Below are 53,120 nucleotides of genomic sequence, written 5' to 3'. Positions count from 1 at the left end.
CTGTGACAGATAAGGATTCCTGTTCTTCCATCATGATGGCCCGTCTGATGTCAATTGAAGTTAAATCATTGAAGCAACTTACACTCGCAAGTCTCCTATCCTACCCGAGTTTTGAAGGCAATTTCCAGCTTTATCACGAAATGACAAGTGATTGCTCCGATGAAGTTAACGAACGAGTCTCAAACGCATTTAAAATTTATTATCAAATAAACGGTTTCCTTTAGAGCTATAAAGGTTATATTAAACCGGCTAATGCTGCCTCTTTTTTCGCAGTAGATGCTACTAATGACAATCAGTCAGGTAAAAGCCATTGGATTCACATAGTCGCTAATTCGCGAATAATTAGACCACAATTCAGTTAGTAAATTTCATACATTTCGCTCACTGCTCTTTCAACACTACTGCCCGATTTCCATCTCTGCGTTGCCGGATGATATCGGATAGAATCTTTTTTCGCAGAATTTGTATCGTCTGTGTGGAAAGAATTCATTCTCGCTGCGCGGTTGGTTTATTTGATTGTAGTGAAGAAGGTGTCTGGGATGTGGTGTTTGGTTTTCGTATTGTTGCGTTTGTATTCTGGCTGGTGGAAGGTTTGTGGTTTGAGTTTTGGCAACTGTTGCAAAGGGGGCGAGGTGGGCAAGTTTGATTTATGCGCCTTAATGTCTCGGGTTTGGTCAATTCGTGACCGATTGGGGCTTGATTTTGTCGCTTTTAAGGTGAATTTCGGGGCAAAAAGTAGTGAAGATGAGGAAGCGGTTTTTGGGTTGCCGGTCGAAATCTTGCTGAAACGAGTGGGTTTTATGGTACTCAGATCCGCAGACGCAGAAACATTCAGTATTGAGAAAAAGGCTTTCGCGCAAGAAATGAGGCCACTCCTCGGCGGCTCTGTGATGGAGCGAGTGTTTCATCTGGTCTCTGCTTACTGTATAAGTGAGAGAACAAATGTTGCATTCAGACATCGAACTGGTACGCGATTTAGCAGTCAATGTTTGTGGAAGCGGTTGAATGTGAGCACTACTTTGAAAGCGGCTGCTGTCAACTGAGGAATACATCATGAGAAGTATTTTATTCATCCTGGTCTGTTTAATAACGCTGGTATCGCTTGCCTCACCGCAAGAAGTTTCGGCGGCGAGTAAGACAGATCGGCCTAACGTTGTGATCATCCTCACCGATGACATGGGGTATGGCGATATGACTGCCAACAATCGTGACAGTCGAATTCCCACGCCTAACCTGGATCGGCTGGCGAAAGAGAGTCTGGTGTTTACTGACGCGCATGCCGCGGGGTCTTACTGTGTTCCTTCTCGCTACGGTTTGTTGACGGGGCGGTATATGTGGCGTACCCGGCTGGGATCGGGGGGGAATCTGGCCAACTTTGGTGGCACGCTGATTGAGCCGGGCCGCAAGACGATTGCGAGTCTGCTCAAAGAGGCGGGGTATCAGACCGGGTTGGTGGGCAAGTGGCATCAGGGAATCGATTGGAAGCTCCGCGATGAAAGTGCGCGGGAAGACATTCGCGTTAATCCCAACTATCAGGATTTTCAAAACATCGATTTCGCTTCACCCGCCCTGAAAGGACCCAAAGACTTTGGGTTCGATTACTCCTTCGGCACCGCCGGATCTGCGGAGATGAATCCCGCCGCCTTTATCGAGAACAACCGAACGACAATCCTTCCCACGCTCACTTCATCGGAAGCATTGAAAAAGTATGGCGAATGGTATGGCCGGGACGACAACATTATTGCTGACGGCTACACGATGGATCGTCTCGTGCCGACTCTGTCGAATAAGGCGTGCGAGTTTGTTGAGCAGGCAACCCGTACCCGGCCCGATCAGCCGTTCTTTCTGTATTACGCGATGACCACGCCGCATAATCCGATTGTTCCGAACAAGGAATTTGTCGGTAAGAGCCGCGCCGGAGCGTACGGAGATTTCGTTGTTGAACTTGATCACCATGTTGGCAAGCTGCTACGTAAACTTGCCGATCTTGGAATTGCAGAGAACACGCTGGTCATTTTCACCAGCGATAACGGGCCGGTGAATCGGACGAAGGGATATCGACAACGCTGGGTCAGAGGTGACACCGCTATTCATGGGCACGACAGTAACGGACCGTTCGCAGGCTGGAAAGGGGGCTTACTGGAAGGGGGACATCGTGTGCCGTTCTGTGTTCGCTGGCCTGGAAAAATCAAAGTGGGTGGAATCTGTTCGACAACGATTGTGTTCAATGATGTTCTGCCGACTTTGGCGGAGATGTTGAATGTCAATCTGGATCAGAACACTGCGGAAGACGGCCAAAGTTTCTTCAAGGCGCTGACGGGAGAAGCGCGTCCCGCGTCGTTTCACGAAGCAATCGTGCACAATAACAGCAAGGGGACTTTCGCCATACGCAAGGGTGCGTTTAAGCTGACTGTCAACGGTCCGAAAACCACCGAGCAGGTTGTGGATGACGACTTACCGGTCTCTGTTGTGCTGTATGATCTGAGCAACGATGTTGAAGAGACCACCGATGTCTCCCGCAACCATCCCAAGAAGGTGAAAGAGATGCATGCCTTGCTCAAACAATATGTGCGCGAGGGGAGAAGCAACGGCGGACAATGATTTCGAGTGTGAGGAGACTCTCCGTTGACAGGTTGAATCAGTGTGGTACGATTTTTTGTGATTGGGAGCGATGTGCTATGAGTTCTGTGTCCGCACCAATTTGTTTCATCGTGGATGACACGTTGATCAGTGAAGTTTGTAAGAATCAGGCTTGAGGGAAAAGGCAGGGGAGGTCGCATCAGTGGTAGCAGATTCAGAAGAGGAACCAACGATTCCTAACAGTTGGAGTTTCTCAGGACCAGGGAATCCTGATTATGAAAATCCTGCGTTTAAAGCTTATGCTGCTGCACAATTTTTAAATTTTGAAGGTTATCATCGCTTCAGACACACTCTCAAAGTGGGAAATGCGAAGCTGCTTCCCATCTTGTCTTACCTGGGATTGGCGTTAGTCAGTATCGGGTTGGGGGCTTGGGCATTTCAACTTCCGGCAGATTCTTTTTGGCAATCGATTTGTATCGAAGTTGCCGCCGGGGTGGCAATCTTCGCTCTGTTTCCCGTTGTCTTCGCTGTCGCGAGAAAGAAAACGAAACCAACTTATACGTGTATTATTATTGCGACTTTGATTTTCGGAGTGATTGGATATTTCTCGTCCGGTGTTCGGCAATCATTTTTTATTGAAGCTGCTGTAGGGCTCGTTTTACTGATGCTGCTTGATATTGGATTCAACCATCTGTTGAACGTGCTTGAAGAGATCAGAAAAAACGCGGAACAGGATTTAGCCGCATTTGAACAAGATGTTGATGATGCGGAAGAGGCGTTAAGCCCCGTTCATGGATATGCGTTAGGAGGTGGTGCGATTGAGGAAACCTTACAGGTTGAGTTGCTCAAGAAACATCATGAGATCTGCAAAATCATTTCCTCTGATGAAGCCTATGCCGGGAACGATTTCGTTTCTGTGATCACTCGAGTGAATGATTTGAAAGCCAACGATTCTCAGGCGTATCTGCGAGCCAAAGCGTATGCAGATCAAATTTCGGGATAATCTTCAGGGAGCCTGATCCGTTTTGCGTTTATTCATTTAGTCGTCATTAAGATATGGAGTTCTTCTATGCAACTCGATCCTTTTCACCTCGCGTTTCAAGTGCGTAACATTGCCGAAGCGAGAGCATTTTATGGCGACCTGCTCGGTTGCAGCGAAGGTCGCAGTGCCGAGACATGGGTTGACTTTAATTTCTTTGGGCATCAGGTGGTGTGCCACTTAAATCCGGAGATGGGCCCCACTGGAAAAATTGCTTCGCATGCCAACCCTGTGGATGGTCACGGTGTTCCCGTTCCGCACTTCGGTGTCGTGTTGACGATGGATCGCTGGAAGTCACTGGCGGAAAAACTACAGGCGAAGGAGATCCAGTTTGTGATCGAACCTTACCTGCGATTTGAGGGCAAGCCAGGAGAACAGGCTACGATGTTTTTTCTCGACCCCAGCGGAAATGCACTGGAGTTCAAAGCATTTCGCGATATTGAAACACAATTGTTTGCCACTTGATTTTACGAAACGGAGGAAGTATCAGGAACCATTATTACGGCTGGCCAAAGTGCCGAGGATGGGTGAGATCAAGGCGGTCCAACCAGTTTGGTGGCTGGCGCCTAAGCCGCGTCCCGTTTCTGCGTCGAAGTATTCATAGAACAGGACCAGTTCGCACCAGTGCGGGTCGTTTAGTAAATCGTCGGTGCGGTGATAACAGGGGCGGTTGCCATCTTCTTTCGAGAGGAACAGCCGCGAGAGTCGCTTGCGGATTTCATCGGCGACTTCCTGCAGGTCCATGTAATTGCCTGAGCGGGTGGGGCATTCGACTCGGAGCGACTTGCCGTAGAAAATGTGATAGCGTTCCAACGCTTCAATTAACAAATAGTTGAGAGGGAACCAGATGGGACCGCGCCAATTGGAATTACCGCCGAACAAACCACTGTCGGACTCAGCCGGTTGGTATTGGACGCGCAACAGTTCGCCATTGAGTTCGTATTCAAACGGATGTTCTTCGTGGTACTTGGAAAGGGAGCGGATGCCGTAGTTAGATAAGAATTCATCTTCGTCCAACAGGTAACGTAACATTCTCAAAAGACGATCACGGGTGGGAATGGCCAACAGGCGGAGTCCGTCTTCGGAGTCTTCTGTATCATGTTCCATGTAGGTCATGAACTTGGCGAACTCGGGACGGTTCTGCAGAAACCAGTCCATGCGTTTCTTAAAACCGGGAAGCTTATTGATCGTTTTATCGAACAGCACGTCGACCGTGAAGAGTGGAATCAGACCGACAATCGAGCGAATCTTCAGCGGGATACTGCGACCGTTCAGATAAAGGTGATCGTAGTAGAAGCCATCTTCTTCATCCCAGAGTCCGGTACCGTCGAGCGAGTTCATGGCTTCGGCGATTGAGACATAATGCTCGAAGAATTTGGAGGCCATATCTTCATAAGCGGGATTGCCATCGGCCAGTTCAAAGGCAATCGACAACATGCTGGAACAGAAGAAGGCCATCCAGGCGGTTCCGTCTGCCTGTTCCAGGTGACCGCCGGTGGGTAGCGGCTTGGAGCGATCGAAGATTCCGATGTTATCCAGTCCGAGGAATCCACCGCTGAAGACATGCTTGCCACGGATGTCTTTTCGATTTACCCACCAGGTGAAATTGAGCAACAGTTTCTGAAACACACGTTCCAGAAAGTTGCGGTCGCGATCACCATTAGAAGCGGTCATTTTATAGACGTGCCAACACGCCCAGGCATGAACGGGGGGATTCACATCGCTGAAGTTCCACTCGTAAGCAGGCAGTTGACCGTTGGGATGCATGTACCATTCGCGGAGAAACAAGATCGCCTGTTCCTTGGCGAAAAAGGGGTCGATTTTCGTAAACGGAATCAGATGAAAGGCGGAATCCCAGGCTGCATACCAGGGGTATTCCCATTTGTCAGGCATCGAAATGATATTGCGATTGTATAAGTGCCCCCAGTCGGCATTCCGAGGGTTGGGCGTGCCAGGGTCAGGATACGAGGGAGCGGATTCCGCTTCGCCATTTCCGTTTTGTGAGGAGTTGTCGATGGCGTAGTGATAGAACTGTTTTGTCCAGAGCAGCCCGGCATCGGCTTGTCTCAGAATCTGTTCTTCATCCGCGGAAAGTCCCGGTGAAACGAGAGACTTCGCGTAGCAATCTGCTTCTTCGATACGTTGCTCAAAAGTCCGATCAAAATCGGCTCCAAACGCATCCGCGGGCAGGCTGTGGGTTGCCGACATCCGTAAACGAAACTGAATGGATTCACCCGCTTCAAGAGTGTATTGAAAATGGGCGGCCGCTTTGGTTCCCGTTGGTTGAGGGTTGATGACTCCTTCGATGCCGTCGACGACTGCTAAGTGAAAGGCGTCTTTACAAGAGGGCCGTCTGCTGTTGGGATCGTCGAATCGCCAGGTATTGGTTTCGTTTTCGGTAAACAGCCACTGAGGGAGCTTCCCATCGGGACCGACGTCGGTGTAGAGCTGAAAGTCGCCGAGTGTTTCGTGACTGGCGATGAGCTGATCCTCTGACGCTTGGGACAGGCTCGGTTTTTGATTGGGTCGATCCAGGATGGGCCCCCAGCCCCAGGTGTTGCGATACCACCATGAAGGGAGGAAGTGTAGGGGAGCGGCTTCCGACCCGCGGTTGCTAATCGTCGTTCGAATTAAGATATCGTCATCCGCTGCCTTGGCATATTCGATCTGGACATCGAAGTAACGGCCTTCGTTAAAGATGCCGGTATGAGTCAATTCAAATTCTGGTTCGTTTCGAGAGCGGCGTGCGTTTTCTTCGCGCAGATGGGCATATGGAAATTCGGCATGCGGGTATTTGTAGAGCGCTTTCAGATACGAGTGGGAGGGTGTGGAATCGAGATAGTAATACGCCTCTTTCACATCCTCTCCATGATTGCCCTCGGGACCGGTTAGACCAAAGAGCCGTTCCTTGAGAATCGGATCGTTACCATTCCACAAAGCCAGACTGAAGCAGAGCCGACATTGCCGATCACAGATCCCCAAAAGACCATCTTCCCCCCAACGGTAGGTGCGCCAGGTTGCTTCTTCGTGCGTGAAATTGATCCACGGATCTTCTTCACCGGTACTTTCACGCACCGTACCCCATTGCCGCTCTGCCAGATAGGGCCCCCAACGTTTCCAGTTGGCCCCCGGATCACGACGCGCTTCTGAGACAAGACGCTCCCATTCCATTTCAGACATAGATATTCCAACTCTTTAATATTTAGTCAGGCTGGTATGCCTGAGAAATTTGTTTCCGACGCAGGAATCTGTATTTCAATACCCGTAATATAGTTCTGATTCTCTCAGAATGCGATATAGCGGATCGTAAAAACGAGTATCTATTCCTGATTGAGAGCGAGCTAGCGGTCGGGAATATGAAATCGCAATTTTACCAGAAAATGGTGTTGATAGAAGACTCCGGAATAAAAGCCAGCATAGATAGTACTAGCGGCTCGTGTCGTACTGCTCACTTTAATCGTAAGCCATGACCCTTATGGTGAGGGGGAATGATAAAGAGGTTGATTACTTGGAACCCCTCCTTTATTCAGATGCAGGTTCATATTGGGAGAGAGACAGAATTAAGTGTTTCCCGGTTTTTGTGGGGGGCAGCGATGGCTTTTTTTCTATTGTATTCATTCCACCGATGCGTGTGGACTTGCCAACAACAACCTTGAGGTTAGATGATTTAACTTCAGTTCTATCTAACAGAGGTTTGCCTGATACGATGGTTCCATTTTCGACTGAGCAGGTATAGTGAATCTTGACAGAAAATTCACCATCTTCAAAAAACAGTTTGCCGGACATGATCTGAGTATCTTTCCCGGTTTGAACTTTACAGCGGAATATCTCGTTGGGACGTGAGATAACCTCGATGCTGTTTAAGACTGTTTCTTTTGGACTTCCCTCGGTCGAGTTGATGTATCCCACCGTGTCAACACGGAGAAGGTACTGCTCACTGGCAGACAATATTGTGTCTGAGGTATAAAAAACAAGGATCAGAAAAAATGCCTGTTTCATTTGTTTATTTACCCCCACTTAAAAAACAGTTCTGATTATAACACCCTTGAAATTATCTACAGAAGTCACTCCCATTGATCCATACTTGCAATGCTATTTATCTGAAAGTTCAAGTTTTGTCCAGATAGGAAATGGGTTGAAGATTCAAAAGGACAGCCTCCCTCGAGTCTTTTTGCTTTTAGCACATCCACTTCCCAGCTAAGCGTGAAAATATTGCACTTGATTGAGAATCAGTTTTAGCGATCATTCATCATAATTCTGGTAGCGTTGTTTGGAAGCCTGGACTGATTTGTAGAACTTGCCGAGTTTGCGTGATTGCTGTCGACGTTCGCGAAGCGATTGAGAATTGCGGGCCTGTTCTGATTGGAGCTTGAGATAGTTTTTGAGTCTTCGAGCAGAAAGGTCACCACGTTCAATGGCCTCCTGCACAACGCATCCGGGATCGCCGTTGTGATTACAATTTCGAAAGCGACAGAACTGTGCCAATTCAATAATTTCATCAAATACTTCGGAGACGCCCTCTTCACAGTCGGCAAGTTGTAATTCACGCATTCCGGGAGTGTCAATCAGTAAACCACCGGAATTCAGCCGATGGATGGAACGAGCCGTGGTGGTGTGCCGGCCTTTTGAGTCGTCCTCACGAATTCCCTGTGTTTTCAGGGTCTCTGCCCCGAGTGACATTGCCAGCGTAGACTTACCGACTCCCGACGAACCGACAATTGCCACGGTTTGATTGATGCGACACCAGTCTGAGAGCACACTGGTTTGCTGAGAGTCGCGAGCATCAACCAGTTCCACAATTAAACCGGATTTGAGTTGTGTTGCCTGTTGCCGAGGCAGCTCTGCATCTTCAGCTAAATCAGACTTTGTTAACACTACGATGGGGGTTACCTGCGCCTCACTGGCCAAAGCAAGATAACGCTCTAATCGGGAAAGATTGAAATCATGGTTACATGAACTGACAATGAACAGAGTATCGATATTTGCTGCAATGGGTTGTGACTTTGCTTGTTCGCCGGCTGCTTTTCTGGCGATGAGTGAATCTCGTTCGAGTCGTCGCACACCGCGATGAGTAGTGGCATTGAGTAGTAGCCAATCACCGACTGTCACCTCGCCGCACGACTCAATCAATGATATCGGTAGCGTCATCTCCGCATTTACAGACAGAACCAGCACTTGGCTCCCCAGATGCGAACCGACGCGAGCGACAAGGCAATCCTGCATTTCCGAAATTGATAATTGTTGCTCGAAACAGCGCTTCCAGCCAAGATCGTGGGGTGTTTCAAAATCCATCAAGCGACACTCCAAACTTCAAGAGAGATTCGTTGGTGAGCGGAGGACACCATTCTGAGGCATGAGGTTCGCTTTGAGAAAATTAAGGTGTAAAAACCCCTAGATTATAGCTCATCCCGTTTTCTTTAAGGGTAAATTTTTACGACAGGCAGAGAGAATCTGTCGAGAAAGCGCAGGAGATTCAACGGCGCGTGCCAGTGCAAGTCCACCAAAACAGAGGGCCAGTGTTGCCAGTATTTCTTGTTTCGTGAATTCGTTTTGGGAGCGTTCGGCAAATTGCTCAGTCATCCAGAGAATGACTTCTTCAAATTGAGCCTTGGTTTGTTCGTCTGCTCGACCCAAGTCAGATAAGAGGGGAGGAATCGAACAACCTGCTTCTACCTGTTCGCAATGTTTACTGGAGAGATAGCGGAGCATGATATTGATGAGTTCTTCTGGTGTCTCAGCTTTACTCAAGGCTCCACCCATGGCGGCCTGATCTTCGATGAAGAACTGCACCAGACTACTCCCTAACACTTCGGATTTTGAATCGAAGTGTCCGTAGAAGGCACCGGATGTCATGCCGGCTTCTTCCATGATGCCATCCACGCCACTCCCAACATAACCCTCACGTTGGAATACGTGCAAAGCGGCCTCTAATATTCTTTTACGTGAACGCTGTTTACGGTCTGAGGGTTGATTCATCCTGTGGCCCTTGTTTCCAGATGATTTGCTGATCGACGATTTCGCCATCCGAAGTACCTCCTGCGATTCGACTTTCTACATTGTATTGAATCACTAGAAAGTATAACGGTTCATCGGAATGGTTTCGCCAGCAACGAGGAACTTCTGGTGAAACTCGAAGAAAGAAACCATCAGACACATCCAGAACTTCGTTTCCGAGCTGAAACTGACCTGTACCTTGAATAATGAAATAGATTTCATCATTCATAGTATGTCGATGCACAAACGGCATCCCTTTGCCGGGAGGGAGAACATTAATCGACATTTCAAGCCCCTCTGACTTCAACAAATTTTTAAGAAAATATTTCCCGCGAACAGGAAAAGGAGTCTCTGGTGGGGCGAGTCGGTAATCACTCCAACTGTTGTGAGGACCTGCTTCAAAAATGTCAAATCCCTGACCTTGAGTTACTTGCTCATGTATTGAGTTCTTCATTTTGATTCCTTTTCTTGATGATCATTTTGAATATAACGATCGTTATATAACGTTCGTTATGTTTAGTCAATCGTAATTCATTACAACACGAAAATGTGCGCGGTTTTCAAAATTGGAATTAAAAATTGAGACAGCTAGACACTTGTTTGAGTCAAGGTACGATATTGGTTACACTGTTGCCTCGCTAAATCGTATAATTGTTAATTCAGAGGGGGAAAGAGAACTGATCCCTCGCTTGCCGATAGTAAAGATCAAATAAGAAAGTAGAAGAGAATCAATGATTTGTGTCAGCATCGGTCGAACCCGGCACAAAATGGTGATGATGGAACATCGTTCCCTGGCAGAGAAGGGGGCAGAACTCGTGGAGTTACGCCTGGATTGGGTCGCGCGCTCACCGGATGTGAACCGTCTCATTAAAGATCGTCCTACGCCGGTGGTTATCACTTGTCGCAGGCCGGAAGATAAAGGGCGTTGGAAACGTTCCGAAGAACAGAGGCAGGCGGTACTCAGAACCGCCATCGTCTCCGAAGTCGAATATGTCGATCTGGAAGACGACATTGCTGATCAAATTCCGCGCTATGGAAAAACGAAACGCATCATCAGCCATCACAATTTCGATGAAACACCCGACAACCTCGAAGAGATTTATACTTCTCTTTGTGAGAAAGATCCCGATATTGTGAAATTGGTCACGATGGCCAATTCTCCCGATGACTCGGTTCGCATGTTGAAACTGGTGGCGAATGCCAAAGTACCGATGATCGGTTTCTGCATGGGAGAATATGGCGTGATGAGTCGTATCCTTTGTGGAAAATATGGTTCTCCCTTTACCTACGCCACTTTTAGCCGTGAACGAGAATTAGCCCCCGGGCAATTGTCATTTTCAGAGATGAGTCAGATTTATCGATACGATCAAATTGGTCCGGAGACACCCTTGTATGGTGTGATTGGCGATCCGATTGCCCATAGTCTGAGCCCCTTAATTCACAATGCCGCGTTTCGTTATGACAAAATCGATGCTGTTTATGTTCCGTTTCGAGTGCCCAAAGACAGGTTGGGAGAGACACTGAAGGAATTTGATTGGCTCAACGTACAAGGTTATAGCGTCACGATTCCACATAAAGCCGGGGCACTCAAATTGGCTGGTGAGGCGGATGAAGCATCCCAGACAATGAAAGTTGCTAATACGTTGTTTCGTGATAAAGACAATACCTGGCAGGCTCGTAATACAGACTACGAGGCAGCGCTCGACAGCATTCGACTGGGGCTTGATCCCAAGGGAGAATCGGCAAGTGATCCGATTAATGGTAAACAAGTTCTCTTATTAGGCGCCGGTGGAGTATCGCGGGCCATCGGGGCTGGAATTATGAATGCAGGTGGTGCTTTGACGATTTCGAATCGAAGTCGCGTTCGAGGAGAAAAGCTGGCTGATGAGTTAGGTTGCTCTTATACCACTTGGGAAAATCGAGGAGGAGGACGTTACGATATTGTGGTCAATGGTACTGCTGTCGGGATGCATCCCAATGTGAATGAGACACCATTTGCACAAAATCTCCTCATGGATGATATGCTCGTATTCGATACAGTTTATAATCCGGAAAACACACTTTTACTGAAACAGGCGCGCGAACGCGGATGTAAAACCATTTCAGGAATCGAAATGTTTGTGCGTCAGGCAGCTGCCCAGTACAAGTTGTTTACCGGAAGAGAAGCGCCCTTGGAAGCTATGCGAACAACGCTGCGAAAAGGAATTTCGGCAGTAGGTAAACTCTAGGGAATTCGGGAATGACGATTATTACGTTAATTGGCTATCGAGGCAGCGGGAAAAGTAGTGTTGCTGTTCCTTTAGCGGAAAAGTTGGGCTTTGCCTGGATTGATGCCGACGATGAAATCGAGCGGGTTGCTGGTAAATCGATCGCAGCGATTTTTGCTGAGGAAGGGGAAGACTACTTTCGTCAGATTGAGCGTGAAGTCATGCGGTCTTTGCGCGGTCGTGAGAAACTGATTATTGCCGCCGGTGGAGGTGCTATCTTAAATACAGAGACGCGCGGTGAAGTCCAGTCAGCGGGTCCCGTGATCTGGCTACGGGCAAGTGTGGAGGCATTGACACAACGCGTTTCTCAGGATGATTCAACAACGAGTCGTCGGCCCGCGTTAACCACCCTCAAGGGGGCTGAGGAAATTCAACACCTGCTTAGTCAGCGTGAACCTGTTTATGAGGAGTGTGCTACGATTACTATCGAGACGGATTCAAAAACCGTTTCAGAAATTGTCGATGAGATTATGACAGTCTTGGACTCATCCTCTTAAGGCCCAACGAAAGTTTTCCCACATATGACCCCCTTTGGAATCGACCCCAACATCATTTTATTCTTGCTGTTTCTGCTGGGAGCAGGTTTGGGGCGTGTGATCAATATTTGCATTGAAGAAATTCCTCGCGAAGAAAGAGTAGGGGCAGCCTGGAAACGCGTGGGACGTAGAATGCGTCACCTTTGGTCTCGCTACCATATTCCAATTATCGGCGTCTATTTAACACGGTCTCGCAAATCCACATTTTCTTACCAGCGTTCGCATCGCGAAGCGTTTGTGGAACTGCTAAACGGTGTGATTTTCGTATTATTATATTGTGCAGAAGTTCCATTTGGGGATCAGGCAACTCTACAGGCAAGCGGCCTGTATTCCAGTTATGCACCCGACCCATTAGTTGTAGATTCATGGATGACGCCGGTGATGTTGCTCAACCTGCGCTATCTGTTTCATCTCGTTTTAATTGAATCGTTGATGATTGCGACTTTCATCGACTTTGATCTTAAAATTATTCCCGATGGCGCTACGATGCCCGCGTTATGGATTGGGCTGATTGGATCTTTCTTGTTTGGTCTGTTTTATTTGGTTCCGGTCTGGTTTCAGGAACCATCGGTCGTTCGTTTAATGGCAGTCTATTTTCCGAAGCAGTACAGTGAATATTTTGTTGTCGAGAAGGTACCAGAGTGGGTGGCCCAGTACCCGCATCTACATGGTCTGACCGTTAGTCTGGTCGGAATGATTGTGGGCGGGGGAGTGGTCTGGGCAGTTCGGATTATAGGTTATTGGACTCTACGACAAGAGGCGATGGGTTTTGGCGATGTGATTCTAATGGCCGTCATAGGTAGCTTCCTCGGCTGGCAGGCAACTGTGACAGTTTTTGTGATCTCACCGCTTTGTGCGTTGGGCGTTGTGGCGGTTTCCATTTTTTTTCGACAGACACGCGAAATCCCGTTTGGCCCTTACCTCAGTTTGGGAGCGTTACTCGTGCTGTTGGGCTGGCCCGAGATCTGGCCTTTCACTGAACGTATTTGCCATTTAGGTCCTCTTCTGCCAATCTTAGCCATCGTGATGTTAGTCCTGCTGGCGGCTTGTTTACTGACAACCCAACTGATGAAGAAGCTATTAGGGATTCCCATGCATTCGGAAACTATCTGGATTGAAGAATGGACGTCCGCCGATCAGTTGAGCTATCAGGAAGGGGAGAACGCAGATGAAACTCAGGGACGTTGGGATCTCAGTGGTTGGTCTGGTACCCGAGCAGGTCGGGGGACGCAAAACTACCATCAGTGGAAAAAAGGGCATTAGGTTCCTGTTATAGAACTACATCCGACCCTGGTCCATATGGAGGTTTGCAACATGAGCTACATCGACTCAATCCAAAATTTTCAGACTTTGTTTCTTTATTTCTCTGATTGCAAGTGGCCTCTTGTCCCATAAGCAGAAACTGTCTAGCTTGCTCGTAAAATTTTGACAATTGAATATTAATTGTTAGAATACATATGTTTATTTTAGTACACGGAGAGCATATGCCATGAGCAACACAACATCCACTTCCTATCCCAACATTTTGCATAACTTTGAGAAGAATTCTCGCGGCCTCTCGTCATCCCATCCTTCTGTAATGAAAGCTTTTTGGGGTGTTCACAAGGCAGCTATGGCTGCTGACGCTCTCGACACTAAGACAAAAGAGTTGATTGCCCTGGCAATTAGTGTTGTTACGCACTGCGACGACTGCATTGCTCACCATACCTATGATGCACTCGAAGCCGGTGCCACCAAGGAGGAGATTACCGATGCATTGGGTGTGGCCATACTCATGGGCGGTGGGACTAGCGTGGTCTACGCAACGCATGCGATCGAGGCGCTCGACCAATTTACAGAACGCACTGTCTAGAAAGCACAATGTTACGGAGCTAAGGCTGCGTACAGACAGAAGGCAGACGTATCTGCTTGACGTCGCTTACCGAAAAGCGGTTTAGTTAAATGTTACTTATGACTAGCCGCTTATATTTTAGGTCACAAAGTAATAGCATCGTGAGGTGTAGGCGATCATTAGAACCGCGACTTATGTTTCGGAGCGACTTTTGAATTGAAAATTAAGTTCTACAAACTGACTTTCTTTAACGCTAGTAAGAAAAAACCCCAATTATCTTATACTGAGGCTCAACATGTCTGGTACTTATATTAATACTCCTTTTGTCATTACCAACAATCAGACTGAGTATCCTGAAAGCCAAATCTGGGTTTCGTTTGCAGGTACCTTTACTGACACAGGTACAAATCAGACCATTGGATCAAAAGTGGTTACGGATTTTACATCGACATGGCGGTCATTTAATCTTGCAGATTTATTAGCACCCGTTCCCAATCTGCCTTACTTTGGAAATACAGCACAATATACATTTTCGCTCAATGGATTTTCTGGTCGCGTCTATATCAACTACGGACCTACGGCACTGACACAAGCACCCAATCCGGGGGACCCGGGGACCAGCCCCTATATTGTTTTTGAACCAACGGTGGATGGGGAAACCTTACCAGCACCAACCCCCACATCCAGTAATATGGACTTGTCATATGTGGATGGTGTTTCTGCACCCGCGGCGACGATGGTTAGCAATGCCACGAGTGGTGCAGCCCTGCTGGCAACTTCAGTGAACCCTGTGACATCGGCAATCGATATTCTTTCCAATGTGAAAGAGCTGGTTCCAAGTGGTGCTGCGGTTTCGAACGGTTCGAAAACCGTGCGGGTCAGGTCATCGGCGGCTGATCCTTCCGCCTATCATAACTGGACCAGTTTGATGACCACGTTGCAATCAACGACGGCAACAAATCCACTCAATGTCTGCAGCTATACTAGCCCGTCCACAGGAATCCCCCCCAGTTATGCTCTCAGTGGTGCGTTGTTTGGTTATAGTGGGGGGAAGCATTATACTCCTCAGGTTCCCGGTTTTGATCAGGCTCAGAGCTACAATACAACGGCCACATTCACAACCAACTTGAATCCCAACAATGATCCGGTTCTGACTAACGCGGGAATTACGAATGGTACGCCCGGCGTTGTGATTAGTGGTACCGGGAGTGTGTCAGGTGCTTTCAGTATTTATATCACGCAGGCCAATTTAAATGCGGGAACAGGAATCTATGGTAACAATCCACCTTATGTTGTTGTATACACGGTAAGCGGAACGGAAACCGCTTATTCCACTACAGGCATTGAGAACGACTTAGGGGGAAGAGTTGTCGGCGATTTGATGGCGGGTATGGTTTTCGGTTGGTCTGCCAGTACAGTGAATATTGATGCGCATGCCACTGCAACCAACACCAATTTATATGGGACGACCTTCAGTTCGCCGACGGTCGGGGGCTTAATGACAGGCGAGTTGTTTTTTCTCCTATCCCTCGCAGGTGCCCAGGGAACATTGACTGACTGGATCGGTTCCGCCCTCGATTCCAATACAGACCACTACGATCAATACCTGTATGCCATTGCTTTGAATAGCGAAGCGTATGGCAGTGGCTTTACAGATCGATTGCAAGGCTACTCCAATCCGGACACCTATTGGTACACAGCAAATCCACCTGTGATCCCAGGTGGCGGTGGCAATTATGAGACGGTCGGTTTTGTTAACCTCTACTTGGGAACGGTCACCACAGCGGCGATGGCAATTCTGTTGACCAATAACGACACTTCTCAAAACTTAACCCTCATCAGCAGTGAGATAAATGGTTCTAGCAGTTCGTCAGAACTTGATCTTCCACAAACGGTTCCCGCTGGCTCGACTGCCGGAGGCTATAGTACGCAGGCGTCTAAAACTCCCTATCAGGCGAAGTGGACCTATTCACCAGATAACGGGAAAACGATATTAGGCTTTGAATGCAGTCTTTCCGGGCAAAATGGGATTACAATCATTCCCTCCAAAACCGGTCCCGAAGCAGACAATTGGGAACTCAGTGAAAGCCCTTCTTTGGAAGGAGGGGTTTGGGTTGTTCGATTTTTCTATTCGCCAAACGCTTAAAAGCCTAACAACGAAGTGTATTGCTACTCATATTACACTTCCATCAAGTCATTACTTGTCCGAGTTGCGATGAAACAGACCACTTTCGCGAACTTTCTTTTGTCAAATTAACGGATGTAGTTTTCTGGGATTGTCTTACAGGTGTAGTAGCGTTTCTTGAGTGGAATCGCACCGGGATGCAACTGGCCATCTTCGACTTGCGCTAGCACGCGCGTAATCATGCTTTTCATCATGAATCTCCAACCAGCTCGCATCATGCTTCATATCAGCCAGCTATGAAGACTTAATCCGACCTATCGAGCACAAGCTGCTCGTAACTGTAGCTGGGTTCTCCATTCTGTTCACGATGCTGAAGATGCACTCCAGAGGGCGCTCACGGCAGTATGGCAAGAGTGGTCAAAAATCGAACGGCATCCCAATCCATGTGCTTTCGTACTAAGAAATTTATACCGATGCGACAATTGATCAACTCCTTCGTCGAATTCGTTGACTATCCTGCTTTGGGTGGAGGACCGAATGCCAAACGGAAAGTCATCGTCACTAATGTCGGCGATTTAGCGACGATTCGAGTTGAGACAAACTATATAGCTCCTGAAGAAAGTGCTTACTGGATCGACCTGACGCGAGGTCACATGGTTGTTCGCCTAGAACTAGAAAATTCCAGAGATAAAAAATGAATGGGTGGCTTTCATACGACGGTGGTTGACAAACTGAAGAAATTACCAATAGGGCGCTGGTATGCCACCGAGGTTCGTCAGGATAGGGTCAAAAACCGGCGACGAATTATCTACTGGTACGGGAATCGCTCCTATCACCACATCCACTTATCACAACTTTGTAGAATTCCATAACAATCTCGAGACTAGGAAAGAGACTAACAAGTAATTCATCCCTGTTTGATCTTTTTTCTATTTTCTTTCGCGTAAACCAGACCACAATTCATGTAATGTTTTCGACGCGGCTGCTCCAAAGCGGAAAAAAGCGTGATTGCCTTGTTCATGTCTACTTCATGGTCTGGAATAAGTTCAATGTATTCAAAAGAACTATATGACATATTGGTTGAATTGGGCATATTTAGAACGCAAAAAGAGCAGGTTTATTAATAAAGCTAAATATTGGCTAATTACTGTTCGCTATTGAGAAAATCAGTTTTAAATAAAAAATGTTTTAGATTATTATAAATAAATTGTATTTTATATTAATCAATTGTATATTAATAAACTCATGTATTAAATTGTTTTAGAACACTTGGACTAATTTCTTTTAGAGGAGTGGATTATGAGAAACAAACTATATATGAGGAACAAATTACACCTATGTGGGTTCACATTGATTGAACTCTTGGTTGTCATTGCGATCATCGCGATTTTGATTGCTTTATTGTTACCAGCAGTTCAGCAGGCCCGCGAAGCAGCTAGGCGGACTCAATGCAAAAACAACCTGAAACAAATCGGGTTGGCGCTGCACAACTACCACGATGCGCACAATATTTTCCCCCAGGTTGCAACCTGGGGACGGTGGAACGGTTCCACTTATGCGGCCTATCATCACACTGGGATCGCCGCGATTCTCCCGTACCTCGACCAGGCACCATTATACAACCAGATTGACTTTAATCTCCCTGCTTGGGGACAAGCTCATCTGGAGACGCAACTTCCGGCGCTACGCTGTCCCACTGACTCGCCGGGCTTTGATACACCAGGCTCGACGCATGGAGTGGGTGTGACCAATTACGCGTTTGCACATGGCTACGATTGGTGGTCACGAGGCCGGCTTCACCGACAGGGCGGTACCGAAATTTGGTCCGGAGGTATCTTTACGCCGCAAGCCTCCAGCCGTGTCAGGGATATCATTGATGGTACTTCCAATACTGTAGCGGTCGGTGAGACGAGCACGTTGGGCTATAAGAGGAATATTGTCAATGGTGTCGATCAGACGCCACAACACACAAGCGGAACGGGCGTGATACGACAAGGGGCGGGAGAAGCTGTCTTCCGCGCTGCATTCGTGGCAGGGTCATTTACTGTAGCGATGCATGCCGGGGGACAGGACCTGAATGGTGATGCCTACGTTAATCCAGATGGCAGTGCGATTAGCGGGTGGTTCCGGGCAGGTCCGCACTTAGTAGCACCTTACTTTCAAAGTTCGTGGGGCATTAATACTGATTGGCCCGGTGCCAGCAGTCAGCATGTGGGGGGCGTGCAAGTAACGATGGCAGATGGTGCGGTACGGTTTGTGAGTGAGAATATAGACTGGTTGGTTTGGAACGGGCTGAATACCTCCCATAACTCTGAAATTATTGGAGAATTTTAATGATGCGATTCACCTATATTTTAATGGCTCTGTTTGTGGCAGGTTGTGGCGGCGGCGATGACAGACTTGAGGTCTACCCGACCACAGGACAGTTACTGCTGGATGAGAAACCATTTGGCCCAACACAGGTTTTATTGGTTCCGTTAGGTACATCAGGAAAATCTGATGAGAAGACAGGAAAGTCTGTAGCTGGTACAGTTGACGAATCAGGCAAGATGTCCTTCACAACCTATGAGGGGGGGGATGGCATTCCTGCCGGAGAGTATCGTGTGGCCGTTGGACTTTCGATGACTAAGCCCCCACGACCTTTCCCGGCTGTGTACCGGAATATGAGCGATAGTCCGCTCAAAGTGACAATCACCGAGCAAGACTTAAATGAACTGACCGTGCAGATGGAATCGTCGGCAGGGCCGATGGTGAAACCCCCTTCCTTCGGCGGAGCGGCGATGAGCAAATCACTGCAGGATCCGGCCTTTTCGGCGGGAGCTCAGCAGTAGACGAATTTGAAATAGCTATTGTACTAAACACATTTGTCGAAATTTGTTTCCACAATCGACAGCCTGTCTGCATATGCTGACAGGCTGTTTTGTATGGCCATTGTTGAGATGGAATTTTGCAATAATAGAGCGAGCTTGAAAAAATTGTAAAGTAATGAATTCCCGAATTGATGCGACATCTATTGCATCTTATACGAATTTTGTTACAGGCACCGAGAGAAGATCTACAATGAAATTTTCTACGTTTTCTAAAAAACGTTTGCTTCTTCTGCCGGTAGTAACTTTAGCGTGTATCATAGTTTGGTGGAAGATTGGATCGGAGAACACAGATGTCGAACAACAATTTCGTGAAGCCCAGATAGCAATCGAGCGAGATGACATTGCAGCAGCACTGGATCTGTTAGACAGTATTCTTGAGCGTAGTCCGAAACACAATCAGGCCTTATTGTATCGTGGTCAGTTGCGGCGAGACGCGGGAAACCTGGCAGGAGCAAGCAGTGATTGGAAGAGAGTGCCAGATCATCCACCGACAACTGGTGGCATTGCTCGTTATTTGGAGGCTACCTTACTTCTGGAGAAGGGAAAGGCACGTCTCGCTGAACAGAAACTTTTGCGTGCTGTTGAATTGCATCCAAGTTATCCTCAGCCGAATCGACGGCTGCTAGAGTTGTATATCGTTCAGGGCCGGAGAGACGATGTTCATCAGCAACTCACACGGATTGCTCAATTCCGAGCGTTGGTAATCGACGAGCTGGTTTTCCGATTTGTCTCTCCAGAACGAGCGACGGTACCTGCTGCTGGCTCAGAACTGATGCGTTCCTATGTCGCTGCAGATCCTGAAGATCAACACAGCAAGCTGGCGTTGGTCCGATATCTTCTTGAGGAAGAACGGTACTCCGAAGCTGATGACGTCCTGCAATCACTGATAGTCGCAGATCCACAGGACGAACGTGCCATCGGTCTATTAGTTGAGATATTGCTAAAACAGGGAAAGACGCGGCGCGCCCGGGAGATTCTTACCAAATTCCATCATCGAAGAAAGCCTTCCCCGGAGATTTCGAAAAGCCTGGGTTACAATGCTGCGGAAGTGGAGGATTGGGCCGCTGCCGCGAAACATTATTTGTATGTGGTTGAAGAGCGACCGGAGGATACAGCATCATTATATCGTTTGGGGCAAGTATTGCAGCGTCTGGACTGCGATGTGGAAGCGCAGCAATGCTTGAAGCGGGCTAAGCTGATGGACCGCTTACAGCGCCAGGCTTTGCGGCTCGTCTGGGGAAGTCAGGAGAAGGTAGACCTGATGGTTCCGATCGCTCTTGAAGTAGGAGGCCTACTAGCACAGTTGGGACGTCGCACTGAAGCTCAGCTCTGGTATGAGCAGGTTCTCGGTGTTCGTCCAGGTTATGAACCTGCACTGGCTGGATTACAAAAGATTACTGAGAATCCCGAAGATCCTGAGACGCAACCGTATCGGTCCGAGCGATTGTTATCCAGAATCTCTCAGCTTGAAGAAACAAAGTCTCGATCCGATGAGGCCTCTTTCACAGTTTCCCCGTCGACTGAAGGGGCGACATCATTTTATCTAAGCGACATGCACGCTGAGGCAGGGGTAAATTATCAATTCATCGGTCGGTCCCAGTTTAAATATCCGCCAGAGAGCACCAGTGGTGGGGTGGGGGTAGTCGACTATGATCAGGATGGATGGCCCGATCTCTACTTTCCGCAGGGATGTCGACTGCCGTATAATCCCAATGATTTTACCTACCTCGACCGCCTCTATCGAAATCGGGGGGATGGAACGTTCGAAGATGTCACAGAAAAAGTAGGCCTGCGAGAAAATCGATACGGGCAGGGCATCACGGCAGGCGACTATAACAGCGACGGTTTTCCGGATCTGGTTGTTGCGAACTTTGGAAGGAACACCTTTCTTCTCAACAACGGCGATGGATCGTTCACCGATATCACCAGTCAGGTCGGACTGTCCGATGAGGTGATGAGTTCCAGCGTAGCCTTTGCGGATCTTGACAGAGACGGGCTGCTTGATTTGTATGTAGTGAACTATCTCGATTCGATCAAAGTCTGTCATAGCCCCGACGGAAAGTATAGTTCCTGCAACCCTTCTAATTTCGAGGGCGAGCAGGACCGGCTATACCACAACCGGGGTGACGGAACGTTTGAAGACATTACCAGCGAGTCTGGAATCATCGTCCCGGACGGCAAAGGTCTGGGGATCATCATTGCGGACCTGAACGAGGACGGGTTACCCGACGTTTATATTGCCAATGATACAACACCGAATTTTCTATTTCGAAATCTGGGGGCCGAGAACGGGATTCGGTTTGTGGAAGAAGGGTTGCTTTCCGGCGTGGCGCTTAGCGGAGATGGACGCTCAGAGGCGGGCATGGGTGTTGCCTGCGCAGATCTGGATGGAAACGGTGCGCTCGATTTGTATGTAACCAACTTTTATCAAGAGACGAACACCCTGTATCTCAACCAGGGAAGCGGCGACTTTCTCGATTCGACTCGATTAGCAGGATTGGCGAAGCCGACGCATTCCCAACTTGGCTTCGGGACCCAGGCAGTCGATTTGAACCTTGATGGTTTACCTGAATTGTTCGTTGCCAATGGCCATATCGATGATTTCGGATTTCGTGGAGAACCTTGGAAAATGTTTCCGCAATTATTTGAAAACATCGGTGAGGGAAAGTTTATCGATGTTTCAAGTCAATCTGGAAATTACTTTCAGCAAAAAAAACTGGGACGTGGTGTGGCACGTCTCGATTGGAATCGCGATGGTCGCCCGGATTTAACTGTAGTTCATCAGGATAGTCCTGTCGCTCTCTTGAAGAATGAGACTTCAACCGTCGGCAACGGTGTCGTGATCGAGTTGCATGGAGTGAACTCAAATCGTGATGCAGTGGGAGCGCGATTAGGTGTGACCGCAGACGGACTGACACAAATGATCGAAGTCTGCGGTGGCGATGGTTTTTTTTGTGCCAACGAGCGTCGTCAATTTGTAGGTGTCGGGAATGCTTCCCACATCGATGAGTTGGAAATCATTTGGCCCAATGGAAACCGGGAAATACATACTCAATTACCTACTCATGTGAAACTGGTGTTTATCGAAGGAAAAAGCCCCCTCGTGATGAGGAATCGATGAATATTTGCTCTCGCATCACTTTGACATCAGACTGCTAAACAGCAGCCGAGGTACAAATCAAAGCCTCTCTTGAATGCAACGGTTTAGAGTTTGATACGTGCCGATTTCGTTTGTGTCTGTTCCATAATTGTCTCCCACATCTTCCGCCTGGAACGCCATGCATCACCCTCATTTTTGCGCGAAAACCGTTTTTCTCGATACTGAATTGATTCTCGCCTGCGGATCTGAGTAGTATAAAACCCACTGGTTTCAGCAAGATTTCCATCGGCAGCGCAAAAACTGCTTCCCAATCTTCACTACTTTTTGTACCCAATTTGACCTTACCTGTGACAAAATGAGGCCACAATCGGTCACGAATTGACCAACTCTCAGACAAAACTGCGCAAATCATAAACTTCCCCACTTCTCCCCATTTGTAACGGTTGCCGAAATTCAACCAACAAACCTTCCACCAATGTGAATACAAACCCAACAACATAAAAACCAAACCCCACATCCTGAACTCCTTTCCCGAACAATCAAATAAAATCAATGTGCGAGCAGAACAAATACTCGCACATAGAGGAGATAAATCTCGTGTGAAAAAAGATTCTACTCGATATCACCCGACAACACAGAGATGAAAATCGGCCAGTGATGATGTAAGAGCAGTGAGCGAAATTTCATGGGAGGATGATGTGAAAAGCGGTAGAAGAGTTCTTTGGCTTTCAAAAAACCAGGCCAGATTAGCACTTCCTACCAGAACCGAATAACAAGGATTTTTAGCATAGTCTATAAAGCAATAATAAATGGACCTGACACCTTTTTTCTTCTCTGGAAACTTTAATCTGGTCAGACTGCCGCTACCTAGCTTATCTAAACGAACAATGCCTGGGTAACAACTATTACCCAGGCATAATTTTAAAGGTGTCTTTTAATACGGTGGTTTTTTGTATCAAATATGATAAGGCAGAGTTGATTTAAAGACCAAGTTATCTGGCTTTACGGGCATCGTATAAGTAGTCAATCAGCCAATCTTCATACCATTCGGCAAAAGTGTAGCGACGAGGAATCGCATCATCCGGCAGCATGCCAGCACCGTACGGACTAATGTATTCGCCATCCTGTTCGTCAAACACCCATACTGATCCCGATTCTTCGCCCGTTACGACAAGTTTATGTTTTTGGCCACAGCCGTGATTTGACAATTCAATCGAGCCGTGTTTGAACATCGGTTCGCGAACATTGATGTTCCATTGGGTGTAAGCATAATCGTCATCGGGTATATCACGATCATTAAGTGTCCACGGCCGTGTCAATGGGAACGGGCGTGCCAAAGATGATCGGTCGTTGATAAGCCGCTCCATTTCGTTGAAGTAGAGTTCATCAAAACAGTCAGCGAATTCATTGATTGGTCCGACGCCACCGTCACGATCCCACACAACCGCGGGACTCGGATTGCGTCGAATTACCGGAGCGGTAAGGACGCCAAATCGTTGTAGTCCGTAGCCTGGCCCAGCACCGCCATTACCGATGTGAAGCAAGAAATCTCGGTATTCGGGTGAAATCGAGATTTGGTAGTGAGTCTCAGCCACTGTGATTTCTGATTGTGTAAGTGGCGGCCCAAGACGGTATTGATGCATGAACGTGCCGAACATCCGAAGAGTAGGATCAGCCGCACGAAGTTCGGCAAGACGCGACCGAACGCGAGCAATCCATTCGGGCATCTGTTTGTGTTTCGTTCTTCGCCACATAACTTGTTATTAACCTGCATGGACTTGTTCGTATATGAAGCTCCACGGGCTTCATATCATGTATGGATTCTGTATATGTTAGCTGTAGTGGAATACATATCAAGGCGCATCTTTTTTGGGTCTGATCAGATACAGCAAGTCACCTACAGACTTTTTCAACAAGCCCAATGATTTACCGGACACTTTTCATTTATGGGATCACTGTGATTTGTCTGGTAAACGAACATTACCAAGGCACATCAAAATTTGAAGACCATTTAAAGTTTCGTTTGGTTTTGCTTAGGCAAGTGCCGAAGAGCAGGCCATTCCGCAAAAGCAAGGAACATTAATAGAGCAATGTTCAAGACTGGGATCAATATAGCGAGACCGATCCAACCGGGGAAACCAGCCTTGGAGCAGATCATCCAAAATGGAGCTACGGTGAAGATAACCATAATAGCGAGAAAGGCCATTTCGAGAGGGCCTGAAATGAAGGAAGCGAGCATTGATAGATCTCCTGAATGTGTGACTCAACGACTGAAATATTATATAGTGCAATTCGAGGATCAACTGAATTTCTTAAACTAAATTATACAAAGATTGTCATTTTTATGCTTGTGACCGGTTAACGGATATTACCGGGTCACTTATGTTTTTTCTCGGTCTTAGTGGTTTCAAAATATAAATACCGTGTCACCAAGAGGCTTCAACTTGTAATGCTTTTAGCGACTAGTATCATATATAGAATCCTACAACTATAGCCAGCATTAATGTGAGATATGAATTTTCTGTTGCGGCATATTTGAAACAGAGTATGCAAGTATAAAAATTTATCATACTATGAAAACTGTCTCGATCATTTCCGGCTCAGTCGTGATAGCGGCGGCAATTTCCATTAATACTATTATTCCTGCGAGTGTAACGCTAAATGTGGGTGATGACGGGTCGTGTGTCAACAAAGTCGGGAGTTACGGCTACGGAAAGTCTATGTTCAGTTTACGTCCCAAGAAAGATGCCAAAGGAGATTTTCTCAAACCGTCCGCATTCTGGATTGGCCCGGGTGAATACCACCTTTTGATTTGGCATAACGATCGAATCAACTCGATGACCCATTTCAGACACGAACAACTTGCACCATTTACGTATGGTGAATGGCACGACATAAAACAGGTTGACACATTTACTGTCAGTCGGCCTTCAACTATGTTGTTCTTTGTCGTTACTCCAATTTTAGCGATTGGAGGCTACTTCTTATCTCGATTCCGGCGTACGTCTATTGCTTTATTCGTGCTGCTTATTTTTTTCGTCTTCTTCATCGTCTTAGGATTCTCTCTAATTGCAGAAACAATCGCGACACTACCATTGCTTGCTGGTATTGGTTGGATTGCTGCTCCGATTTTCGGTAGCTCACTCGCTCTAAAAAGGAACGCCTCTTCCGAATTGGTATAAACTGAAACGATGCTGCCAGATTACGCAGGAATAAAGGGGTCAGGTCTCTTTTTCTTCGTGGCTGTATTCTGTTATACTCCTTGTATGCCCCGTACCAAACGAATTTGTCCTGCCGGTGAAGTGTTTCATGTGCTCAATCGCTCTGTGGCGCGGATGACGCTGTTCGAGAAGCCGGACGATTATGCTGCTTTCATGCGGGTCGTTGAGGAAACGTGGGCAAAGATACCGCTACCGATCTATGCCATGTCCGTAATGCCTAACCACTGGCACTTTGTGGTACGTCCCCAGACAGATACCCAATTGACGGAATTCTTTCAACGACTCACCGTCACCCATACCATGCGCTGGCACGCGCACTATTCAACCGGGGGAAGCGGTCACTTGTATCAGGGACGATTTAAATCGTTCCCAATTCAGTCAGACGACCATTTGCTGACAGTGATGCGTTATGTCGAACGCAACCCGCTGCGAGCGAATTTGGTCAAACGTGCCGAGGAGTGGGAGTATGGCTCCGCCTGGGCACGACAACAAAAGGGAGATAGCCCTGCGTGGCTGGCAAAACTCAAAAATCCACCGCTACCACGCCAATGGCGATCACTGGTCAACAAACCACAAACGGACGCCGAACTGACTACCGTCAGAAAATGCATCACTCGCGGCACACCCTTCGGCGATGACAAATGGACCAGCAACACAGCCATACGATTATCCCTCGAAAGCACAACACGCCCCCGAGGAAGACCCAGAAAAGAGACCTGACCCCTTTTTGGCTGGCTCCACAAAACGATGTATTTGCGGGAACTATCCGCAAAGTTACTTCTGGTATTGGAGCTATCCTTCACACAGTCCAGTGCTTGAACAGGATCTGAGAGAGAATGGTATGTTATGAATTATAGCATTGCTATAATCGAGAATAATGACCGGGTAATGTGTGTTACCCAGATATTACATTTAAAAAATAAGTTATCTGGTTTATATTACGTCGTGACTGAAATAGAAAACACTGATAAACGAGATCCATGGCAAATCCTGTTGAATAGGACAGGGTTTCGCAACAAGTTTCATATTTACGAGATCGCGCAAAAGTGGGATCGTAAAGCCGGTCGCGTCGTTTATGTGGTTCGCAAGCAACTAATAAGTCATGCGTCGATGGCTGTAATGCAGGAGATCCGCGAATTGGAGAAACATACGGAACTCCAGGTGGATCACGATGATGTGAAGGATATTTATGAGATGGTTCGCGACTTGTCTTTGCCTGCATCCCGAACTCAATATACAGGCAAAGACGGTACCTGGTATGGTTTGCGAATCGGCATACGGGCCTGCTCTACAACGATTCGATGGTGGTCAGACATTGAGCCCGGATTACAATCCGTTTACAAACTCCGTGACAAGATCATAAACACCGTCAACCAGTTAATCCGTTCACACAAAAACGCAAACATTGAAGGGGTAGACTAAAATAATGACCGGGTAATTAATGTTTCCCAGACAACGATATTTTTCATTTGCTCGTCTCAATCGGGCGAAAACTGTTTGCGTTTTAATGTCTGTTCGAGTTGCTCAATGAGTTTCAGGGAGAATAAAGGGGTCAGGTCTCTTTTATTCCTTGTTTCTTGTGTGCTGGTATGTCTGACATGTTCTCTAGAATGAGAGTTTCCGCTAGAGTAATATAGATATTGATTTTTGTTTAGGCCACATGTGCAACGTATTTAGTTACTTCGACATTACTAAGGTTCGGCAACATGTATCCGATTAACGAAAGCATCCAGGTTGCCTTAATGATTGGATGTAGTTTCTGTTCGATTGGCTTGATTGCCTGGTTCTTTTCATCTCGGCCTAAGGCGTATATCCGAACGTTCGTTCCTAAGGATGAAATGCGTGAAGTAGCTCGTTCATTGCTTCGCGATGAGCAATGGACTTCAGCAATGCGGAAAATGGCCAAACTACAAATTGGCTTAGGCATCATACTTGCCTTTATCGTCCTGCTATTCTCATTTAGCTGGTGATATCTAACATTCAAGAGATTGGGTTAAAACATAAAAGAGTAGGGTAAACGAACATTTCCCAGTCAATATTAATGCGGCAGTTAGCATACTCTCTCTATTGGCCGGCTGTTTTATTGGGTATGATTAAGATAAATTCTGTTGTGACTTTCTTGAAAAAAAGTATCAAGTGTATTGGAATCATATACATAATAATTTCAAGTTAAATGGAACACTCACATATGAGCAAAAAAAAACCATTTAGTTTTTTCAAAGGGTATTCATATTCGTTTGAAGATGACGGAAGAAATATTGAGGTTTGGTGTAGCGCTTTTTCCGGTTTAGAAAAAGTATTTGTTGATGGTACATTAGTTTCGTCTAAAAGAAATATCTCTACACAATCATCTAACAAATTTCATATTGGAGAAGACAGTTACTCCACTACTTTGAAGGTGGTCAGTCTTTTCAAAGGGCCTTTTCTATGCACGTTAAGCAAAAATGGAAAGGATATTAAACGCCAAAAGCTTGTTTTTCATTCATTAAAGGATAACTCGGGAACAATTCCACATTGGCTTCGGTTTCTATTTTACTTATTATTTTACGTCACTCTATTTCTAGCTTTTGCAGTGGCAAAGGTATATTTGCATTTGCCACAAGAGTCATACATCGATTTTTTGTTTTCTTTAGTCGTTGTGGCATCCATCTTTCTTTCTTACCGAATAGTGAAAGATGGTTCGAAGTTCGAAATAGTAGATGAGGAAATCATATAACAAAGTCTATCAACAGGACCTCGCTACTAATTTCAATATAGCTTCTAAATTCAGGGGTATTTGGGAGAATAAAATCACTGTTAATGACCGGGTAATTATTGTTTCCCGGTCATTATTCTCGACTGAAATTCGATTTTTTATGATTAGAAAATGAAGTCATTTCATTAAAATCCCTTCTAGAGTTTTTTTAAAACGAAAGTATGTCTCTCACAGAATTGAAGAAACTTGTACCACCTCCAAAGAAGCCATTTGAAGTAAGAACGCTTGATGAATGGAAGCAAGTTGAGGAAAAACTCAACCTCAAACTTCCAAGAGACTATCGAGAGTTTATCTTTTCCTATGGTAGTGGCCTCTTTGCCGGATTCTATCGTATCTATAATCCGTTTGCGAAATCTGAATACACATCTTTATTTAAATGCGTTAATACCATTTGTAACCAGGATCGAAGATCACAAAGGGTATTTCCAGATCGCTTTCCATATCCATTTTATCCGGAACCCAATGGGCTTGTGCCATGGGGTAATGATGAAAACGGAAATGACTACTTCTGGCTTTCCGAGGGCCCCCCAACCAAATGGCAAGTAGTTCAAATGGAAAATAGAGGCTCGGGAATGAAGATTCAACCATTCACAATGACTGGTTTTCTTGTCAACATATTAAAAAAGAAAATTGAGGCCTTAGCAGGTGATTATCCATGTAAACAACACTATGTCTTTGAACCTTGGGGGCCTTCAGTAAGATAATCTTAAACGTTGAAGGCTGAAAAGTGTCCGGTAAATGGGTGGGCTTTTCAACAAGCCCGGTGATTTACCAGACACTTTAAAATAATAACTAAGCCTGTATCTCGATTTCCCAACCATTGTCGATTAGAGAATTTTCTATTTTTTTCAATGAGTCGAGATCTTCAAATGTCGGATAATCACTTTCTAATCGCAACAAAACGGTATCGCTCTCGCGCCATAGACGAGATTCGATTTTGAATTTGCAGTCATCGTTGGACAAATAAATAACGTCACCCCTAGAGGGGTATCCTGGAAGTAAAACGCTTTTTCGAGCAAAAAAATTTCCAGAGTTTGGTTCTTTACAAGATAATAAAAGTTCTAATGCAACTTCATTCATAATACTTGCCTTTGCAGTGGTTAACAGAAACAAAAAATTCATTTTAGCATTAGGTTTCAGAAATGATACTAAATGATATGCCTTAATAAGCTATCGCTTCTGTTTTCAAAGTGTTCGGTGCCGACCTTTTTTATTTCCACCAAAAATGATTTTCGGCTATTAGTGATTTACCGGATACGTTCTTTCTCGCTATTTCATCTTGACAACATAGATTTATACTAAACTAAGAGTATGAGTCAGGATTTTAAGAATAGCATCATATACTATAACTGGCAGAGTTAGATGAAGGAGTCAGATCATGTTTACAAAGTACTTAACTGCGAATGGCTGGACTGAAACTACTAAATCAGTTCATTACACGAAGATTCATTGGCAAATAATTTTTGATACGAGTTCATGGATTGAAGTCGGTACGAAGAACAACACTAGGATATTCGATATGCCCGTTCCAAAATCTAATGACTATGAAAGTGTTTTAAGCCACATTGAACAAGTCTGTGAAGCAGATGATCAACTCCACAATTGATATTTGATAAAGGCTAAGTATTTTTATCTCATAATTTGTAACAGCGGAAGTGTCTGGCAAATATCTATTTACCAGAGACTATTTTAGAGGATATCGTTTGAAACACATTTAAAAACGTTTGAGTATATCGAACGAGGGCAAATGTAACGACTAAGTTATCTATTTGAACGGTGAAACAATGAAGTAGAGCGCCACGAACACACTAATAGCGTGTAACCCAAGTCCACACAGGAATGCTGCTATTCGTCTCCGCCAAGGAATAAATGAAATCAGAAATGTGAGAATGCAAGAGATTGACGTGGATATTGTGATGAAAAGTATGGATATCAACAATACCGATGGCCCGGCAATCATAAGGATGTATGCGTCGGGGTTTCCAGAGGCGGGGGCATTGCCTTTGCTCATAACCGTAATGACGAAAAGTGCCAAAATCGCAGTTGATACTGCCCCCACAACAGCTAGCGTGGCAAGTGGCAGGTAAAAGCAGAACTTCCGACGAGCTGAGGGAGAAAGCACAGTTTTGGAGTAATTCTCATTCATGTATCACTCGGCGATCACATAAGCTGGAGAACTATTGATAGATAGAATTTAATCCTATCTAAACCTGTCAGAATTTCAATCTATATTAGCAATTGGCTCTCTATTGACTCTTGGCATACTTGCCGGTCAACAGACGTGTCCTGCTTTGCAGCAATGAGAACTGTTATTCAAAATCTTGATTTAACTCAGGGCCAGGGCCACTATGGTTGGATCTATCGCTGGTCACGCAGAACACTCGATTGTCGTACGGATCGGTGGAGATTGAACACGTTTGTAGACCCAATACAGCGAACCAGCTAACGCCAAGACTCCTATTGCGATGACTCCGGTTGGCCCGAGGGCGCCCAGCACTTTGGCGATGATGAGCTTTAACCCACCTCGACGACCGGAAGTATCGATTTCATTACCAGATGCGACATCATTAGCCAACACAAAGAATAAGATTGTCCCGCCAATGATTCCCAGCGAGGTCAGGCCTGGTCCGATAATGGCCTGAATCACTGGAATCGGCTCCTCGGATTCTTTCGCACTGGGGATAGCAGAAGCCATCGAACGCATTAGTGCGATTTGTTCATCGTGACTCTCCATCGCAACTACATGTTTCTTTTCGGCTCCGTCTTTAGAATACCAGACTTTAACGAAATCATCGTGCTGAGCGGTTGTCATTTTCGTCACCGAATCAACCGGAATGATGATCGCCTTGTCGCCTAATGCGTCGACCACCGGTCCACCGTCCGAAATCGACTTAATCGCCGTTTGAGCTACTTTTTTGCTAACGTCTTCTAGCAGATACAACGCATTTTCATGCAATACTGCCACATATTGTTTGGACTCACGATCAGTAACGTAAATCTGAGGGCCAGTGGATTCGTTTGTCATTCTGTGAATTCCTGAGAGGCGATGAGAAAACAGCAGTGAGCATAGAATTGCATGATAATCGGTGCAGTAAATCAAACTATCTTTTCATAATTTGCAAGTCAAGCAAAATTTTCAGAGTTTCTTAGAAATTCGGTTTACCTGACTTGCTTCCTTTAACGAAGAAAAAGTTGTCAGGAACCTTTTAATTCTGTCGGACTGTAAGGTTTGTCCGCAAGCGTCAACCTGTCCAGCGCGAACACGCAGCAGTTCTCCTCGGCGTTTTGTTCAGCGCAGCCCTGATCAGGATGTCTTTGAAGAAGTACTGACACGCATGCGCGATCCCGTGTTCCGCCAGAAGCTGTCGGAGCGAATGTGGAAGAGCGAAGGGTTATTTGCCGAGGCCAAACAAAACCACGGTTTGTCGCGGGCGAGTCAAGGTACAAATCCAAGCCTATCTGATTGCAACCGCTCAGAATCTGAAGCGGTTGGTGAAGGCGTTTTGTTTTTTGCTGTTTGCGCGGTGGTCATGCCGAAGAATGACCGCTACCCACTCTCTCCATATTCTCAGATAGTCGGCTTTTTCAACACGCCCGTAATTTTAACAGACACTTTTGCGAATTGATTTACTTTGAAATATTAAATTCATAATTATTTTGAACCTTACAGCAATCGATACGTTAAATGAAATACTGCTGATATTTGGATTGCTAAATACTCAAAATAAAATTTTCCTCAGCTAATCTCAACGAGTTCTGCTCTGTGTATAATGAGAAGGTTCTTCACGTCAAAACCCAAACTTACTTGGTCCGTTCTACGATGGGGATATACTCGGCGTTTATGGGCACAACTCGGGGCCTAAGTGAAAAATCCCGACAAAATCCTGCTTTTGTACTTGCGATTGTCTATTCTCTGCTTGGTCTTTTCTAATAACAACTAGGAGAATCCTTGTTGATGAACGCTCCCCGAATTTTTGGCATACTGTCACTCCTCTATGGAGCTACTCTCGCCATAGCAACATATGCTGTAAGACTTCCCTTATTCCAGTTTCTACAAACTGAGAATGCATTTGTTACCATATTTTTCGGAGCTGTTTTTTTCTATTTACCGTTTATCTTAACCTATACACAACTAGGGTTGAATTCCGATGGAGAACCTTCTTTTGAGACGCAAGATCGACGGGAACGATTTGCCAAGGCATGTCCCTTATGGAGTATAACCTGGAAATACTCCTACGGTTTCATTGGCGTCTCTTGGGCTGCATTTATGTTTCTGGGTAACGCGATTAATCCGTTTCTCGCATTCTTAGCCGGCATCAGTATTATGAGCGGCATGTGGTTCGTCTTTGCTTATCCTGTAGCAAAAAAACTGTTCGACTGAAAACAGTTTCGTAAGATTGTTCGAGTCTTAAGAAATCACCCTTTTAAGAGATGCTCATCAAAATACTCTCCGGATAACGGATATTACCCAGTTATTTATTTCTTCAGTTTTACGAGGGTGTGAAGCTCCTTGTTGACAGGGTGATTCAAAAAAGTACGATATTTAGGTGTCTTGAACTAACCCTTATTACAAACCTGTGTCAGCTCTTGTGGTATTATATTTGAGCACATAGACAATTTTTGCACGTTTTGATGCCTTATGAGCGTCATATACAGTAATGGCAAGTGAATAATAAATTCTGCAGCAAGGAAGAATTCAATGGCATTTGAAAAATTCGATCCCAACGACGAAGAATCGTTCGACAAGATGCGAGAATTCTTCAACCCATCGCAGGTGGACCAATCCGTGCGCCACGCTCTACAAATTTGCTGGATGATGCTCCCCAATGACAAACGCAATGTCGACGAATTAGAACGTCAATTCCGTCGCATTGTCGACCGCGCATTGAAAGACACGTGCGAGGATGATCAAGCGTTTGGAAAATCTTAATACCAAATAGATCGAATTGAACGATCCGTGGACCGGGAAACGATTTTTTATTGGTCACTTTCTTTGGCAAGATCTCAATACTAATAAAGTGTCCGGTAAATAATGATTTACTACCCAACATTTTAAACCGAGTTAAGAAAGTCGAGCCAATTATGATGCAAACTAAGAGGAAGTTTTGCATTTGATGGATAATCTGTTAAGCTGATAAATTCGAATTGAGGAATATTCCTTTAGATGTATTTTCCGGAAGGCTTGATGTTGGATCCTAATCATCCGCAAGTTTCAACCTTATCATTGTTTGGATACATGATTACGATTTTGTCGTGGGAATTCGAACTTGGACTCGCAGCCCTGCTAATTTTTTCGAACAAGAAACCGGGATTCGCCACCCTTTCATTGCTTTTAATATTGTCTGGCAGCATGACAGTATTTTTGATCGTTCGCGGAAAACGTGACTTTGCTCGGTTGCGATTTACCAAAGGGCGAATTGAGTTGAGTGGAATTCAGGCAACAATGGTCACTGTTTTTGTGGTTTTGTTTGGCGGAACACTTGGCTTGATTGCGATGAATATTGTGAACCAATAGATATCCACTAAGAATATGCTCAATCAAATCTAACAAGAATCCTCTTTCTTCTATTTGTCCGGGTAATAGTCTGGCACGTTGAAATACTGATATTGATTTGGTTAGCAACGATTGCACTTGGCATTATTTTGCATTTATCAACGATTGGTTTGCGCACTCGAACACCTAAAGGATATCAAACGTTTGGTGATATAACAAAACGAATGGTTGGTCTAACGATTGCGACGAATCCACCCACGCAAACAGATTATGACTTCGTATTTTCGATCGTCAAAGAGATTGTCATCGACCAGCTAGGTGTAGATGATGATGAAATTGTTCCCACCGCCAGGTTTATCCAAGATCTTGGAGTGGGATAACAATGTGGTTTTAGACATTCTCGTGACTTTGTCTTATTAAGTCTAGTTTTATGGATTGACGTTAAAAACTGCTGTTTTAAGAGACATTCATTTTGAATGATGTCCGGCAAATATCTATTTACCGGAAACTTTTTTAGAGGGAGTCTTTTAAAATGCATTTGAGAAAACGTTTGAGTATGTCGTATGAGGGCAAGAGCAACATCACCGATCACGGGGCGACGACGGATGATCTTCATTTTGGGTCCGCCCGCCCTCGCTGCTCCCGTGCTTCGTGGCTCGCCATTGAGTGAGACCTGCGGCGATCCAGAAAATGGCCAACACGGGCACAGCATAGATTCCGATAAACAGAAAGGCTATAGGTGACTGAGGGTCAGGATTGATGTAGAAGGCTTGCGCATAAATATAGCCGAACCACAGAGCGTATACTACAGAACTGATCGTCAACATTGTTTGTGCGCGCGTGGAGAGCAACACGCAGGAGAGCACTGCGGTAACCGCAAGTGGACCAAATGCGAATGGCACGAAGAAAAGCCCTGCGTAGGGGGGATTCGATTGCGAACACAGAAGGAGTGTTCCTATTGTCACGACTAAGGCCGTGGTAATAAACGCTATGCCCAACTTGAAGCGATGCTTTTCAGCATTCGACTTGGTTCCAGATGGTGTATTGGGGTTTTCCATTTGCATAACTGTGTGCCAATCCGATTATTAGATCGCGCGCTCGTGAACATTATGATTCAACAGTGCTAGTGTGACGAACCAGGCAGCGAACAATTGATAGACGGAATTTTTACTCTATCTCAATTTATCAAAATTCGTGATAAATTTTTACCCTCCTTCGTTTAATTTGTGAGCGCAATTTATCACTTGGCAAACCTGATGAGCGATCTATAGTTACCATGCAATAGCGAATACTTTAGAAAGCGGAGTTCAATCATCGACGATCTGGAAATATTCAAGTTAGGCGTAATTGTATTTGCGATTGTGTTCATAGCGGCTTTCTGTTTGGCTATATCGACAGACAACTCAAGCAATTAGCTGGGAATTTCTGGGTTAACTCATTCACATAAAGGGTACAGGGTATTGTGAAACGAAGAAAATTAGGAAAACTGTTGTTTGTTTTTGCTGCATTCATCTCTTTTGTTTTTTCAGTGGCATTGTGGTTTAGTGGGCAGAGAGAAGAAGGTCTATTCGTTGGGATTTGGGTTCCCTCTATCCTTGCCTTTGGATGCCTCATGCTTCAAGGTAAAGGTGAAGCTTAATGACTACGATCGGAATTTTCTTGCTCGGTATTTTCGTAACCGGTCTGACGTTTACCGCTGTGATCTTAGTAGGACTTCAGGAAGCCGCTGATGATTCGAATGTTCAAGTCGAAGATACAACTGAGATTTAAAAAAATAAACCCTCATAACCTCGAAGTGATTTACAGGGTCAGATCCCATAATGTCTCGATTTGCAATAGGCTCTGAATAGCCCGATCACAGCACCCAAATCAAAACTCACCGATGGTCGCACCATCGGCCCGGGCACTGAGGTTTTTCCAGACGGTCGCATCAATGGAATCGCCGACGCTGCGGCTTGAACCGTCAAGCAGTAACACATTCACAACGCCCGGGTGATAGCTTCGCGAAGTGACCGCTGCGTACGTTGGTCCCGTGCAGGTTCAAGTCGGTTTATTTTCACGACACGATGTATAATCGATGTCAAAAGTTGTTCCGCTGTCGGCGTGAGCCACCACCATGTTCGGCTTAAACGTCGTCGTAAATCCGGTCTGATGAACGCGACCGTCCACCCACTCCATATGACCTGTGGGCTGAAATTCGCCTCCCAGCGCGCTGATGCCCGATGGCGCCGGGGGAGCCGGTCCGCCACCACTGCCATCCCGCAGATAACGTGTGAATGCTTTGACTTCGTATGCGGGGAGAGTATTGCTCAGTCCATCGGCACGTCTCGTCTGCTTTACTTGACGCTGCGCCGGTTAAAATACACACCAAAAGCTCGCAGAGCAACTTACCGATTTCCACAATCACTCAATGTCCAGATCTGAAAAGCAGATAGCGAGAGCAACTGCCGGGCCGAACAGCATTGTACCTGACCCCTTTTGTGCCCCTCTACAGAGCATTCCTGGTACCTTTTCTATCTAGAGTTGTTTACGAAAACGAACATTTTTGCAGTTGAAAAATATCGAGACACGATTCAATAAATGATTAATTGTAACATGCTTCGACAACTCTACTTATAGTTCGTCTCAATAAATTGATCTTACGGGGCTATGCATCATTAGATACTGAGGTTTTCTCGTTCTGTACATTTTGGTAAAATTCTCTCCCTCTCTCTTCTCATCATTCTCTTCTCACAAACCAATCCAATGCGATCTTACACAGGATTGATCATAATCCTGATTGTCATTCTGGTCCCCATTAGCGGGTGGGCACAGGACAACCTGTTTTCCGACCCGGAGTTAGCGATTGCGCATAGTACAATCGACAGTAGCCAGCAAGTAATACAAACGGAATTTGTACCACCTGCTCCTGCAGTGGAAAACAGGGACTCAGTAGCACAGCCTGTGCCACAATTTGGAGAAACTGGTTATGTCAATCTTGATCAAGTCGATGAACAACGATTCGTGGGACCTTACACAACCCGGTCACTTGCCTATGAAAATCTTGGGCTCAATCTCTATGCCCCTCCTGCATTCAAGGGAGGCTTGATTGTATTTGGTCCCAATGTCGCAATGAAGTTTGGTGGCTTCGTGAAAGCGGATTTTATACACGACTTCAATCCTATTGACTCGACCGACTCTTTTATTACGACCGACATACCGGTCGGCGCACCGCCCCGCACAAATACACGATTTCACGCCAGACAATCTCGTTTGAGTTTTGACACCCGCTGGATCTCTGATGAGCAAGTGATTCGAATTTATGTAGAAGGTGATTTTTTCAGTGAAGACGATCAGTTTCGCCTTCGGCATGCCTATGGCGAAGTGGGTTCTTTACTGGTAGGACAGACATGGACCACATTTACTGATGTGGCAGCCGCGCCTGCAACTCTTGATTTCGAAGGCTCTGTGTCCAACGTCAATCGGCGACAAGCACAAGCCAGGTGGACCCAAACGATTTTTCATGATGACTTAAGTTTGGCGCTAGCAGTCGAAGACACACGATTCATTATTGACACGCCCACTGGAATCACAGGAGAACCACGAAACCCCTCACCTGACTTCGTTGGGCATCTACGCCTGTTGCGGGAGCGGGGCCAGTTTCAGGCAGCGGGCCTTTATCGCATCGTAGGTTTCCAGCCAACAGGACAAGCAGTGATTACCGGCCCCGCCTGGGGATTCAACTTTACGGGAGTTTACCTGCTTTCGGATTCAACCAAAGCGTATTCACAAATCGTGTTTGGTGAAGGTATTGGCAGTTACCGCGATCTTCCAGACGCCGCCCCCACTGCCACAGATCGTAGCGGATTGCTGTCTCTCTTTGGTTGGATGGTCGGTATGACACATGACTGGAACGAGGACCTGAGTTCAAACTTCACCTATGCTGAAAACAGTTTGGGTACAACTCCCTTTCAAGATCCGAACGATGTAGACGAGACCACTTATCTGGCCGCTAATTTAATCTGGTCCCCCTTAGAACGCGTCCAGGTCGGCGTCGAATACCTCTACGGTATACGTAAAAACGTGAATGGTGCCACGGGAGACGCTCATCGAATTCAAGCTTCGTTTATTTTCGATTTGCCTTGAAGTGCACTTCATTCAATTCAGTATACACTCCAATCTGCATTGCGGCTGACATTACATTCGAAGGTCAGCTTGATGTAACTTGGTAGGATCTGTCTAGGTCTCTATGCAGAGAAATCAAGTTCCAGGCTGTATCTACTGCAAGAATGGTAGTCCAAGAAAAAACTTTATGATCAAAGCGTTAAGGAGATCAACAAAGAAAGCACCAACCAAAGGAATCACAAGAAACGCTTTGAACGATGGTCCGTACTTTGCAGTGATCGCATTCATATTGGCGATTGCCACTGGAGTCGCTCCCATACCCAGACCGCAAAAACCACCACTGATGACAGCTGCATCATAGTCTTTCCCCATGACACGAAACACGACTAGTACTGCAAAAAGTGTGATTACCAGGACCTGCACATTCAGGACGATGAACATCATCCCGAATGCACTCGCGAATGAAGAGAGATCCATACTCATCAGACTCATGGCAAGAAAAAGTTGTAAGGCAACCTCACCAACCATGTCAAAGTCGCCACCATTAAGCGGTTTTTGAAACTTGTCTGCTAAATTAGTCACGAAGATTCCGACCATCATCGCGGTGAGAAAACCAGGCAGCTTGATGTTATTCGAAAAAAACCAGTAGTTTACGAGTTCGCCAAATGACAGGCAAATGGCAACTATGAACAATACACCGAACGCACGATGAAGTTTGAAAGGATTATCCTGCGCTTGATCAGAGGATGTGTCGCCAGGAAGCTCCGAGGTGGAAGGGGATAATTTGTATCGTTTGATGAGTTGCTCAGCAACAGGGCCGCCGATAATACCACCGGCGATAAGACCAAATGTAGCAAAGGCAATTCCAACCACCTCGGCATTCTTCAGACCAGCCGCTACTGCTTCTTGACCCCAAGCGATTGCGGTACCATGGCCGCCTGCTAGCGAGACGCTACCTGCAAAGAGACCATACCCCGGCGCCACGTCAAAGCTCCATGCAAGCAAAACCCCCGTTATGTTCTGGACGACAAGAAATACAGCCGCACAGATAACGAGAATGCCAAGTGATTTCCCGCCTGCCTTGAGCCGAGAAAGCTTCGCGGAGATACCTATTGTCGTGAAGAACACCATCAGTAGAGTATCGCGAAGCGTCATATCGAAGGTGATTTCTGGACCACCAGCACCGGCAATGATTGCCACAATAATACTGCAGAGCAAACCGCCCGTCACAGCGACAGGAATACTATATTTTTTCAAAATAGCGACCTTGCTTGTGATCATATCTCCCACCCAAAGCACGAAGATCGCCACGAGCACAATGTCAGAACCTTCAATGACGATTGTATTCATAATACTCTTACTCAAAATAACTGCTATGTATTTGTTTTGGTCTGCAACCTGGTACTGGAAACTATCAGAAATGACGGTGCTGCTCGCTGCACCTCAAACTGAAAACGCATTTCTGTGTAAAGCTCCCAGTCAAGGCTGAAAAGCAAAGGAGACGAGGATTCAAACAGTAAACAGGGAACCTATTTGTCGTCCACATACTGATTTGAATCGGCAACCATGTCAAGTAGCTCTTTGAGTACTCATCCTAAATGCGGATAAAAAGGTGTCCCGGATGAAAAGGTGTCAGGAAGGAATCTTTTAGTTGATTCGCAATTCAATCGCGTTAAAATTTTCGATTACGGGAAGACCTAAACGCGCGGCTCAAGCTGGTTTCATTTATCATTCACTCAATCAGACGAATGCTCGGATGACGATTTTCGAGAGTGATGAAGACTATGCCGCCTTATTTGATGATCGCCTTGAACTGTTTACTTTGAACTCATTTCACTTCCCTCGACTGGATACTCGAACGTTGCAGGTGACGGTCATATTATGAATTCTAATCGTGAATTTTATTGTGGCAGCATATGAGATTTTGGTTTAATAACGAGTAGAGTAACGCCTTTATGGTATCTTTTCGGGCGTAGATAAAACGACCCGAATCTAGACCAACCTTTGAGGAACTGTGACTTGTGAGTGAATGTAAAGATGAAGTCTTCGCGAAATGGTGGCCACTCACTCAATCCTTGACACTCGTTCGTGCGCCATGCCGTCGCGTAGCCAGAGCGATGAAGGCGGAAGCGAAGCGTGCGCATCATTCAACAGGAGCCGTCTACGAATTCGGGGAGGATTTAAGGGTTCAGCCCCCATATTGTCTCGACTTGCAATAGACTCTGAATAGCCCGCCCACAGCACCCAAATCAAAACTCACCGATGGTCGCACCGTCGGCCCGGGCACTGAGGTTTTTCCAGACGGTAGCGTCAATGGAATCACCGACGCTGCGGCTTGAACCGTCAAGCAGTAACACATTCACAACGCCCGGGTGATAGCTTCGCGAAGTGACCGCTGCGTACGTTGGTCCCGTGCAGGTTGAAGTCGGTTTATCTTCACGACACGAGGTATAGTCGATATCAAAAGTTGTTCCGCTGTCGGCGTGAGCCACCACAGTGTTCGGCGTAAACGTCGTCGTAAATCCGGTCTGATGAACGCGACCGTCCACCCACTCCGTATGACCTGTAGGCTGAAATTCACCTCCCAGCGCGCTGATGCCCGATGGCGCCGGGGGAGCCGGTCCGCCGCCACTGCCATCTCGCAGATAACGTGTGAATGCTTTGACTTCGGATGCAGCAAGAGTATTACTCAGTCCGTCGGTGACCTCGGCTGGCGCGAAGGCCGAATTCGGAGTGAATGCCCCGTCGCCGGCTTTCTGCGTTGCGTTGTCCCAAACCTGCCATGTTCCGAAGTTGAAGCCGTAGTTGACTGGATAGTCAGTAGGGTTTCCACTGTCGTCGGTTCGAACACGGTCCTGAATCTCGCTCGGACACAGGTACGGTGCCACGCGAGTTTTCCGAACGGCGATGGTGGCACTGTCACCGCTTCCGTGCGTGTCCGCGAAGTCGATCAGAGATGCGAGATTCGCCTGCTCAAGATGAGGCAGCAGTCGCGCGTGAACCGACCATTCGCCGCCATCTGTTGCAAGGTCCGCACAGAATCCTGGCGGAAACCGTAAATGAGTGGACTGATAGTTATGCAATGCCAGCCCGATTTGTTTCAGATTATTCTTACACTGCGTTCGCCGGGCCGCCTCGCGTGCATTCTGCACGGCTGGCAGAATCAACGCGATCAGGATAGCGATGATCGCCATGACGACCAGAAATTCGATCAGTGTAAACCCGCGAGTTCGATTACCATTAATCATCCTGTTTGCTCCCCAAACTCAACATTGTAGGGGCATGAGGATCTCTGAGCAACACTCATGATTTAAGGTGTCTAAAACTTTTTCTTCACATGGAATTTCTATTTGGGAAAAGACTGCTTCTCAGATCAGCCTGATACAAGAGTTGGAACCTGAATATTCAAAGTCCGCGACATTTAATATTCTCCAATCACTTCGCTCCCAGCCCGGGTGCCGAGGCCGTTGTAAATCGAGGCGTCGATATTTTCGCTGATGGCACGAACAGCTCCGTCACAGAGAACAAAGTGGCAAATTCCTTCATGAGGAGCGGAAAGCCCTTTATCATCACCATCGATTTGATTGGGACGAAATTGAGTTTCAAACAAAACCATATGCCCATGATCGTCTGCATAATCGGTGACTTCCCGAACAGCAGCAGGCCAGGCATTTTCAAAGGCTGAATGCCCTCCGGCACTTGGGTTGCTGGTGGGAAGTGGGCCATTTGTTCTCTCGCCTAATGCGAGTGTATTTGAGAGACCATCAGCAATATCACGAACACGAGTACTGCTATTGCGATAAAAAACGCCTCTACTTTGAAGTGGTGTATCATCAAGATTCACTGTGGCATTGGAAGGCCCCCAGTTGGCGGCATAGCTGGCTGCCGCGTATTGTTCAATCGGAGTGACTGAATCATCCCGGACCACATAAGCACCGGCGGAATAAGGGTCAGAAGGACATAGAAAGATAGGAAGATGCTGTTCCCGAGGCACAAGGTTCACCGCATCCCATACAGGAACATGGGAATCAAATTGTTGATACAGACTTGCCTGTTCGAGTTGTGGAAGAATCATCGATCCCCAGGCAAGACCTGCATGATTGGCTATTGCCGCTGGCGATCCGGCGGGACCAGGCTTGTGAATATACCCTGGCGGAAAAACGCGGTGAGCCGACTCATAGTTATGGAACGCCAACCCAATTTGTCTCATGTTATTTTTACAAGCTGCACGGCGGGCTGCTTCGCGCGCCTGTTGAACGGCGGGTAATAATAAGGCGATTAGTACTGAAATCACAGCAATGACTACCAGCAATTCAATGATGGTAAATCCACTTCTTTTAATGCTTTGATTTTTAACAAACATTTGAATTCTTTCGTGATATTTAAAACGGCTAAGGCAAATTTATCTTACGGTTGATTCCGAAATTCAGTTCGACATCGTCCATAGACTTTCTCGACATAGACAATTAATGATTTCGCTTCTTGAAATTTTCCTGTCGCGATATGATTTTCCAAAGTGTCAAGGCTATAAAGGACCTCATCAACGCACTCGCGGCGTTTTGCTGAAACCTCTCCGGTGCGAATCAACACACTGGTTGTTAGCTTTCCAGCGTGTGTTCGCCATTGATTTAAACGACGCTTTGTTTCGGTGACATCTTCCTGTTTTACGGAATCGTAGACGTAGGTACGAATCGAATTCATGTCATCAAAAAGACTGTCAGCCGAAGGATAGAACAGATACAGACCCGCAATAGCAAGACTGATAACACAAAGGGTCCCAGCCGCAACAAGCTGAGTTGGTGAAAGGGCGGGATCCCACTTTGGATTCGTTAACTCATTCGATGCTTCAGATTCGTCTTGCTGATCTTCCAGTAAATGTTCGACACTAAGTCGCTTCCCGGATATTTTTAAAATAAGGCCTGCGAAAATAATGATCAGCAATAGCCCCAACCCGTAGGCTTCATCAGTACGAATGGTTTTAGAGACTTTTCTGATGACCCATACCAGGTTTGCCTGAGCTGATTCGACATTCGCCAACCGAGTAAACGGATCAAAGGCATGAGTATGATCGGTGGCAGTCGCATTACCGTGTATGAGCGTGCGATCGGCGGTGATGCCTATGACCAGGGTAGAGCCGATGAGAAGTGATACGAATAACATTAACGGTTTCAGACCATAGTCGCGTCGAAGCCAGTTCGCCACTCCCACATTCGCACCCGCCCCAAGAAGGATCAGAGCAAAAGCAGCACCCAGCGAATAACCATCCTGGACGATGTGACCAAAGTGCATCATCACTTCTGTCGGAGTGACATAAACGGGAATGGCAACCAGTCCCATAATAATTGGTGCCAGGGCATTGTCGCGTGTCAAACCGGTCTGTAAAACCCCATGCGGTAAAAAGGCCCCGAGGAACCCAACAGCCAGGAGTGCCAACCCATAGTCAATAAAAACAGGTCCTACAAATCCTCTTGCTGCCGTATCGCCCACCACGAGCAAACGGTTTACACTATCGCGTGGCGCTCGTTCGATCTGTTCCGGCTCAACATCCTGATTGTCTGCGATCACTCGATTCCAAATGAGTCCGATGCCAACCGAAACGACAAACGTGCCGACACCAAAATAGACCAACATAATGGGCGTAATATGACTGAGTCCATATATAATCGATACAGGATTGAGAACGGGAGCGACAAGGACAAAACTGAGTACCGTTCCGCTGGGAACTCCTGCCCGACGCAGTTCTCGTGCGACAGGTAATGCTCCCAATGAGCAAATCGGTAACAAGATTCCAAGGGCCCACGCACGAAAGGGTCCCGTCCAATGACCGACGCCCAGAATCTTGCGGGTGCGATCGGCCCCCACCATTCCACGAAGGATTCCTGCCGCGAATACCCCTGCCACCAGAAACGGTGCTGCGGCAACCATCGCTTCAGCAACACGAAGCACACCACTCCAAAATGTCGTGTTGAAATCGGTGAGAAATCCCGTGTAACCGGGACCATCGGCAATTAAAAACCTGTGTTTCACTTTGCCTTCTCCGGCTGAGTTGAATCCGGCTCTGAATCAGTTGTTTGACTTTCCTTGTTCTCCTTGCTCTCATTATTCTGATCAACAGTGAAACTAAAATTGAGACGCTCTCCCCCCAGGGTGATCTTGGGAATCACAATCAGCAGCTTCTGGCTCTCACTGAATTTATCCGGAATGGTCGCAACAAACGTTGAAGATGGACTTTTATCGTTTTGGGAAGCGAATACAAGTTCACTCGCTCGAATCGGCTCTCCGTTGACCTCATTAATCAACGAGACGATCTCTTTCTCTTCGACTGGATAACTTTTAGACTTACCGTCAGAAGATTCCGTTAACAGGTGAAAGGTAATGACTCCATCCATCACAGGCATGACTTCTCCATGGTAATGCGTTTCTCCTCCTTTGTGATGTGAATGTCCTATTGAAGTAATTTTCCCACCGAACAGCGGCTCACCATGTCGGTGACTGTGGGAGTGAGGATGAGTATGAGAGCCTTCGAACCCGTCCTGATGTTCGTGCTCATGTTCACTGCCTTCCCCATGCGCGTGTTTGTGCGTGTGATCGAAGTCCTCATGCATGTCAGTGGTAACCGCAGGAGTTCCAGACTCTTCACAGCCAACAGCGAGAACAACGATAGCAAACAATAAAAATGGTATTGATAAATAAGAATTAGGACCGTTCATTCTGCAAGTCTTTCATCTTGAGGTGCCAATTGTTACCCCAGGAAAATCAGTATTGTATGTTACTGAGCTGGGACTTCATATTTCGGAACGCTGGTTGATTCCATGATTCCCTCGATGACCGGTATGGAATCTTCGTGATCAACGCCCAGCCTGACATCCAAAACAGGAACTGCGGTCTCAATAAAATCGTCCGGAATCACATATTGTCTCTGGTTAAGAAACGCACGCGCCTGAGCAATTCTCTGCCACATTAATAAACCCCGAGGACTCAAACCCAGAGAGATTTCCGGATGATTTCTGGTAGCCTGTCCAAGTTTGATCAAATATTTTTGGACGGAACTAATTACGGGAAGTGAAGCCACCTGTTTCTGAATGCGAAATAGCTGTGATTCTTCAAATAAAGGTTCGCAATCGCTGTCGGATTCTGACTTGTCATCAATGGCATTCTCAAGCATCTTCAATTCATCCGTTTCGCCCGGATAGCCAATACTCAGTTTCATTGAGAAACGGTCAAGCTGAGCTTCAGGTAATGGATAGGTGCCATGTTGATCGATCGGGTTCTGGGTTGCGATGACAAAATAATTCTGTGCGAGTTCATAGCGCACTGCATCCACAGTCACTTGTCTTTCCGCCATCGCCTCCAGCAAGGCACTTTGTGTCCTTGGCGTGGCCCGATTGATTTCATCAGCGAGCATCACGTCAGAGAAAACGGGACCGGTGCGAAACTCAAACTCATGTGTTTTCTGATTAAAGATATTGAACCCGGTAATGTCGCTCGGCAATAAATCGGGAGTACACTGAACCCGCGCAAATTTACCTCCAATGGAACTGGCTAATGCTTTGGCTAACATTGTTTTGCCAAGACCGGGGCGATCTTCAATTAATAAGTGACCTCGAGCCAACAGACATACAATCACGTGATCAACGACTTCCGCTTTCCCTTTTAGCGCGTGGTTGAGAGTTTCACGAAGCCGGTTAATACAACCAAACTCCTGATCCAAATTAGTTTGTGAATCTGTACTCATCATCGCTGACATTGCAACACTCGATCAAATTGAAAAAATCAATAATAAAATAAAATATTCAACATACCTGCTGTAAAGTCTCTCTCCCGCATTCACATTCAAGTTTTCTTCCAACGTGCTTCCCGGATGACTTGAAAACAACAATGTTTAATGTGATTGAGTTTTTCTTCAGATATATTTTTTGACGCATCCGGACAATAGGTCGCCCAGTTTGCATACGAAGAGAGTTCGTTTAATGACTGTGAACTCGCTGTAATATGTTCTGACGTTTGTTGAAACCATCGATTGATCGTAGTTGACTCCGGGCGTCGATAACCGGTCCACCGCATCCGTAATTCAATCAGCCATAGTGTACGGAGAACTAATTTTCTGATATCGCGGGGTTCAAAAACATAGAACCACCTTGTCAGGAGAATATCGGTGAAGACGAAACGAAAATGATACAAAATCGATCCGGAGGCAATCAGAGTCAGGCAAAGATAAAGATGTTTCCAGAACCAGAGCAGTCCCCCCACAACCGCATGATAAATCTTCTCAAACGTGGTAGGTGGTGGACCCAAAACCTCATAGCCTTGAGTCGGTTCTACCGTAAACCAGGAAGACGCACCAAGTCCCACTCTTACCTCTACCCAAAAGTGTACGTCGTCAGAATGAATGGGGGTATGATCCGAGGCCAGGTCATAATCATCCGGACTGGCATAAAAGCCACTCACCACTCTGGTGGAATACCCCAGAGACCTGAGCATCAATGCCGTTGATGTGGCAATCAGATAATCCGGACCCGCTTTTTGCTCAAACAAGAATTTTTCGAGTGGTAACCCCGTCTCTCCATTAAAGGCAATCGTTCGATCATGCTGAAATTGATCGCGATGGTATTGTTCAATTTTTCGGATTCGTTCCCAATCATTTTCAACGCCTGCAACAATCTCTTCGGCGAGTTTTTTTACTTTCTTGATGACAGATATTTCCGGTAACGCCAAGTGTTGTTTTCGATGCGAAGCCGTTCCATGTTTTACATCACGGTATTCAACCAGATCAGGATCAGGAAAATGGCTGATCAAACGAATGGGAACCAGCCGCGGTAACTCTTTTCGATCCAGTTTGACGACACTTTCCTGATGCCAGCCGAACATGTCCGTCCGATCGAGATAGTCAATATGAATTTCTTTCAAGTGAAGTGGCGCGGGAAGCTGATTGGACTTTAAATGATTATTTGTTATGACATGCAGCTCGTTACGACATTCCTGAAAAAGAGAACTGACATTGGTATTCACAACGATCCAAGGCTTCTCAAATCGTTCCTTCAGCGAGAAGCCTCCCTTGCGGTCTCTGATTAGTGGTTCGCTGTGCCATTTCACTCCATCGAAAATATCGTAAGTTTCCATACGAAGGTGTAAGGGAGTCCTGCCAGACACATACATCAATGCGTCTGATTTAAGCCCCTCGTTCGATTTTGTTTCTTCAGGTTTCTGCTTCCTGGCTGTGGAAAAATGGCGATTAATATTTTCCGATTCCGGAAGCTCTCTCTCTTCAATCTTCTGGTCCTGCATTATCAGACTAATGGCACGGTCGACATTTTTCGCCATTTCCCCGTCATCGTTGTAGGTGTCAAACATAATGTCATAGAGGCTGGGTTCGTCTGAAGATAGAAAGGGAGCATTTTCCACAGGCGCAAAACTACGAATGTCATGTTTTCCGGCCACGAGCAAATCGCCATCACCTAAGCCATCTCTCGCGTATTGATCTTTATACCCTTCGCCGCCAGAACTGGGCATGATTCCTTTAAACGCATGGACAATGGGATTATTTCCCGACATAAACAGAATCAGAAGTAAAACCAAGGCGAGACAGGACAAGATTCCATGTTTTCGCCATTGATGTTTTTCCAGTGTCGGAATCAGGTAAGCTCTGATGCTGTTCCAATAAGAATAAAAGAGCCAGAAAAAGCCAACAATCAATTCCAGACCAATCAGAACGATGATATCGCGGCTCGAATTCGTTGTTGCTGAAAAGATAATCAAAAACAGAGATCCCCAGATGGCAATCTTCTGATATCGTTTCCAGCAACCGGCGGCTGCCATCACCAATAAGGTATTTTTCACGCTGAACATCATGATGAGTTCAAATGGTCTGCCTTCTCCCCAAACAGCACGCTTAACCGGTTCCCATAGGAGGCTGAGCAACATGACCGCCAATAGGAGCGGAGAAATATACGCATCGTTTTTCATTTCTTTTGCCAGACGGACAAAATAGCGCATTCCCAACAGAACTACTGAAAGTTCAATCCCAAAATTGACCGCGATCCAGATTCGAGAATAACGTCCTTCCGCATCGGAGATTGAAAGCGCCAACGCCGCGATCAGAACCATTACGATAGTCGTGATGTGTAGAACGGGACTGGATAAAGCTGTATTCTCGTTATGTCGCATAACAGGCTTTCTTCCATCGATCGACAAACACTTTATTCCGGCTTTCTTCCGGATCGTTCAGCTTTAACCACGGTTCGCACTGGCAGGAAGAAGCGGCTTCCATTTCTTGCTCAAAATGATCATGAACGACAATAATTCTCTGATTGTGCTGAGCGTGACGAAAACTAAGGTGCTTTTCATACCCACGACTCGTGGTCACGACAATTTGAGAAAGCGATGAAACTTTGTGATGCAATGCGGAGTCATTGACGCCTTCCACAGGAACATGTGCCAAGGCATCAAACAGCTTCCTGAGTTCATAAGAATCATTCTCACAACGAAATAATTTGTCGCCAACAAGACATTCTACCCAGGCATGTTGTTGATGGAGAGACTCACAAATGCTGGCGGTAATTCTCAGAACGGCTTCCAAAGCAGCTCGATGCTCCGCTTTCGTTCCATAACTGGAAGGGTTGAGATCGGGAATCACTCTTAAAGCACAGACAGATGCGGCCTGCCGCTCGGTCACAATCATCTGTCCCTGCCTTGCCGTCTGAGCCCAGTGAACGCGCCGCAGGGAATCCCCAATGCGAAACTCCCTCGTGCCTGTCACATCTCCGAAATCACCGACGCGATTGGAAGCAAACCTGTCTTCGCTTGAGTTAACCTCTCTGATTTCCGGCATGGACGTCAGAGTCTGCACTTCAGGCCAGACAATCAATTTTGACTCCACGGAGAGTTCCCTTTTTTTTCGGTAGAGACCAAAGGGAAAAGCGGTTTCCAGAAAAGCGGTTTGTGTAGAATAAACCCCGCGTTTCTGCGGAGCAAAAGACCAGTTGAACTCACTCACTTTCCAGCCAGGGATGTATTCAATAGCAACTTCACATAAGTGGCCAGATTGCTCAGAGAAACGATGCCTGAGATAAACCCCCCAAGCCGGCCAGGGCCAGCGGTTTTTAACAATCAGTCGGGCGCCTACAGATTCACCGCATCGGACCCTGCGTTTATTGAATGTCACCTCGGCAACGATTCCGGACATACTGATCCAGGGCCAAACCACACCGCTTAAGACGACAAGCGAGATTGCTCCCGCAATGTAAAGAATGGCGGTATTCACAAGGATCCCGCAAATCAACGCTGTGAGAACACTGATCGCCAGGCACCAAAACGGGTTTTTCATCCAATAAACCCATTTATTGAACTGAGGACAAAAATCGTAATTCAGTGCTGAGACCAACGATTGACTTCGGAATTTCAATGAACCGACACTTTCTTCAATCTGACTTTTTTGATGACATAGTTTACCAGACGGAACTTCAGGGACGTTTACCCCCTAGGTTTGAGAGAAAAATGAGCGTAAAGCATATAAGAATTATTATTTACAGCCCAATAAACCAATTCAATATGCAATTACAATTAATATGCAATATTAATGCAATTTTATTTATAGTGTTTGGTTGTATCGGAGAATTATGGTTATTTGCCTAATATCAAAGAAGTTAGTCAATTCAAAGAGGTAGGGAAAACACAACGTTTTTCCGGACTGAAGTGTCTTTTGGTTGGGTTTGACGGTGCTTGAAGAGGGATGAGCAATGATGGTGATCTCCAGAAGACAACTGGAGACAATGATATCGTTCATGATTAACACGCAAGCCCATCATCCAAATTTTCCATGGTTTAGGATTCCCAGTTATATGGATATAATATACCTCAACGGGAGTATTTTGATGTTGAGTCTGGACTTTAGAAATACGAGCGTTAGGATGTTTTAGGGTTTGGCATTTAATATCGAAAGTCTGGATATGAGTCGAAAAATTGTGTCCCTCATCTTGATGCCCTGTGTACTGCTGATTCAGTCAGTTACTTTTGGCCATTCTCACGGAGGCAACCAGCCTGCGGGGCACAGCTTACGTCCACATATTCACGTAAGTCATCCCTCTGAAGATGGAATTCATCACCATTGCCCTAATGACCACAATCATAGCGATGAACATCATTCGGATCATGAAAAGCAAAATTCGACGCAATTTGAATCGCCTTTTGATCACGATTCATCTGCTGTCTATCTCAGCAATACGGATATGACTGTGGGTTCACGTTCCACTTTCGAGTCAGGAATGGTAGACCTCTTACAATGGGCTCCTCTCGGGTGGGATTCAGTCTGTGTCTTTTTGCAGAACACTGCAATGAGACAGTATGATTTTCAATGCGCGCCCCCTGATTCAGAATCACCGCTCTTTATCCGCCACCACGCTTATTTAATATAAGCATCTCATTATGCAGGTAGTACCAGTTATCAGCTTGGTATGCGCTGGACTCTGCTTTTGGCGTCGACCCCTTGCGCGATAAGTTTCATCGTTTCAATCTATCGTTTGTGGTCGGACAATTTCTCTTTTAATTCCTTAGTTCTTCGCAAGATGCGAGGGAGGTATTGATGTGTCCATTTTTTAATTCGGTTCTGCTTGGGACAGGGCTGATCCTTGAAGTCCTGTGGTCCTCAGCGCCTGTTCCTCCTTTACCTGTAAAGGAACAATCATGAAGAAACTTCTTCAAACAGTGAAACCCATCCTGACAATGGCTTTCGTAGCGGTACTGATCGCTACCGGGTATTTCACGCGTGACCATTGGTTGCCTCTATTACAACAGAACAGGACAGCCAGATCGGATCATGTTTCCACCACAAAAACAAAGCCAGGTGATACGAAAAGCTCAGCTTCCGAACAGATCATTCTATCAGATCAGGCCATTGCCAACTTGGGTTTGAAAGTGAAATCAATACAACCAGAGACCTATTGGAAAACGCTACAGGTTCCGGGAATGGTCATCGATCGACCAGGCCACAGTGACCGCGGTATTATTTCTCCCGTCGATGGTGTGGTTGAAAAAATGAATTATTTTCCAGGTGACACTGTTCACCCGGGAGATGTGCTCTACACGATTCGTATTCTTAGCGAGTCTTTGCAGCAGACCCAAACAAAACTGTTTAAAGATACGCAGGAAACCAAACTCGTAGAGTCAAAGAAGAAGCGTTTAGAGTCTGCAAAAGGGGCAATCCCCGGTTCCCGGATTATTGAAGTCGCCAATGAAATCACGCGACTTAAAGTTGCTATCAAGGGATATCAGCAGGAGTTGCTCAATCGGGAGTTTACACAGAAACAATTGAAAGAAATCGCTGCCGGTAATTTTGTGAAAGAGCTGAATATTCGCGTTCCCTCTCAAACTAATGAGTCCAGACCAATGGGAACTTCAGCAGTAATGCAGGCGACAGGTAAGGATGTAAAACCAGAATCCTCCCCCATCTTCGAAGTTCAGGAAAGTAAAGTTGACTTGGGCCAGCAGGTCAAAACGGGACAGATGCTGTGTCTACTCGCAAATCATCAGCTACTCTCAATAGAAGGTCGTGCTTTTCGAGACGAAATACCACTTCTAGAGCGAAGTATGAAAGCTGGCTGGCCTGTTGAGATCGACTTTCAAGAAAATGTGTTTACAGACTGGCTTCCCGTTAATCAAAATTTTCTCATTCAGCATCTGGCAAATGTCATTGATCCGGTTAACCGTACCTTTGCCTTCCGTATGCCGTTAGAGAATCAGTCTCGAGTAGTGAAACAAAATGGAAGGACCCAGGTACTTTGGCGATTTCGCCCTGGCCAAAAAGTCCGCATCTTGATTCGAACCAAAAAGCTTGAAAACGTATTCGTACTTCCTACGGATGCGGTTGCTCGTGACAATGCTGAAGCATTTGTATTTCTCCAGAATGTCAACACGTTTCAACGCAAGGCAGTTCGAGTCCTGGAACGAGATCGACGCTATACCGTCATTGCCAATGATGGATCACTCATCCCCGGTTCTTTTGTTGTACAGAGTTCTGCCGAACAGTTGAATCGAATGCTGAAATCGTCATCGGGAAATGACTTACCAGAAGGCTACCACATTCATGCGGATGGCAGCCTCCATAAGAACGAAGACGAAGGGAAATAGGGGAATATCGTGCTTAACTCTATCATCCGACTCTCACTGACTCATCGGACACTGGTTCTTGCAGCCTGTGTTGTTGTCCTGGCATACGGCGGTTATTTAACGACAACATTACCGATCGATGTATTCCCTGATCTCGATCGCCCGCGCGTCGTCATTCTGACAGAGTGCCCTGGCATGTCGTCCGAAGAAGTCGAAACTCTTGTTACGTTTCCAATTGAAACAGCAATTCTGGGAGCCAATGGAGTCGAAGATGTTCGCAGTCAGTCCGGTCAGGGTATGAACGTCATCTACGTCGAATTCAGTTGGGAAACCGAACCTCGATACGCTCGGCAAATTGTTTCAGAGCGTCTGGCAAATGTACCGATGCCACCGGGTATCCGCCCGATAATGACCCCCCAGGCATCCATTATGGGACAGATTCTTCACATCGGGATTCATCGCAGACAAGGACCGCGAGGTGGAGATTTAACGCAAGTTGGACAAACACCTTTTCTGGCAGAACGTACTGAAAGCGATGGTAAGGCTGTGCTAACTGTCTGGGATCCGGTGAGCCGAAACGATCTCAGTTTGTGGAAGAAAGTCGAAGTCGAGAATCCCAAATGGAATCAGGCAAGCCCGAAACGAAACGTGACCTTTGTTTGGAATAAACGGTCCTACGAAGTTGTTTTCCCGACTCCTCTGCAAGAACGCATGGATCTGCGTACCACGGCGGATTGGGTGATCAGACCGCGATTACTGAAGTTAACTGGCATCGCTGAAGTCATTGTCATGGGTGGTGATGAAAAGCAGTATCAGGTCCTGGTCGATCCGATCAAGCTACAAGAATATAACGTTTCGCTTCAAGAAGTTGAGGCAGCGGTCCAGGCTAATAACCTGAATGCCAGTGGCGGGTTCATCATCGATGGCCAGACGGAACGTCCTGTGCGGGTGATTGGTCGTCTTGGCTCGCTTGCAAACGACGTCCTGGAAGAACTCCGAAAAGCCCCAGTCAAAATGAATGGGGATCGAACTGTGCTGTTACACCATGTGGCACGAATTGAGGAAGGCCCTGCTCCGAAACGTGGTGATGCCAGTATTGATGGA

General features: G+C 46.4%; 54 protein-coding genes (1 of these 54 cut by a window edge). 33 read left to right on the top strand and 21 right to left on the bottom strand.

Features of this window, described 5'->3' with window-relative positions; genetic code table 11:
• From V202x_RS27935 to V202x_RS25620, 5 genes are all read left to right on the top strand, one after another.
• Positions 1 to 224 (top strand): hypothetical protein (locus V202x_RS27935; protein WP_232098714.1); only part of this gene is annotated, 224 nt, incomplete at its 5' end.
• Between the two features lie 315 nt (positions 225 to 539).
• Positions 540 to 1,043, top strand: a complete 504-nt coding sequence (locus V202x_RS25635; protein ID WP_145179661.1) for a hypothetical protein — start codon at positions 540 to 542, stop codon at positions 1,041 to 1,043.
• Between the two features lie 10 nt (positions 1,044 to 1,053).
• Positions 1,054 to 2,601, top strand: a complete 1,548-nt coding sequence (locus V202x_RS25630) for a sulfatase family protein (RefSeq protein WP_145179659.1) — start codon at positions 1,054 to 1,056, stop codon at positions 2,599 to 2,601.
• A 181-nt stretch (positions 2,602 to 2,782) separates the two neighbouring features.
• Positions 2,783 to 3,583: a hypothetical protein gene (locus V202x_RS25625; protein WP_145179657.1), complete on the top strand. Its 801-nt coding sequence runs from the start codon at positions 2,783 to 2,785 to the stop codon at positions 3,581 to 3,583.
• 66 nt (positions 3,584 to 3,649) lie between these two features.
• Complete coding sequence (locus tag V202x_RS25620; RefSeq protein ID WP_145179655.1) at positions 3,650 to 4,084, top strand: VOC family protein; 435 nt, start codon at positions 3,650 to 3,652, stop codon at positions 4,082 to 4,084.
• A 21-nt stretch (positions 4,085 to 4,105) separates the two neighbouring features.
• Here V202x_RS25620 and V202x_RS25615 read toward each other — a convergent pair whose 3' ends face one another.
• The 5 genes from V202x_RS25615 to V202x_RS25595 form a co-directional block, all read right to left on the bottom strand.
• Complete coding sequence (locus V202x_RS25615) at positions 4,106 to 6,799, bottom strand: MGH1-like glycoside hydrolase domain-containing protein (protein ID WP_145179653.1); 2,694 nt, start codon at positions 6,797 to 6,799, stop codon at positions 4,106 to 4,108.
• A 342-nt stretch (positions 6,800 to 7,141) separates the two neighbouring features.
• Positions 7,142 to 7,618: a hypothetical protein gene (locus tag V202x_RS25610; RefSeq protein WP_145179652.1), complete on the bottom strand. Its 477-nt coding sequence runs from the start codon at positions 7,616 to 7,618 to the stop codon at positions 7,142 to 7,144.
• Between the two features lie 243 nt (positions 7,619 to 7,861).
• Positions 7,862 to 8,911 carry a ribosome small subunit-dependent GTPase A gene (gene rsgA / locus V202x_RS25605; RefSeq protein ID WP_145179649.1) on the bottom strand — a complete coding sequence of 350 codons (1,050 nt, stop codon included), beginning with the start codon at positions 8,909 to 8,911 and terminating at the stop codon, positions 7,862 to 7,864.
• A gap of 111 nt (positions 8,912 to 9,022) precedes the next feature.
• On the bottom strand, positions 9,023 to 9,595 hold the full coding sequence (locus V202x_RS25600) for a TetR/AcrR family transcriptional regulator (RefSeq protein WP_197993095.1): 573 nt from the start codon (positions 9,593 to 9,595) through the stop codon (positions 9,023 to 9,025).
• The gene (locus V202x_RS25595; RefSeq protein ID WP_145179645.1) at positions 9,573 to 10,067 is read right to left on the bottom strand and encodes a cupin domain-containing protein; all 495 of its coding nucleotides are present in this window, start codon (positions 10,065 to 10,067) and stop codon (positions 9,573 to 9,575) included. The genes V202x_RS25600 and V202x_RS25595 overlap by 23 nt, the downstream gene beginning before the upstream one ends.
• A 277-nt stretch (positions 10,068 to 10,344) precedes the next feature.
• On the opposite strand from V202x_RS25595, the gene aroE reads away from it, so the two are divergent.
• The 5 genes from aroE to V202x_RS25570 all read left to right on the top strand — a co-directional run bounded on the left by aroE (position 10,345) and on the right by V202x_RS25570 (position 16,393).
• A complete protein-coding gene (aroE, locus tag V202x_RS25590) occupies positions 10,345 to 11,841 on the top strand; it encodes a shikimate dehydrogenase (RefSeq protein WP_145179643.1) in 1,497 nt (498 codons plus the stop codon).
• Between the two features lie 11 nt (positions 11,842 to 11,852).
• Positions 11,853 to 12,377: a shikimate kinase gene (locus tag V202x_RS25585; protein ID WP_145179641.1), complete on the top strand. Its 525-nt coding sequence runs from the start codon at positions 11,853 to 11,855 to the stop codon at positions 12,375 to 12,377.
• A 24-nt stretch (positions 12,378 to 12,401) separates the two neighbouring features.
• Positions 12,402 to 13,679, top strand: a complete 1,278-nt coding sequence (locus V202x_RS25580; protein ID WP_145179639.1) for a prepilin peptidase — start codon at positions 12,402 to 12,404, stop codon at positions 13,677 to 13,679.
• A gap of 226 nt (positions 13,680 to 13,905) precedes the next feature.
• Positions 13,906 to 14,268 (top strand): carboxymuconolactone decarboxylase family protein, encoded by a 363-nt coding sequence (locus tag V202x_RS25575; RefSeq protein WP_197993094.1) that lies wholly within the window; start codon positions 13,906 to 13,908, stop codon positions 14,266 to 14,268.
• A gap of 274 nt (positions 14,269 to 14,542) precedes the next feature.
• Entirely contained in the window at positions 14,543 to 16,393 is a 1,851-nt protein-coding gene (locus tag V202x_RS25570) for a hypothetical protein (protein WP_145179637.1), read from the top strand.
• A gap of 107 nt (positions 16,394 to 16,500) precedes the next feature.
• Here V202x_RS25570 and V202x_RS28035 read toward each other — a convergent pair whose 3' ends face one another.
• Positions 16,501 to 16,626, bottom strand: coding sequence for a hypothetical protein (locus tag V202x_RS28035; RefSeq protein ID WP_261343746.1), 126 nt, complete (start codon positions 16,624 to 16,626; stop codon positions 16,501 to 16,503).
• Positions 16,627 to 16,845: 219 nt separating this feature from the next.
• On the opposite strand from V202x_RS28035, the gene V202x_RS25560 reads away from it, so the two are divergent.
• The 4 genes from V202x_RS25560 (at position 16,846) to V202x_RS25545 (ending at position 22,363) form a co-directional block, all read left to right on the top strand.
• Entirely contained in the window at positions 16,846 to 17,070 is a 225-nt protein-coding gene (locus V202x_RS25560) for a hypothetical protein (RefSeq protein ID WP_145179636.1), read from the top strand.
• A gap of 601 nt (positions 17,071 to 17,671) precedes the next feature.
• The gene (locus V202x_RS25555; protein ID WP_145179634.1) at positions 17,672 to 18,706 is read left to right on the top strand and encodes a DUF1559 domain-containing protein; all 1,035 of its coding nucleotides are present in this window, start codon (positions 17,672 to 17,674) and stop codon (positions 18,704 to 18,706) included.
• Entirely contained in the window at positions 18,706 to 19,203 is a 498-nt protein-coding gene (locus V202x_RS25550; protein ID WP_145179632.1) for a hypothetical protein, read from the top strand. The genes V202x_RS25555 and V202x_RS25550 overlap by 1 nt, the downstream gene beginning before the upstream one ends.
• A gap of 229 nt (positions 19,204 to 19,432) precedes the next feature.
• Positions 19,433 to 22,363 carry an FG-GAP-like repeat-containing protein gene (locus V202x_RS25545; RefSeq protein ID WP_197993093.1) on the top strand — a complete coding sequence of 977 codons (2,931 nt, stop codon included), beginning with the start codon at positions 19,433 to 19,435 and terminating at the stop codon, positions 22,361 to 22,363.
• 34 nt (positions 22,364 to 22,397) lie between these two features.
• Here V202x_RS25545 and V202x_RS25540 read toward each other — a convergent pair whose 3' ends face one another.
• Positions 22,398 to 22,859 carry a hypothetical protein gene (locus V202x_RS25540; protein WP_145179629.1) on the bottom strand — a complete coding sequence of 154 codons (462 nt, stop codon included), beginning with the start codon at positions 22,857 to 22,859 and terminating at the stop codon, positions 22,398 to 22,400.
• Positions 22,860 to 23,334: 475 nt separating this feature from the next.
• Entirely contained in the window at positions 23,335 to 24,096 is a 762-nt protein-coding gene (locus V202x_RS25535) for a hypothetical protein (protein WP_145179627.1), read from the bottom strand.
• A gap of 819 nt (positions 24,097 to 24,915) precedes the next feature.
• On the opposite strand from V202x_RS25535, the gene V202x_RS25525 reads away from it, so the two are divergent.
• The 6 genes from V202x_RS25525 (at position 24,916) to V202x_RS25500 (ending at position 29,022) form a co-directional block, all read left to right on the top strand.
• The gene (locus tag V202x_RS25525) at positions 24,916 to 25,524 is read left to right on the top strand and encodes a hypothetical protein (protein ID WP_145179623.1); all 609 of its coding nucleotides are present in this window, start codon (positions 24,916 to 24,918) and stop codon (positions 25,522 to 25,524) included.
• 57 nt (positions 25,525 to 25,581) lie between these two features.
• Entirely contained in the window at positions 25,582 to 26,283 is a 702-nt protein-coding gene (locus V202x_RS25520; protein ID WP_232098712.1) for a transposase, read from the top strand.
• 225 nt (positions 26,284 to 26,508) lie between these two features.
• The gene (locus V202x_RS25515; protein ID WP_145179621.1) at positions 26,509 to 26,985 is read left to right on the top strand and encodes a hypothetical protein; all 477 of its coding nucleotides are present in this window, start codon (positions 26,509 to 26,511) and stop codon (positions 26,983 to 26,985) included.
• Positions 26,986 to 27,269: 284 nt separating this feature from the next.
• Complete coding sequence (locus V202x_RS25510; protein WP_145179619.1) at positions 27,270 to 27,533, top strand: hypothetical protein; 264 nt, start codon at positions 27,270 to 27,272, stop codon at positions 27,531 to 27,533.
• Between the two features lie 218 nt (positions 27,534 to 27,751).
• Entirely contained in the window at positions 27,752 to 28,279 is a 528-nt protein-coding gene (locus tag V202x_RS25505; RefSeq protein WP_145179617.1) for a hypothetical protein, read from the top strand.
• 200 nt (positions 28,280 to 28,479) lie between these two features.
• A complete protein-coding gene (locus V202x_RS25500) occupies positions 28,480 to 29,022 on the top strand; it encodes an SMI1/KNR4 family protein (RefSeq protein ID WP_145179615.1) in 543 nt (180 codons plus the stop codon).
• Positions 29,023 to 29,110: 88 nt separating this feature from the next.
• Here the strand turns inward: V202x_RS25500 and V202x_RS25495 are convergent, their stop codons facing one another.
• Positions 29,111 to 29,398, bottom strand: coding sequence for a hypothetical protein (locus tag V202x_RS25495; RefSeq protein WP_145179613.1), 288 nt, complete (start codon positions 29,396 to 29,398; stop codon positions 29,111 to 29,113).
• Positions 29,399 to 30,201: 803 nt separating this feature from the next.
• Here V202x_RS25495 and V202x_RS25490 point away from each other — a divergent pair.
• Positions 30,202 to 30,405 (top strand): hypothetical protein, encoded by a 204-nt coding sequence (locus V202x_RS25490; protein ID WP_145179611.1) that lies wholly within the window; start codon positions 30,202 to 30,204, stop codon positions 30,403 to 30,405.
• A gap of 281 nt (positions 30,406 to 30,686) precedes the next feature.
• Here V202x_RS25490 and V202x_RS25485 read toward each other — a convergent pair whose 3' ends face one another.
• Positions 30,687 to 31,343 (bottom strand): hypothetical protein, encoded by a 657-nt coding sequence (locus V202x_RS25485; protein WP_145179609.1) that lies wholly within the window; start codon positions 31,341 to 31,343, stop codon positions 30,687 to 30,689.
• Positions 31,344 to 31,527: 184 nt separating this feature from the next.
• Here V202x_RS25485 and V202x_RS25480 point away from each other — a divergent pair, with 184 nt between their 5' ends.
• The 5 genes from V202x_RS25480 to V202x_RS25460 all read left to right on the top strand — a co-directional run bounded on the left by V202x_RS25480 (position 31,528) and on the right by V202x_RS25460 (position 34,192).
• The gene (locus V202x_RS25480; RefSeq protein WP_145179607.1) at positions 31,528 to 31,944 is read left to right on the top strand and encodes a transposase; all 417 of its coding nucleotides are present in this window, start codon (positions 31,528 to 31,530) and stop codon (positions 31,942 to 31,944) included.
• Positions 31,945 to 32,273: 329 nt separating this feature from the next.
• On the top strand, positions 32,274 to 32,699 hold the full coding sequence (locus tag V202x_RS25475) for a hypothetical protein (protein ID WP_145179605.1): 426 nt from the start codon (positions 32,274 to 32,276) through the stop codon (positions 32,697 to 32,699).
• A 318-nt stretch (positions 32,700 to 33,017) separates the two neighbouring features.
• Positions 33,018 to 33,248: a hypothetical protein gene (locus tag V202x_RS25470; protein ID WP_197993092.1), complete on the top strand. Its 231-nt coding sequence runs from the start codon at positions 33,018 to 33,020 to the stop codon at positions 33,246 to 33,248.
• A gap of 234 nt (positions 33,249 to 33,482) precedes the next feature.
• A complete protein-coding gene (locus tag V202x_RS25465; RefSeq protein ID WP_145179603.1) occupies positions 33,483 to 33,833 on the top strand; it encodes a hypothetical protein in 351 nt (116 codons plus the stop codon).
• Between the two features lie 92 nt (positions 33,834 to 33,925).
• Positions 33,926 to 34,192, top strand: coding sequence for a hypothetical protein (locus tag V202x_RS25460; RefSeq protein ID WP_145179601.1), 267 nt, complete (start codon positions 33,926 to 33,928; stop codon positions 34,190 to 34,192).
• A gap of 201 nt (positions 34,193 to 34,393) precedes the next feature.
• Here the strand turns inward: V202x_RS25460 and V202x_RS25455 are convergent, their stop codons facing one another.
• The gene (locus V202x_RS25455) at positions 34,394 to 34,870 is read right to left on the bottom strand and encodes a hypothetical protein (protein ID WP_145179599.1); all 477 of its coding nucleotides are present in this window, start codon (positions 34,868 to 34,870) and stop codon (positions 34,394 to 34,396) included.
• Between the two features lie 580 nt (positions 34,871 to 35,450).
• On the opposite strand from V202x_RS25455, the gene V202x_RS28030 reads away from it, so the two are divergent.
• Positions 35,451 to 35,582, top strand: a complete 132-nt coding sequence (locus tag V202x_RS28030; protein WP_261343745.1) for a hypothetical protein — start codon at positions 35,451 to 35,453, stop codon at positions 35,580 to 35,582.
• Between the two features lie 99 nt (positions 35,583 to 35,681).
• Here V202x_RS28030 and V202x_RS25450 read toward each other — a convergent pair whose 3' ends face one another.
• Both V202x_RS25450 and V202x_RS25445 read right to left on the bottom strand, forming a co-directional pair.
• Positions 35,682 to 35,789 (bottom strand): hypothetical protein, encoded by a 108-nt coding sequence (locus V202x_RS25450; protein ID WP_232098710.1) that lies wholly within the window; start codon positions 35,787 to 35,789, stop codon positions 35,682 to 35,684.
• Between the two features lie 2 nt (positions 35,790 to 35,791).
• A complete protein-coding gene (locus tag V202x_RS25445; protein ID WP_145179596.1) occupies positions 35,792 to 36,061 on the bottom strand; it encodes a hypothetical protein in 270 nt (89 codons plus the stop codon).
• Between the two features lie 496 nt (positions 36,062 to 36,557).
• On the opposite strand from V202x_RS25445, the gene V202x_RS25440 reads away from it, so the two are divergent.
• On the top strand, positions 36,558 to 37,937 hold the full coding sequence (locus tag V202x_RS25440) for a DcaP family trimeric outer membrane transporter (RefSeq protein ID WP_145179595.1): 1,380 nt from the start codon (positions 36,558 to 36,560) through the stop codon (positions 37,935 to 37,937).
• 132 nt (positions 37,938 to 38,069) lie between these two features.
• On the opposite strand, the gene gltS is transcribed toward V202x_RS25440, so the two are convergent.
• Positions 38,070 to 39,266 carry a sodium/glutamate symporter gene (gltS, locus tag V202x_RS25435; RefSeq protein ID WP_145179594.1) on the bottom strand — a complete coding sequence of 399 codons (1,197 nt, stop codon included), beginning with the start codon at positions 39,264 to 39,266 and terminating at the stop codon, positions 38,070 to 38,072.
• Positions 39,267 to 39,567: 301 nt separating this feature from the next.
• Between gltS and V202x_RS25430 the strand changes: the two genes are divergently transcribed.
• Both V202x_RS25430 and V202x_RS25425 read left to right on the top strand, forming a co-directional pair.
• A complete protein-coding gene (locus tag V202x_RS25430; protein ID WP_145179593.1) occupies positions 39,568 to 39,801 on the top strand; it encodes a hypothetical protein in 234 nt (77 codons plus the stop codon).
• Positions 39,802 to 39,937: 136 nt separating this feature from the next.
• A complete protein-coding gene (locus tag V202x_RS25425; protein ID WP_145179592.1) occupies positions 39,938 to 40,135 on the top strand; it encodes a hypothetical protein in 198 nt (65 codons plus the stop codon).
• Positions 40,136 to 40,165: 30 nt separating this feature from the next.
• On the opposite strand, the gene V202x_RS25420 is transcribed toward V202x_RS25425, so the two are convergent.
• The 7 genes from V202x_RS25420 to V202x_RS25390 form a co-directional block, all read right to left on the bottom strand.
• A complete protein-coding gene (locus tag V202x_RS25420) occupies positions 40,166 to 41,164 on the bottom strand; it encodes a DUF1559 domain-containing protein (RefSeq protein WP_145179591.1) in 999 nt (332 codons plus the stop codon).
• A 173-nt stretch (positions 41,165 to 41,337) separates the two neighbouring features.
• The gene (locus V202x_RS25415; protein ID WP_145179590.1) at positions 41,338 to 42,279 is read right to left on the bottom strand and encodes a DUF1559 domain-containing protein; all 942 of its coding nucleotides are present in this window, start codon (positions 42,277 to 42,279) and stop codon (positions 41,338 to 41,340) included.
• A 44-nt stretch (positions 42,280 to 42,323) separates the two neighbouring features.
• Complete coding sequence (locus tag V202x_RS25410; RefSeq protein ID WP_145179589.1) at positions 42,324 to 43,943, bottom strand: permease; 1,620 nt, start codon at positions 43,941 to 43,943, stop codon at positions 42,324 to 42,326.
• Complete coding sequence (locus tag V202x_RS25405) at positions 43,940 to 44,626, bottom strand: hypothetical protein (RefSeq protein WP_145179588.1); 687 nt, start codon at positions 44,624 to 44,626, stop codon at positions 43,940 to 43,942. Before V202x_RS25405 ends, V202x_RS25410 begins: the two co-directional genes overlap by 4 nt.
• Before the next feature lie 59 nt (positions 44,627 to 44,685).
• A complete protein-coding gene (locus V202x_RS25400; RefSeq protein WP_197993091.1) occupies positions 44,686 to 45,663 on the bottom strand; it encodes an AAA family ATPase in 978 nt (325 codons plus the stop codon).
• An 86-nt stretch (positions 45,664 to 45,749) separates the two neighbouring features.
• Positions 45,750 to 48,080, bottom strand: coding sequence for a transglutaminase-like domain-containing protein (locus V202x_RS25395; protein WP_145179587.1), 2,331 nt, complete (start codon positions 48,078 to 48,080; stop codon positions 45,750 to 45,752).
• Positions 48,070 to 49,239, bottom strand: coding sequence for a DUF58 domain-containing protein (locus V202x_RS25390; RefSeq protein WP_145179586.1), 1,170 nt, complete (start codon positions 49,237 to 49,239; stop codon positions 48,070 to 48,072). The genes V202x_RS25395 and V202x_RS25390 overlap by 11 nt, the downstream gene beginning before the upstream one ends.
• 622 nt (positions 49,240 to 49,861) lie before the next feature.
• On the opposite strand from V202x_RS25390, the gene V202x_RS25385 reads away from it, so the two are divergent.
• The 3 genes from V202x_RS25385 to V202x_RS25375 all read left to right on the top strand — a co-directional run.
• Complete coding sequence (locus tag V202x_RS25385; RefSeq protein ID WP_145179585.1) at positions 49,862 to 50,326, top strand: hypothetical protein; 465 nt, start codon at positions 49,862 to 49,864, stop codon at positions 50,324 to 50,326.
• Between the two features lie 268 nt (positions 50,327 to 50,594).
• Entirely contained in the window at positions 50,595 to 52,037 is a 1,443-nt protein-coding gene (locus V202x_RS25380) for an efflux RND transporter periplasmic adaptor subunit (RefSeq protein ID WP_232098709.1), read from the top strand.
• Positions 52,038 to 52,046: 9 nt separating this feature from the next.
• A protein-coding gene (locus V202x_RS25375) for an efflux RND transporter permease subunit (protein ID WP_145179584.1) crosses the window boundary here: on the top strand, positions 52,047 to 53,120 show its 5' end (the start). Its footprint extends 2,352 nt past the window's final position; 1,074 of the gene's 3,426 nt are visible here — the first part of the coding sequence; the start codon lies at positions 52,047 to 52,049; its stop codon lies off the right edge, out of view.

Origin of the sequence: Gimesia aquarii (genome assembly GCF_007748175.1) — a bacterium.
Taxonomy (GTDB): domain Bacteria; phylum Planctomycetota; class Planctomycetia; order Planctomycetales; family Planctomycetaceae; genus Gimesia; species Gimesia aquarii_A.
Note: the sequence above shows the minus strand (reverse complement) of the source record. Positions and strands in the feature narration are given on the sequence as shown.

Excerpts from the sequence above, each read along its gene's own strand:
- V202x_RS25635 (WP_145179661.1), top strand. The coding sequence starts at position 540 with ATGTGGTGTTTGGTTTTCGTATTGTTGCGTTTGTATTCTGGCTGGTGG.
- V202x_RS25500 (WP_145179615.1), top strand. The coding sequence starts at position 28,480 with ATGTCTCTCACAGAATTGAAGAAACTTGTACCACCTCCAAAGAAGCCA.
- V202x_RS25525 (WP_145179623.1), top strand. The coding sequence starts at position 24,916 with ATGAAAACTGTCTCGATCATTTCCGGCTCAGTCGTGATAGCGGCGGCA.
- aroE (WP_145179643.1), top strand. The coding sequence starts at position 10,345 with ATGATTTGTGTCAGCATCGGTCGAACCCGGCACAAAATGGTGATGATG.
- V202x_RS25400 (WP_197993091.1), bottom strand. The coding sequence starts at position 45,663 with ATGTCAGCGATGATGAGTACAGATTCACAAACTAATTTGGATCAGGAG.
- V202x_RS25595 (WP_145179645.1), bottom strand. The coding sequence starts at position 10,067 with ATGAAGAACTCAATACATGAGCAAGTAACTCAAGGTCAGGGATTTGAC.
- V202x_RS25580 (WP_145179639.1), top strand. The coding sequence starts at position 12,402 with ATGACCCCCTTTGGAATCGACCCCAACATCATTTTATTCTTGCTGTTT.
- V202x_RS25420 (WP_145179591.1), bottom strand. The coding sequence starts at position 41,164 with ATGATTAATGGTAATCGAACTCGCGGGTTTACACTGATCGAATTTCTG.
- V202x_RS25585 (WP_145179641.1), top strand. The coding sequence starts at position 11,853 with ATGACGATTATTACGTTAATTGGCTATCGAGGCAGCGGGAAAAGTAGT.
- V202x_RS25615 (WP_145179653.1), bottom strand. The coding sequence starts at position 6,799 with ATGTCTGAAATGGAATGGGAGCGTCTTGTCTCAGAAGCGCGTCGTGAT.
- V202x_RS25600 (WP_197993095.1), bottom strand. The coding sequence starts at position 9,595 with ATGAATCAACCCTCAGACCGTAAACAGCGTTCACGTAAAAGAATATTA.
- V202x_RS25415 (WP_145179590.1), bottom strand. The coding sequence starts at position 42,279 with ATGTTTGTTAAAAATCAAAGCATTAAAAGAAGTGGATTTACCATCATT.
- V202x_RS25485 (WP_145179609.1), bottom strand. The coding sequence starts at position 31,343 with ATGACAAACGAATCCACTGGCCCTCAGATTTACGTTACTGATCGTGAG.
- V202x_RS25540 (WP_145179629.1), bottom strand. The coding sequence starts at position 22,859 with ATGTGGGGTTTGGTTTTTATGTTGTTGGGTTTGTATTCACATTGGTGG.
- V202x_RS25575 (WP_197993094.1), top strand. The coding sequence starts at position 13,906 with ATGAGCAACACAACATCCACTTCCTATCCCAACATTTTGCATAACTTT.
- V202x_RS25630 (WP_145179659.1), top strand. The coding sequence starts at position 1,054 with ATGAGAAGTATTTTATTCATCCTGGTCTGTTTAATAACGCTGGTATCG.
- V202x_RS25555 (WP_145179634.1), top strand. The coding sequence starts at position 17,672 with ATGAGAAACAAACTATATATGAGGAACAAATTACACCTATGTGGGTTC.
- V202x_RS25380 (WP_232098709.1), top strand. The coding sequence starts at position 50,595 with ATGAAGAAACTTCTTCAAACAGTGAAACCCATCCTGACAATGGCTTTC.
- rsgA (WP_145179649.1), bottom strand. The coding sequence starts at position 8,911 with ATGGATTTTGAAACACCCCACGATCTTGGCTGGAAGCGCTGTTTCGAG.
- V202x_RS25535 (WP_145179627.1), bottom strand. The coding sequence starts at position 24,096 with ATGTGGCGAAGAACGAAACACAAACAGATGCCCGAATGGATTGCTCGC.
- V202x_RS25560 (WP_145179636.1), top strand. The coding sequence starts at position 16,846 with ATGCGACAATTGATCAACTCCTTCGTCGAATTCGTTGACTATCCTGCT.
- V202x_RS25390 (WP_145179586.1), bottom strand. The coding sequence starts at position 49,239 with ATGAAAAACCCGTTTTGGTGCCTGGCGATCAGTGTTCTCACAGCGTTG.
- V202x_RS25620 (WP_145179655.1), top strand. The coding sequence starts at position 3,650 with ATGCAACTCGATCCTTTTCACCTCGCGTTTCAAGTGCGTAACATTGCC.
- V202x_RS25475 (WP_145179605.1), top strand. The coding sequence starts at position 32,274 with ATGAACGCTCCCCGAATTTTTGGCATACTGTCACTCCTCTATGGAGCT.
- V202x_RS25385 (WP_145179585.1), top strand. The coding sequence starts at position 49,862 with ATGAGTCGAAAAATTGTGTCCCTCATCTTGATGCCCTGTGTACTGCTG.
- V202x_RS25440 (WP_145179595.1), top strand. The coding sequence starts at position 36,558 with ATGCGATCTTACACAGGATTGATCATAATCCTGATTGTCATTCTGGTC.
- V202x_RS25505 (WP_145179617.1), top strand. The coding sequence starts at position 27,752 with ATGAGCAAAAAAAAACCATTTAGTTTTTTCAAAGGGTATTCATATTCG.
- V202x_RS25545 (WP_197993093.1), top strand. The coding sequence starts at position 19,433 with ATGAAATTTTCTACGTTTTCTAAAAAACGTTTGCTTCTTCTGCCGGTA.
- gltS (WP_145179594.1), bottom strand. The coding sequence starts at position 39,266 with ATGAATACAATCGTCATTGAAGGTTCTGACATTGTGCTCGTGGCGATC.
- V202x_RS25570 (WP_145179637.1), top strand. The coding sequence starts at position 14,543 with ATGTCTGGTACTTATATTAATACTCCTTTTGTCATTACCAACAATCAG.
- V202x_RS25405 (WP_145179588.1), bottom strand. The coding sequence starts at position 44,626 with ATGAACGGTCCTAATTCTTATTTATCAATACCATTTTTATTGTTTGCT.
- V202x_RS25395 (WP_145179587.1), bottom strand. The coding sequence starts at position 48,080 with ATGCGACATAACGAGAATACAGCTTTATCCAGTCCCGTTCTACACATC.
- V202x_RS28030 (WP_261343745.1), top strand. The coding sequence starts at position 35,451 with ATGACTACGATCGGAATTTTCTTGCTCGGTATTTTCGTAACCGGTCTG.
- V202x_RS25455 (WP_145179599.1), bottom strand. The coding sequence starts at position 34,870 with ATGGAAAACCCCAATACACCATCTGGAACCAAGTCGAATGCTGAAAAG.
- V202x_RS28035 (WP_261343746.1), bottom strand. The coding sequence starts at position 16,626 with ATGATGAAAAGCATGATTACGCGCGTGCTAGCGCAAGTCGAAGATGGC.
- V202x_RS25465 (WP_145179603.1), top strand. The coding sequence starts at position 33,483 with ATGTATTTTCCGGAAGGCTTGATGTTGGATCCTAATCATCCGCAAGTT.
- V202x_RS25610 (WP_145179652.1), bottom strand. The coding sequence starts at position 7,618 with ATGAAACAGGCATTTTTTCTGATCCTTGTTTTTTATACCTCAGACACA.
- V202x_RS25470 (WP_197993092.1), top strand. The coding sequence starts at position 33,018 with ATGGCATTTGAAAAATTCGATCCCAACGACGAAGAATCGTTCGACAAG.
- V202x_RS25495 (WP_145179613.1), bottom strand. The coding sequence starts at position 29,398 with ATGAATGAAGTTGCATTAGAACTTTTATTATCTTGTAAAGAACCAAAC.
- V202x_RS25510 (WP_145179619.1), top strand. The coding sequence starts at position 27,270 with ATGTATCCGATTAACGAAAGCATCCAGGTTGCCTTAATGATTGGATGT.
- V202x_RS25550 (WP_145179632.1), top strand. The coding sequence starts at position 18,706 with ATGATGCGATTCACCTATATTTTAATGGCTCTGTTTGTGGCAGGTTGT.